Origin of the sequence: Streptomyces sp. NPDC055243, assembly GCF_044544025.1 — a bacterium.
In the GTDB taxonomy this organism is placed as follows: domain Bacteria; phylum Actinomycetota; class Actinomycetes; order Streptomycetales; family Streptomycetaceae; genus Streptomyces.
The window spans coordinates 1-54,163 of the sequence record NZ_JBITWR010000008.1; the positions used below are offsets into that span (position 1 = coordinate 1).

58 protein-coding genes and 1 pseudogene (1 of these 59 cut by a window edge) are annotated in these 54,163 nt (G+C 70.8%); 30 read left to right on the forward strand and 29 right to left on the reverse strand.

Annotation, left to right across the window (positions count from 1 at the left end; all coding sequences use genetic code 11):
* The 3 genes from ACIGXX_RS23060 to glgB all read left to right on the forward strand — a co-directional run.
* On the forward strand, positions 1–621 hold a 621-nt coding region (locus ACIGXX_RS23060; RefSeq protein WP_399978221.1), incomplete at its 5' end, for an alpha-glucosidase C-terminal domain-containing protein.
* Positions 622–635: 14 nt separating this feature from the next.
* Positions 636–1,982, forward strand: a complete 1,347-nt coding sequence (locus ACIGXX_RS23065) for a maltokinase (RefSeq protein WP_361471031.1) — start codon at positions 636–638, stop codon at positions 1,980–1,982.
* Positions 1,931–4,306, forward strand: a complete 2,376-nt coding sequence (glgB, locus tag ACIGXX_RS23070; RefSeq protein WP_399978949.1) for a 1,4-alpha-glucan branching enzyme — start codon at positions 1,931–1,933, stop codon at positions 4,304–4,306. Before ACIGXX_RS23065 ends, glgB begins: the two co-directional genes overlap by 52 nt.
* 28 nt (positions 4,307–4,334) lie before the next feature.
* Here glgB and ACIGXX_RS23075 read toward each other — a convergent pair whose 3' ends face one another.
* Positions 4,335–4,937 (reverse strand): hypothetical protein, encoded by a 603-nt coding sequence (locus tag ACIGXX_RS23075; RefSeq protein ID WP_399978225.1) that lies wholly within the window; start codon positions 4,935–4,937, stop codon positions 4,335–4,337.
* A 123-nt stretch (positions 4,938–5,060) separates the two neighbouring features.
* The gene (locus tag ACIGXX_RS23080; protein ID WP_399978227.1) at positions 5,061–5,468 is read right to left on the reverse strand and encodes a RidA family protein; all 408 of its coding nucleotides are present in this window, start codon (positions 5,466–5,468) and stop codon (positions 5,061–5,063) included.
* A gap of 231 nt (positions 5,469–5,699) precedes the next feature.
* Between ACIGXX_RS23080 and ACIGXX_RS23085 the strand changes: the two genes are divergently transcribed.
* The gene (locus tag ACIGXX_RS23085; RefSeq protein WP_399978230.1) at positions 5,700–6,164 is read left to right on the forward strand and encodes an NUDIX domain-containing protein; all 465 of its coding nucleotides are present in this window, start codon (positions 5,700–5,702) and stop codon (positions 6,162–6,164) included.
* Between the two features lie 10 nt (positions 6,165–6,174).
* Here ACIGXX_RS23085 and ACIGXX_RS23090 read toward each other — a convergent pair whose 3' ends face one another.
* The 5 genes from ACIGXX_RS23090 to ACIGXX_RS23110 form a co-directional block, all read right to left on the reverse strand.
* Positions 6,175–6,927: an NAD(P)-dependent oxidoreductase gene (locus ACIGXX_RS23090; protein ID WP_361471040.1), complete on the reverse strand. Its 753-nt coding sequence runs from the start codon at positions 6,925–6,927 to the stop codon at positions 6,175–6,177.
* 396 nt (positions 6,928–7,323) lie between these two features.
* Positions 7,324–7,809, reverse strand: coding sequence for a DUF3291 domain-containing protein (locus ACIGXX_RS23095; protein ID WP_366463273.1), 486 nt, complete (start codon positions 7,807–7,809; stop codon positions 7,324–7,326).
* A 32-nt stretch (positions 7,810–7,841) separates the two neighbouring features.
* Entirely contained in the window at positions 7,842–8,603 is a 762-nt protein-coding gene (locus tag ACIGXX_RS23100; RefSeq protein ID WP_399978235.1) for a helix-turn-helix transcriptional regulator, read from the reverse strand.
* A gap of 61 nt (positions 8,604–8,664) precedes the next feature.
* Positions 8,665–9,750, reverse strand: a complete 1,086-nt coding sequence (locus ACIGXX_RS23105; protein WP_399978238.1) for a winged helix DNA-binding domain-containing protein — start codon at positions 9,748–9,750, stop codon at positions 8,665–8,667.
* Between the two features lie 300 nt (positions 9,751–10,050).
* On the reverse strand, positions 10,051–10,650 hold the full coding sequence (locus tag ACIGXX_RS23110) for a DinB family protein (RefSeq protein WP_399978241.1): 600 nt from the start codon (positions 10,648–10,650) through the stop codon (positions 10,051–10,053).
* Positions 10,651–10,748: 98 nt separating this feature from the next.
* Here ACIGXX_RS23110 and ACIGXX_RS23115 point away from each other — a divergent pair, with 98 nt between their 5' ends.
* Positions 10,749–11,756 carry a WYL domain-containing protein gene (locus ACIGXX_RS23115; RefSeq protein ID WP_351167949.1) on the forward strand — a complete coding sequence of 336 codons (1,008 nt, stop codon included), beginning with the start codon at positions 10,749–10,751 and terminating at the stop codon, positions 11,754–11,756.
* Positions 11,757–11,813: 57 nt separating this feature from the next.
* Here ACIGXX_RS23115 and ACIGXX_RS23120 read toward each other — a convergent pair whose 3' ends face one another.
* A complete protein-coding gene (locus tag ACIGXX_RS23120) occupies positions 11,814–12,131 on the reverse strand; it encodes a helix-turn-helix domain-containing protein (RefSeq protein WP_399978245.1) in 318 nt (105 codons plus the stop codon).
* Between the two features lie 163 nt (positions 12,132–12,294).
* Positions 12,295–13,287: an aldo/keto reductase gene (locus ACIGXX_RS23125; protein ID WP_383826852.1), complete on the reverse strand. Its 993-nt coding sequence runs from the start codon at positions 13,285–13,287 to the stop codon at positions 12,295–12,297.
* A gap of 119 nt (positions 13,288–13,406) precedes the next feature.
* On the opposite strand from ACIGXX_RS23125, the gene ACIGXX_RS23130 reads away from it, so the two are divergent.
* Positions 13,407–14,036, forward strand: coding sequence for a TetR family transcriptional regulator (locus ACIGXX_RS23130; RefSeq protein WP_351167955.1), 630 nt, complete (start codon positions 13,407–13,409; stop codon positions 14,034–14,036).
* Between the two features lie 280 nt (positions 14,037–14,316).
* On the opposite strand, the gene ACIGXX_RS23135 is transcribed toward ACIGXX_RS23130, so the two are convergent.
* Both ACIGXX_RS23135 and ACIGXX_RS23140 read right to left on the reverse strand, forming a co-directional pair.
* The gene (locus tag ACIGXX_RS23135; RefSeq protein WP_399978249.1) at positions 14,317–14,745 is read right to left on the reverse strand and encodes a hypothetical protein; all 429 of its coding nucleotides are present in this window, start codon (positions 14,743–14,745) and stop codon (positions 14,317–14,319) included.
* Positions 14,746–14,889: 144 nt separating this feature from the next.
* Positions 14,890–16,041 carry a hypothetical protein gene (locus ACIGXX_RS23140; RefSeq protein WP_399978253.1) on the reverse strand — a complete coding sequence of 384 codons (1,152 nt, stop codon included), beginning with the start codon at positions 16,039–16,041 and terminating at the stop codon, positions 14,890–14,892.
* 442 nt (positions 16,042–16,483) lie between these two features.
* Here ACIGXX_RS23140 and ACIGXX_RS23145 point away from each other — a divergent pair, with 442 nt between their 5' ends.
* Positions 16,484–17,095 carry a dihydrofolate reductase family protein gene (locus tag ACIGXX_RS23145; protein ID WP_399978256.1) on the forward strand — a complete coding sequence of 204 codons (612 nt, stop codon included), beginning with the start codon at positions 16,484–16,486 and terminating at the stop codon, positions 17,093–17,095.
* A gap of 38 nt (positions 17,096–17,133) precedes the next feature.
* On the opposite strand, the gene ACIGXX_RS23150 is transcribed toward ACIGXX_RS23145, so the two are convergent.
* Positions 17,134–18,336: a hypothetical protein gene (locus ACIGXX_RS23150; RefSeq protein ID WP_399978259.1), complete on the reverse strand. Its 1,203-nt coding sequence runs from the start codon at positions 18,334–18,336 to the stop codon at positions 17,134–17,136.
* Between the two features lie 232 nt (positions 18,337–18,568).
* Between ACIGXX_RS23150 and ACIGXX_RS23155 the strand changes: the two genes are divergently transcribed.
* Positions 18,569–18,781, forward strand: coding sequence for a hypothetical protein (locus tag ACIGXX_RS23155; RefSeq protein ID WP_351167965.1), 213 nt, complete (start codon positions 18,569–18,571; stop codon positions 18,779–18,781).
* A 427-nt stretch (positions 18,782–19,208) separates the two neighbouring features.
* A complete protein-coding gene (locus tag ACIGXX_RS23160; protein WP_399978263.1) occupies positions 19,209–19,970 on the forward strand; it encodes an NAD(P)-binding domain-containing protein in 762 nt (253 codons plus the stop codon).
* 87 nt (positions 19,971–20,057) lie between these two features.
* On the opposite strand, the gene ACIGXX_RS23165 is transcribed toward ACIGXX_RS23160, so the two are convergent.
* On the reverse strand, positions 20,058–20,474 hold the full coding sequence (locus ACIGXX_RS23165; RefSeq protein ID WP_399978266.1) for a molybdopterin-binding protein: 417 nt from the start codon (positions 20,472–20,474) through the stop codon (positions 20,058–20,060).
* Positions 20,475–20,693: 219 nt separating this feature from the next.
* Between ACIGXX_RS23165 and ACIGXX_RS23170 the strand changes: the two genes are divergently transcribed.
* The 5 genes from ACIGXX_RS23170 (at position 20,694) to ACIGXX_RS23190 (ending at position 23,983) form a co-directional block, all read left to right on the forward strand.
* Entirely contained in the window at positions 20,694–21,281 is a 588-nt protein-coding gene (locus ACIGXX_RS23170) for a dihydrofolate reductase family protein (protein WP_361471060.1), read from the forward strand.
* Positions 21,282–21,380: 99 nt separating this feature from the next.
* A complete protein-coding gene (locus ACIGXX_RS23175) occupies positions 21,381–21,773 on the forward strand; it encodes a helix-turn-helix transcriptional regulator (protein WP_351167973.1) in 393 nt (130 codons plus the stop codon).
* Between the two features lie 203 nt (positions 21,774–21,976).
* Positions 21,977–22,819, forward strand: coding sequence for a DMT family transporter (locus ACIGXX_RS23180; RefSeq protein WP_399978271.1), 843 nt, complete (start codon positions 21,977–21,979; stop codon positions 22,817–22,819).
* Positions 22,710–22,979 (forward strand): hypothetical protein, encoded by a 270-nt coding sequence (locus tag ACIGXX_RS23185; protein ID WP_399978952.1) that lies wholly within the window; start codon positions 22,710–22,712, stop codon positions 22,977–22,979. The genes ACIGXX_RS23180 and ACIGXX_RS23185 overlap by 110 nt, the downstream gene beginning before the upstream one ends.
* A 218-nt stretch (positions 22,980–23,197) precedes the next feature.
* Positions 23,198–23,983, forward strand: coding sequence for a class I SAM-dependent methyltransferase (locus ACIGXX_RS23190; RefSeq protein WP_399978274.1), 786 nt, complete (start codon positions 23,198–23,200; stop codon positions 23,981–23,983).
* A 37-nt stretch (positions 23,984–24,020) separates the two neighbouring features.
* Here the strand turns inward: ACIGXX_RS23190 and ACIGXX_RS23195 are convergent, their stop codons facing one another.
* On the reverse strand, positions 24,021–24,554 hold the full coding sequence (locus tag ACIGXX_RS23195) for a hypothetical protein (protein WP_351167978.1): 534 nt from the start codon (positions 24,552–24,554) through the stop codon (positions 24,021–24,023).
* Positions 24,555–24,821: 267 nt separating this feature from the next.
* Between ACIGXX_RS23195 and ACIGXX_RS23200 the strand changes: the two genes are divergently transcribed.
* The 4 genes from ACIGXX_RS23200 to ACIGXX_RS23215 all read left to right on the forward strand — a co-directional run bounded on the left by ACIGXX_RS23200 (position 24,822) and on the right by ACIGXX_RS23215 (position 30,412).
* Positions 24,822–28,934, forward strand: coding sequence for a molybdopterin-dependent oxidoreductase (locus tag ACIGXX_RS23200; protein WP_399978955.1), 4,113 nt, complete (start codon positions 24,822–24,824; stop codon positions 28,932–28,934).
* A 111-nt stretch (positions 28,935–29,045) separates the two neighbouring features.
* Positions 29,046–29,498, forward strand: a complete 453-nt coding sequence (locus ACIGXX_RS23205; protein WP_399978279.1) for a hemerythrin domain-containing protein — start codon at positions 29,046–29,048, stop codon at positions 29,496–29,498.
* A gap of 111 nt (positions 29,499–29,609) precedes the next feature.
* A complete protein-coding gene (locus ACIGXX_RS23210) occupies positions 29,610–29,774 on the forward strand; it encodes a DUF5993 family protein (RefSeq protein WP_361471074.1) in 165 nt (54 codons plus the stop codon).
* Entirely contained in the window at positions 29,774–30,412 is a 639-nt protein-coding gene (locus tag ACIGXX_RS23215; protein WP_399978282.1) for a disulfide bond formation protein B, read from the forward strand. Before ACIGXX_RS23210 ends, ACIGXX_RS23215 begins: the two co-directional genes overlap by 1 nt.
* A gap of 110 nt (positions 30,413–30,522) precedes the next feature.
* On the opposite strand, the gene ACIGXX_RS23220 is transcribed toward ACIGXX_RS23215, so the two are convergent.
* Positions 30,523–31,527 carry a helix-turn-helix transcriptional regulator gene (locus ACIGXX_RS23220; RefSeq protein ID WP_399978286.1) on the reverse strand — a complete coding sequence of 335 codons (1,005 nt, stop codon included), beginning with the start codon at positions 31,525–31,527 and terminating at the stop codon, positions 30,523–30,525.
* Positions 31,528–31,690: 163 nt separating this feature from the next.
* Between ACIGXX_RS23220 and ACIGXX_RS23225 the strand changes: the two genes are divergently transcribed.
* The 3 genes from ACIGXX_RS23225 to ACIGXX_RS23235 all read left to right on the forward strand — a co-directional run bounded on the left by ACIGXX_RS23225 (position 31,691) and on the right by ACIGXX_RS23235 (position 33,666).
* A complete protein-coding gene (locus ACIGXX_RS23225; protein WP_399978289.1) occupies positions 31,691–32,101 on the forward strand; it encodes a VOC family protein in 411 nt (136 codons plus the stop codon).
* Positions 32,102–32,399: 298 nt separating this feature from the next.
* Positions 32,400–32,975, forward strand: coding sequence for a TerD family protein (locus ACIGXX_RS23230; protein ID WP_399978292.1), 576 nt, complete (start codon positions 32,400–32,402; stop codon positions 32,973–32,975).
* Between the two features lie 106 nt (positions 32,976–33,081).
* On the forward strand, positions 33,082–33,666 hold the full coding sequence (locus ACIGXX_RS23235) for a TerD family protein (protein WP_351167994.1): 585 nt from the start codon (positions 33,082–33,084) through the stop codon (positions 33,664–33,666).
* Between the two features lie 10 nt (positions 33,667–33,676).
* Here the strand turns inward: ACIGXX_RS23235 and ACIGXX_RS23240 are convergent, their stop codons facing one another.
* The 3 genes from ACIGXX_RS23240 to ACIGXX_RS23250 form a co-directional block, all read right to left on the reverse strand.
* Positions 33,677–35,032, reverse strand: coding sequence for a TolB family protein (locus ACIGXX_RS23240; RefSeq protein WP_399978296.1), 1,356 nt, complete (start codon positions 35,030–35,032; stop codon positions 33,677–33,679).
* Positions 35,033–35,384: 352 nt separating this feature from the next.
* Positions 35,385–35,804 (reverse strand): GNAT family N-acetyltransferase, encoded by a 420-nt coding sequence (locus tag ACIGXX_RS23245; protein ID WP_399978298.1) that lies wholly within the window; start codon positions 35,802–35,804, stop codon positions 35,385–35,387.
* 194 nt (positions 35,805–35,998) lie between these two features.
* Positions 35,999–36,163, reverse strand: a complete 165-nt coding sequence (locus tag ACIGXX_RS23250; protein ID WP_351168000.1) for a hypothetical protein — start codon at positions 36,161–36,163, stop codon at positions 35,999–36,001.
* A 236-nt stretch (positions 36,164–36,399) separates the two neighbouring features.
* Between ACIGXX_RS23250 and ACIGXX_RS23255 the strand changes: the two genes are divergently transcribed.
* Positions 36,400–36,534, forward strand: a complete 135-nt coding sequence (locus tag ACIGXX_RS23255) for a hypothetical protein (RefSeq protein WP_399978302.1) — start codon at positions 36,400–36,402, stop codon at positions 36,532–36,534.
* 271 nt (positions 36,535–36,805) lie between these two features.
* Here ACIGXX_RS23255 and ACIGXX_RS23260 read toward each other — a convergent pair whose 3' ends face one another.
* From ACIGXX_RS23260 to ACIGXX_RS23270, 3 genes are all read right to left on the reverse strand, one after another.
* Positions 36,806–37,810 (reverse strand): MerR family transcriptional regulator, encoded by a 1,005-nt coding sequence (locus ACIGXX_RS23260; protein ID WP_399978305.1) that lies wholly within the window; start codon positions 37,808–37,810, stop codon positions 36,806–36,808.
* Positions 37,811–37,813: 3 nt separating this feature from the next.
* A complete protein-coding gene (locus ACIGXX_RS23265; protein ID WP_366463256.1) occupies positions 37,814–38,485 on the reverse strand; it encodes a HEAT repeat domain-containing protein in 672 nt (223 codons plus the stop codon).
* A 92-nt stretch (positions 38,486–38,577) separates the two neighbouring features.
* Positions 38,578–39,555, reverse strand: a complete 978-nt coding sequence (locus ACIGXX_RS23270; RefSeq protein ID WP_351168274.1) for a helix-turn-helix domain-containing protein — start codon at positions 39,553–39,555, stop codon at positions 38,578–38,580.
* A 114-nt stretch (positions 39,556–39,669) separates the two neighbouring features.
* Here ACIGXX_RS23270 and ACIGXX_RS23275 point away from each other — a divergent pair, with 114 nt between their 5' ends.
* Positions 39,670–40,662 (forward strand): NADP-dependent oxidoreductase, encoded by a 993-nt coding sequence (locus ACIGXX_RS23275; RefSeq protein ID WP_399978309.1) that lies wholly within the window; start codon positions 39,670–39,672, stop codon positions 40,660–40,662.
* Between the two features lie 244 nt (positions 40,663–40,906).
* On the opposite strand, the gene ACIGXX_RS23280 is transcribed toward ACIGXX_RS23275, so the two are convergent.
* The 3 genes from ACIGXX_RS23280 to ACIGXX_RS23290 all read right to left on the reverse strand — a co-directional run bounded on the left by ACIGXX_RS23280 (position 40,907) and on the right by ACIGXX_RS23290 (position 44,003).
* Positions 40,907–41,926 (reverse strand): Gfo/Idh/MocA family protein, encoded by a 1,020-nt coding sequence (locus ACIGXX_RS23280; RefSeq protein WP_383826893.1) that lies wholly within the window; start codon positions 41,924–41,926, stop codon positions 40,907–40,909.
* A gap of 111 nt (positions 41,927–42,037) precedes the next feature.
* A complete protein-coding gene (locus ACIGXX_RS23285) occupies positions 42,038–42,766 on the reverse strand; it encodes a DUF998 domain-containing protein (RefSeq protein WP_399978313.1) in 729 nt (242 codons plus the stop codon).
* Between the two features lie 118 nt (positions 42,767–42,884).
* Complete coding sequence (locus tag ACIGXX_RS23290; protein ID WP_399978316.1) at positions 42,885–44,003, reverse strand: FAD-dependent oxidoreductase; 1,119 nt, start codon at positions 44,001–44,003, stop codon at positions 42,885–42,887.
* 133 nt (positions 44,004–44,136) lie between these two features.
* Here ACIGXX_RS23290 and ACIGXX_RS23295 point away from each other — a divergent pair, with 133 nt between their 5' ends.
* A complete protein-coding gene (locus ACIGXX_RS23295; RefSeq protein ID WP_399978319.1) occupies positions 44,137–44,805 on the forward strand; it encodes a TetR/AcrR family transcriptional regulator in 669 nt (222 codons plus the stop codon).
* Between the two features lie 47 nt (positions 44,806–44,852).
* Here the strand turns inward: ACIGXX_RS23295 and ACIGXX_RS23300 are convergent, their stop codons facing one another.
* Both ACIGXX_RS23300 and ACIGXX_RS23305 read right to left on the reverse strand, forming a co-directional pair.
* Entirely contained in the window at positions 44,853–45,887 is a 1,035-nt protein-coding gene (locus tag ACIGXX_RS23300) for an endonuclease/exonuclease/phosphatase family protein (protein ID WP_366463251.1), read from the reverse strand.
* A gap of 67 nt (positions 45,888–45,954) precedes the next feature.
* Positions 45,955–46,557, reverse strand: coding sequence for an XRE family transcriptional regulator (locus ACIGXX_RS23305; protein WP_361471103.1), 603 nt, complete (start codon positions 46,555–46,557; stop codon positions 45,955–45,957).
* A 134-nt stretch (positions 46,558–46,691) separates the two neighbouring features.
* Between ACIGXX_RS23305 and ACIGXX_RS23310 the strand changes: the two genes are divergently transcribed.
* From ACIGXX_RS23310 to arsM, 3 genes are all read left to right on the forward strand, one after another.
* The gene (locus tag ACIGXX_RS23310) at positions 46,692–47,387 is read left to right on the forward strand and encodes an SAM-dependent methyltransferase (protein WP_399978323.1); all 696 of its coding nucleotides are present in this window, start codon (positions 46,692–46,694) and stop codon (positions 47,385–47,387) included.
* A 65-nt stretch (positions 47,388–47,452) separates the two neighbouring features.
* Positions 47,453–48,016 carry a DinB family protein gene (locus ACIGXX_RS23315; protein ID WP_399978326.1) on the forward strand — a complete coding sequence of 188 codons (564 nt, stop codon included), beginning with the start codon at positions 47,453–47,455 and terminating at the stop codon, positions 48,014–48,016.
* A gap of 170 nt (positions 48,017–48,186) precedes the next feature.
* The gene (arsM, locus tag ACIGXX_RS23320) at positions 48,187–49,014 is read left to right on the forward strand and encodes an arsenite methyltransferase (protein WP_361471109.1); all 828 of its coding nucleotides are present in this window, start codon (positions 48,187–48,189) and stop codon (positions 49,012–49,014) included.
* Between the two features lie 101 nt (positions 49,015–49,115).
* On the opposite strand, the gene ACIGXX_RS23325 is transcribed toward arsM, so the two are convergent.
* A complete protein-coding gene (locus ACIGXX_RS23325) occupies positions 49,116–49,505 on the reverse strand; it encodes a VOC family protein (RefSeq protein ID WP_351168278.1) in 390 nt (129 codons plus the stop codon).
* A gap of 194 nt (positions 49,506–49,699) precedes the next feature.
* Between ACIGXX_RS23325 and ACIGXX_RS23330 the strand changes: the two genes are divergently transcribed.
* Positions 49,700–51,067: an AMP-binding protein gene (locus ACIGXX_RS23330; protein WP_399978330.1), complete on the forward strand. Its 1,368-nt coding sequence runs from the start codon at positions 49,700–49,702 to the stop codon at positions 51,065–51,067.
* A 184-nt stretch (positions 51,068–51,251) separates the two neighbouring features.
* Here the strand turns inward: ACIGXX_RS23330 and ACIGXX_RS23335 are convergent.
* Both ACIGXX_RS23335 and ACIGXX_RS23340 read right to left on the reverse strand, forming a co-directional pair.
* Positions 51,252–51,488, reverse strand: a pseudogene (locus ACIGXX_RS23335) (PLAT/LH2 domain-containing protein); the annotation flags it as partial.
* A gap of 51 nt (positions 51,489–51,539) precedes the next feature.
* Positions 51,540–52,637: a MerR family DNA-binding transcriptional regulator gene (locus ACIGXX_RS23340; RefSeq protein WP_399978960.1), complete on the reverse strand. Its 1,098-nt coding sequence runs from the start codon at positions 52,635–52,637 to the stop codon at positions 51,540–51,542.
* A gap of 239 nt (positions 52,638–52,876) precedes the next feature.
* Between ACIGXX_RS23340 and ACIGXX_RS23345 the strand changes: the two genes are divergently transcribed.
* Together ACIGXX_RS23345 and ACIGXX_RS23350 are read left to right on the forward strand one after the other, a co-directional pair.
* Positions 52,877–53,614, forward strand: coding sequence for an alpha/beta hydrolase (locus ACIGXX_RS23345; protein WP_399978963.1), 738 nt, complete (start codon positions 52,877–52,879; stop codon positions 53,612–53,614).
* Between the two features lie 62 nt (positions 53,615–53,676).
* Positions 53,677–54,163, forward strand: the 5' portion of a protein-coding gene (locus ACIGXX_RS23350) for an alpha/beta hydrolase family protein (RefSeq protein ID WP_399978333.1). It continues 311 nt past the right edge of the window; 487 of the gene's 798 nt are visible here — the first part of the coding sequence; the start codon lies at positions 53,677–53,679; its stop codon lies beyond the right edge, outside the window.

Genomic DNA, 54,163 nt, shown 5'->3' on the forward strand with positions numbered 1-54,163 from the left:
CTCCTGGACAACGACCGCAACCAGATCGAACTCTTCACCGCCCTGCTGCTGTCCCTGCCCGGCTCGCCGATCCTCTACTACGGCGACGAGATCGGCATGGGCGACAACATCTGGCTCGGCGACCGCGACGCGGTGCGCACCCCCATGCAGTGGACCCCCGACCGCAACGCCGGCTTCTCCTCCTGCGACCCCGGCCGCCTCTACCTCCCCACCATCATGGACCCGGTCTACGGCTACCAGGTCACCAACGTCGAGGCCTCCATGTCCTCGCCCTCCTCGCTGCTGCACTGGACCCGCCGCATGATCGAGATCCGCAAACAGAACCCCGCCTTCGGACTCGGCTCGTACACCGAGCTCGTCTCCTCCAATCCCGCCGTTCTCGCCTTTCTGCGGGAGTACAAGGACGACCTGGTGCTGTGCGTGCACAACTTCTCGCGGTTCGCGCAGCCCACCGAACTCGACCTCCAGGCCTTCAACGGCAGGCACCCCGTCGAACTCGTCGGCGGGGTGCGCTTCCCGGCCATCGGCGAGCTGCCCTATCTCCTCACTCTCGCCGGACACGGCTCCTACTGGTTCCGGCTCTGCGCAAGAGCGCCTCGGACCGTGCGTTCTTCAACGTGATCGGACGTGACGTCATGTCTTCGCCTCTGTTGCTGTCGTACGACATCAAGCCCCACCCCATCGCAAGCCCGACGCTGGCGGCCCTGCTCAGCCGCTGGCTGCCGCGGCAGCGCTGGTTCGCCCACCAGGAGCGGGCCGTCACCGGCGTCTCGGTGGCGGCCGCCACCGAGCTGGCCCCCGACTGCTTCCACCTGCTGGTACGGGTCGAACAGGCCGGGCTCCCCCAGGACACCGCCTGCTATCAACTGCTGCTGGGTGCCGTCACCGATCTGCCGCCGCGCCTGCAGGGCTGTCTCCTGGGCCGGATGGAGGGCTCGGACGGCCGGGACCTCTTTGTCTACGACGCGGTGCACGACTCGCGGGCGACGATCCTGCTCCTCGACCGGATACGCCGGGGCGGCGTCATGGGGACGCTGCGCTTCGAGTCCTTCCCCCGCTCGGCGGTTCCCGCCGGGCTCATGCCGCGCGTCCTGGAGGCCGAGCAGTCGAACACGTCCATCGTGTACGGCGACGAGATCATCCTGAAGCTGTTCCGGCGCGTGCAGCCCGGCATCAACCCCGACCTGGAGATTCCGGGGGTGCTGGCCCGGCACGGGTACAGCCGCGTGCCGACACCCGTGGCCTGGTTCCACACCTCCCAGCCGTTCTGGGGCACGTTGGGCGTCGTGCAGCGCTTCCTCTCCGGAGCGACGGACGGCTGGACCCTGGCCCTGGATTCGGCGCTCGTACAAGGCGACTTCTCCGATCAGGCGCGGGAACTGGGCCGGGCGACGGGCGAGTTGCATGTGGCGCTCGCCGAATCGTTTCCGGTGGGCGATCCGCCCGCGGACCACCACACACACCTGGCCGACGCGATGACACACCGGTTGCTGGACGCGGCGGCCACCGTGCCGGCCCTGCGCTCGCACGTGGCAGGCCTGCGGGAGGTCTTCATCAGGCTCGCCACGGCGGACGGCGCCCTGCGCCTCCAGCGCATCCACGGCGATCTCCATCTGGGGCAGGTGCTGCAAGCCGACGGCCAGTGGCATGTCGTCGACTTCGAGGGAGAGCCCGCCAAACCCCTGGCGGAACGGCGCGCCGATCGCTCCCCGGTCCATGACATCGCCGGCATGCTGCGCTCCTTCGACTACGCCGCCCATGTCGAGAAGGCGGCGCGGCCGGAGTGGGCCGAGCGTTGCCGCACCGCCTTCTGCGCCGGATACAGCACGACAGGCCCCTTCGATCCGCAGGACATTCCGCTGCTGCTGCACGCGCACGAGGCGGACCGGGCGATCTACGAAGTCCTCTACGAGGCGACGCACCGCCCCGACTGGATCACCGTCCCGCTGCGGGCCGTCGCACGCCTCTCCCGTCACCACTGACCGCCCATCCACCCGTCCGCCCCGCCCGTCCGGTTCGAGGAGCAGCGCACATGGCCGTCACCGACGTGTCCCCATCCGCCGCAGCCACCACGGCGGCCGCAGCCGTCCGCGGTGCGTGCGCGGTGCCCCCACTGCACGCCGCCGATCGGGACCGGCTGCTGCGCGGCGCGCTGCACGACCCGCACGCCGTCCTCGGTGCGCATCCCATGCCCCACGGAGTACGCCTGCGCTGCCTGCGCCCCGGCGCGCAGGCGGTGTCCGTCGTCCTGGACGGCCTCGCCTGGGAGCTGCACGACGAAGGCGACGGCCTGTTCGCGGGCGGCATTCCGGCCCCGGCCCCCATGCCCTACACCCTGCGGGTGCACTACCCCGAGGCCGTCGTGGAGGTCGACGACCCCTACCGGTTCCTGCCCACCCTGGGCGAACTGGATCTGCACCTCATCTCCGAAGGCCGCCACGAGGAACTCTGGACGGCGCTCGGCGCCCATGTAGGAGCGCACCAAGGGGTTCAGGGCACCCGATTCGCCGTGTGGGCGCCGAACGCGGTCGGCGTGCGCGTCTGCGGGGACTTCTGCCACTGGGACGGCACCGCCCTGCCCATGCGGTCGCTGGGGTCATCGGGCGTGTGGGAGCTCTTCGTGCCGGGCCTGGGCGAAGGGGCGATGTACAAGTTCGAGATCACGCGAGGCGACGGGTCCCGTACGCAACGCGCTGACCCGATGGCACGCCACACGCAGACCCCGCCCGCGACGGCCTCCGTCGTCACGCGCAGCCACTACGTGTGGGGCGATGCCTCATGGATGGAGCACCGGGCCGACCGCCCGGCCCACGCGGCTCCCCTGTCCGTGTACGAGGTTCACCTCGGCTCATGGAAACCGGGATCCACCTACCGCGACCTGGCAAACGATCTGACCGCCTACGTACGGGAGTTGGGGTTCACGCACGTCGAGCTGATGCCTGTCGCCGAGCACCCCTTCGGCGGTTCCTGGGGCTACCAGGTCACCGGCTTCTACGCACCCACGGCCCGCTTCGGCACGCCCGACGACCTCAAGTTCCTGATCGACACCCTGCACCAGGCCGGCATCGGCGTCCTCCTGGACTGGGTACCCGGCCATTTCCCTCGCGACGACTGGGCGCTGGCCGCGTTCGACGGCCGGCCCCTGTACGAACCGCAGGATCCGCGGCAGGCAGAACACCCCGACTGGGGCACCCTCGTCTTCGACTACGGCCGCAAGGAGGTCCGCAACTTCCTCGTCGCCAACGCCACGTACTGGTGCCAGGAGTTCCACATCGACGGGCTCCGTGTCGACGCCGTCGCCTCCATGCTCTACCTCGACTACTCCCGCGAGGAGGGGGCCTGGTCGCCCAACGCCGACGGGGGGCGGGAGAACCTGGACGCGGTGGCCTTCCTCCAGGAGATGAACGCGACGGTCTACCGCCGCTGTCCGGGCGTGATCACCATCGCGGAGGAGTCCACCGCGTGGGACGGTGTCACCCGCCCCACGGACGAACCCGCGGCGGCCGGGCTCGGCGGCCTCGGTTTCGGGTTCAAGTGGAACATGGGCTGGTCCCACGACTCCCTGGCCTACATCGCCCACGAGCCCGTGCACCGCAAGTACCACCACGACGAGATGACGTTCTCGATGGTGTACGCCTACAGCGAGAACTACGTCCTGCCGCTGTCCCACGACGAAGTGGTGCACGGGAAACGGGCGTTGGTCGACAAGATGCCGGGTGACTGGTGGCAGCAGCGGGCCGATCACCGCGCCTATCTGGCCTACATGTGGGCACACCCGGGCAAGCAACTCCTGTTCATGGGCCAGGAGTTCGCGCAGGGCGCCGAGTGGTCGGAGCAGGAGGGGCCGCAGTGGTGGGTGCTCGAAGAGAACCACCCGGCCCACCTGGAGCACCGGGCCATCCAGCATCTCGTGGCCGATCTGAACCAGCACTACGTCGCGACGCCCGCCCTGTGGGAGCAGGACACCTCCCCGTCCGGCTTCACCTGGATCGCCGCCGACGCCGCCGAGGACAATGTCTTCGCCTTCCTCCGCCACGCCTCCGACGGCACCCCTCTGCTGGCCGTCTTCAACTTCGCGCCGGTGGTCCGCCACGGCTACCGGCTCGGTGTACCCCCTGAGGCGGGCGAAGCATGGGAAGAAGTCCTCAACACCGACGCGCTGCGCTACGGCGGCAGCGGAGTCGAGAACGATGGCCCCCTGCGGCAGGAGCCCCAACCCGGCCACGGCTTCGCCTCATCCCTCACCGTGACCCTTCCCCCCTTGGCAGCCCTCTGGCTGAGGCCGATCGGCTCCCCGTCACCGTGACGCGACCGCGCACGGCGCCCCACGCTCGTCAGGCCTGCTGCTGCGCCTCCGGGTCCTCGCCCAGGAACTCGGTGACCAGTTCGGGCGGGTTGGCGGCCCGGGTCAGCGCGAACATCTTGTCGGGGTCGAACATGTTGTAGAGGATCACCGGCAGGGGCCGCCCGAGAACGCCGACGAGCTGACCGTCCGCGTGGAGTTGGCGCGCCAGCCCCACGCAGAGCTCGTCGAACTGTTCGGCGAGCTGTTCGTCGCGCTCGTCCTGCTCCTCCTCGGAGAGGTCGTCCTCGTCCTCGTACCAAAGGCCTTGGGCGATCGCCTCTCGCCGGTGCAGATCGGCGCCGACCGGATCGTGGTCGGGGTGGTGGCCGACGATGCGGATGCCTTCGAGGCCGGACGGCGGGAAGTAGGCGTAGTTCCAGCGGGCCTCCCACGGCTCGGCCTCCCCCGTCTCCGCGAGCAGCCGGGCCACCTCGGTCTCGGTGTTGTAGCCGATCGCCAGGTACGGGTATCTCGGGTCCTGGTCGACGCTGTCGACATGGAAGGTGACGACGTAGATCTCGGGGACCGACGCCTCAGGAAACTCCGCCAGGGTGCGCAGCGCCATCTGGCCCAGGTGGTGTCGGAATGTCATCAACAGCTCTTCTCCTTGGCCGCGTCAGGGCGACGGCTCGGCGGATTCGACGGCCTCGGCAACGCGGTACGAGACAGGGGGTACGAAGAGTAGACCGTTGGCCAAGCCCTGGCGCGTCCTTGCTCAGTCGATGACCGCGGTGGCTTCGACCTCCACCAGATGCTCGGGCACGTCCAGCGCCGCCACGCCCACCAGCGTGCCCGGCGGTACCGGAGCGACCCCCACCTTCGCGGCTGCCCGCGCGACGCCCTCTGCGAACAGAGGCATCTTGTCCGGGGTCCAGTCCACGACGTACACCGTCAGCTTCGCCACGTCGTCGAAGGAACCTCCGGCCCCCGCCAGGGCGGTGGCGACGTTGAGGTAGCACTGCTCGACCTGAGCGGCGAGGTCGCCTGCGCCGACGGTCGCTCCCTCGGCGTCCCAGGCGACCTGCCCGGCGATGAACACCAGCTTCGACCCGGTCGCGACGGACACCTGCCGGTAGGCATCGATCTTCGGCAATCCGTCGGGATTCACCAGGGTGATGGCCATGCTGTCCGTCTCCTTGTCCTGAGAGCCCAGGAGGCTCGCCTCCACCGGAGCAAGGCACTCGTGGTCTCCGGCGGTTACTGGGAAACCCTAGGAGAGCGGCCGTTGACGTGGAAGAACGCACTTTTCGGTGACTGGGTAACCGAATGGTGACCTAGGAGTTCAGAGGTTCCCGCCCACGGAAGCAGACGCTTTGCGGTGACGCCGCATGGGCCGATGGCTGACGATGTCGGGATGACCCGAGCCCAACCCCGTATCCGTGTGGCTGCCTATGTGCTCCGGTACCGCGCCGTCCCCGAGGTTCTGGTGTTCGACCACGTCGGGATGCCCGATGCCGGCACCCAGATTCCCGCGGGCGGGGTCAGACCGGGCGAAGGACTGGAAGAAGCCGTCCTGCGCGAGGTCGCCGAGGAGACAGGTCTGATCACCGGCACCGTGGTCCGGCAGATCGCGGTGGAGGACAAGCCGCACCCCGAGTCGGGAGCTCCGCGCCGCACCACGTTCTTGGTGCTGCGGGCGCCGGCAGACACCGCCGATGCCTGGCACCACCGCGTGCACGGCGACGGAGACGACGCCGGTCTTACGTTCGCGTGCCGGTTCCTGCCGCTGCCGCTGCGGCAACCGCTGGCCGACGCTCAGGACGCCTGGCTGGGTCACGTCGATCCGCGATTCACCACGGTGACGGGCGCCATCCCGTAGGCGGCACCCGTCAGGGTCGCAGGTGCTTCAGCGTGAACTCCGGCGTGGCGTAGACGCCTCCTTGTGGTGCCGAGGCGTCCACCGGAAGGTCGGCGCCCGGGATGTGTGCCGCATGTGATTCGGCGTCGTCGAGGGGTGTGTAGTCGAGCTCCGTCTTGGCCGGGAGCTCCCAGAAACGCCGGGTGTTGGCGGAGACGGCATAGACGGCGGCGAAGCGCGTGGCGGGCGGGGCGGTCAGCGCGGCCCGGATGTAGCCGACGGCGTCGCGGGGGCTCAGCCACGTCGCCAGGTGACGCGGCTCGGTGGGCGCCTGCTCGAAGCTGCCGATGCGCAGGCAGATCACCGACAGGCCGAACTTGTCCGCGTACAGCTGCCCCAGAGCCTCGAGCGCCACCTTGCTCACCCCGTACAGGCCATCGGGGCGCGGGGGATCCTGCGGGCCGGTGACGTGTCCGGTGGGGTAGCAGCCGGTCAGGCGGTTGCTGCTGGCCAGCACCACCCGCTCGATACCGGTGCGCCGCGCGGCCTCCAGGACGTGGTGGGTGCCGAGCACATTGGCTTCCAGCAGGTCGGGAAGGGGAGCCTCGTCCGGCACGCCGCCCAGGTGGAGCACACGATCGGCTCCCGCGAGCGCCGACTCCACGGCCGCCGCGTCCCGCAGGTCGACGGTGTGAGCTTGTTCGTTGTCGGCCACCGGATGGATCGGAACGCGGTCGAGCAGCACCAATCGGCTGGCTTCGCGCCGCAGCGCTTCACGCGCCACGGATCCGATGGTGCCTGCCGCGCCAGTGATGGCCACCGTACCGAGAGCCACGGCTCTCCCCCTCACACCTCGACGGTCCCTCGTTCAACCTGCAGTCGCGATGTGATCCTCCCACCGTCGGGCAGGTGGGGGCCCGGGCGAGCGGTTCCCCGGTGAACTGCCGTACGGGACACGGCTTATGGCGCGGGCCGAGGCTTCGCCTGTCGCCCGGCGGCGATGAACACGACGACGTAGTCCTCGAAGCCCTCGTGGATGCCCCATTCCTCGCGCCCCATGGTGGCTGCCTCGTAGCCGGACGCGGGAGTCCTGGCGGGGAGAGCGTCAACGTCACCCTGGCGTCATGGGACCGCACGCGGCTGACGGTGGTAGATGGTGACGGGACGGAGCCTTCCCGTCCTACACGCCTTGAAGGTGCGGGGCGGCCTCGGCTGCCGTGTAGGACGAGGCGAAGGTGAACGCGCGCGGGGACGGTCCATGGGCGTTCAGGTCCGCCAGCCGCTCCAGGGCCTCGCCGACCGTCGGGTGGTGGCCGGCGGGGACCCACCAGAGCACCATGTGCGCCTGGACGTGCCGCTCGAACCATTCGCGGCGCCGCCGCATCACTTCCAGGTGCCCGCTGCGGTAGGCGAAGTCCCACAGGGCCTCCTGGCTCTCCCACACCGACAGGTTGACGATGACGTCCTCGCCCGCCGGGCGCAGGGCGGTGGCGTCGGCCGCCCCCTCCTCCACGAGCCGCCAGACGAAGCCGGGCGCGCCGTCGGCGGCGGCGTTGACCGGGTCGAGCAGCTCGACGAACGGCGCTATGCGCGGGTCGTCGAGTGGGTGGCGGAGCGTGGCGATGTTGAGTTCGGCGAGGTGGGCGGCAGGCGCGGATGCGGTCATGGCCTCATCCCAGCACGGCCCGCTTTTCTATGTCAATCATTATTGTTTTTAGAATTCTCGAGCACCACGCAGCACTCCCCCGGCCGGGCGTCCATGCGAGCGCGGACCGGACCGTCCGCGCCCAGCAGCCCTTCCAGCAGCGCGAGATTCATGCCGCAGACAAGGGGCGGGAAGCGCTCTGCGACGGCGTGGAAGGGGCAGTTGCGCATACGGACGACGGGCGGGGCCGTCTCGGTCGCCTCCTGGGTTCCCTCGAAGTCCTGGCCCCCAGCGGCGACTTCAGCGCCTTCGACGGCTTCGGCGGCTTCGATGGCTTCGGCGGCTTCGGCGGCTTCCAGGTGCGGTTCGTAGCCGCGGGCGGCCAGCATCTCCATGGCGTCTTCGAGGCCGCCGCAAGGGGCCGCGGAGCCTCGCAGTTCCTCACCGCGGCGGCGCGCGGCCGCGAAGAGCCCCGTGTCGAGACCGGCCTGCTCGGCCGCCTCGGCGAGCAGCTCGGCGGCCGTGCGGTAGTCGCGGGCCGGCAGCGACACCGACCGCTCGGCCCGCGAGCGTGTGTACACCTTGGCGGGACGGCCTGCCCCCGGCCCCGAACGGCCCGTCAGGCGGCGGCTGCCGCTCTCCAGCAGTCCGGCCTCCGCCAGCCTGTCCAGGTGGTGCGCGGCCAGCGTGCGCGCCACCCCGGCCGCCTCGGCGGCCTCGTTGCGGCCGACCTCCCGGCCTTGCGCCGCCACGTACTCGTACAGGCGGCGCCGCACCGGATCCTGCAACACGGCGATCGCATCGATGTCTTCCACCTGGCCATTCTAGGAACAACACAGGTTGGAGATAGAAGGCCGGCGCCCATCAGTGCGATGCCTAGGAGATCTGTACGCGGTGGCTGTCCTTGTCGGAGAGGAACGCCGCCAGCGCTGCCCCCTCCTCGGTGACCGCGCTGCGGTCGGCGCGGGAGAGGCGACCCAACGGGGTGACCGCCACGGTGCCTGCCTCCACGGTCCAGGTCGCGGCGACCCGGCCGTCGACCAAAACGAAGCGCGCGCCGGTGACCGACAGGCCGCGATGGTCGTCGTCGATGATCCGGGTGCGGTCCTGGAAGCCGAGGACCACGTTGTCGAACGCGGGCAAGAACCGCACGGGGGCGGGGGTGTCGGGGTCCGGGCGCGGCGCGTCGGGCAGGTCGAGCAGCTCTCGGCCGCGCTCGTCCCGGAAGGTGACCAGCTCCCCGCGCAGCGCGGCGACGGCGGCCGGCAGTCCGGCAAGTCCGCACCAGGCACGCAGGTCGGCCGAGGCCGCCGGGCCGAACGCGGCCAGGTAGCGCCGCAGCAGCGCCTGCCCCACCGGATCGGTGCCGTCCGGGGACGCGGGGGCCGCCTCGCGCCCCAGCCAGGACGCCAGCGGAGCGTTGCGCACCCCCGCCTTCGTCCGCCACAGCCCGCGCGGCGGCAGCTGCACCACCGGGACGAGGGCCATCAGCATCTCCCCCAGCGCCCGCGGCCCCGGCGTCGGCCAGCGCTCGGCGAGCGCCCGCGCGAGTTCGGTCATCGACCGCGGTTGGCCGTCGGCCATCAACTCCCGCCCCGCTGCGGCGAGTTCGTCGAGGTCGACCCCGGCGAGCTCGCCGCGGTAGACCCCCAGGACCCGTTGGCGCAGCATGGCATCGTGCCGGGCACGCCAGGCCAGGGCGTCCTCGGCGGTGACGAGGTGGACGGTGCGGCGCATCAGGTGGGTGCGCACCACGCGCCGCTGGACGAGGGGGTCCGAGAGCTGCGCCGGGTCGAAGTCACGCAGCCGCGTCCAGAGGCCGACGAACGGCTCCTGCGGTTCCTGCGCCTGCAGGCCCCCGAGGTGTGCGACGGCATCGAGGACCGGTACGTCGGCACGCGCGAGCAGCAGCTGCCGCGCGAGCGTCGCGCGGTTGAGCGCCCGGGTGTCGAGAACGGTCATCGGGGCCCTCCAGCAGGATGCACGGCCGACAGTGTGTACGGCACGTCCGGTGCTCGGTGCGAGACCTGGCCGCGAACCTCGTGATCGGTGTCGTCGGCCTGTCCGAACCTCATGGCGCCAAGGCGGTCGGGGCCGCTGACCTGCTCCCCTGTCCGCCCTGGCTCGCATGTCTTCACGGTGATGCCGTTCCTTTCGATTTCACGATGATGCCGTTCCCTGCGGTTTCGTGCCGAGCCGGACGGGTGGCGGTCGCGGGTCGTGGTGGTTCTCAGGCGATGCGAGCAGCCGCCCGATGCGTCTTCAGCTCGCCTTCCGGCCGTCGAGCGTCTCGCGCAGGATGTCCGCGTGCCCTGCGTGCTGGGCGGTCTCGGCGATGACGTGCATCAGCACCCCACGCACACTGCGTACCGCTCCCGGCTCGTGCCAGGGGGCCTCGGGCAGCGGGTACGTCGCCGAGAGGTCGGGTACGGAGGCGATGATCTCCTCACTGCGGGCGGCGACCTCCTCGTAGCGTGCGACGATCCCGGCCAGCGTTTCGCCGGGCAGCATCCGGAAGCCGTTCTGGTGGTCGATCGCCCACTGGGGGAATTCGCGGGCGGTACCGGCCGCGAGGTCGTCCCAGGTGACGCCGTCGGGCAGGTCGTATCGCAGCGCCGAGGGGCCGTCGACGGCGAAGCGCAGCCAGCCTTCCTCGATGAACGCCACGTGCTTGATGAGGCCGCCCAGGCACAGGGCGCTGGCGGTCGGCTGCCCGCCCGCCTGCTCGTCGCTCAGTCCGCGCACGGTGCTGGTCAGGGCCGTTCGCGCGGCCGCGAGCCCGGTGAGCAGGTCGGCGCGCTCGGCGTCGAGAGGCGAGGCGTGCGTGGTCGCGGTGTTCTTGGACGTGGGCGTGGTGGTCACGGTGATGGAGCCTTTCGGTCGTTCTCGTTGTCGGGCACCACCGACTCTCGCAAGAGAAGCGGTCAGGTTGTGGCCGCTTCTTGCGGCACCATGAAGTCATGCCGAAGACCTCAGGGCGCCTGCTCGCGCTGCTCTCCCTGCTCCAGGCGCGCCGTGACTGGCCGGGGGCGCTGCTGGCGGAGCGGCTTGACATCAGCCCGCGCACCGTGCGCCGTGACGTCGACCGCCTGCGCGAGCTCGGATATCCCGTCGTCGCGATCAAGGGGCCCGACGGGGGCTACCGGCTGGATGCGGGCCCGGAACTGCCCCCGTTGCTCTTCGACGACGAGCAGGCCGTCGCGCTGGCGGTCGCGCTCCAGATCGCCACCGGCAGCGGCGCGGGCATCGAGGAGGCCGCGGCGCGTGCGCTGACCACCGTGCGGCAGGTGATGCCCGCCCGGCTGCGCCACCGCATCGACACCCTTCAGGTGACCGCCGTCGAGCGGCCTTCGGCCCGGCCCCACCCGCAGGTCGACGGTCACGTGCTCGTGGCGCTCAGCGCCGCCGTGCACGCCCGCGAAGTGCTGCGCTTCGACTACGCCCGGGTGTCCCCGCCGGAGACCGGCGACAACGACCACGCCGACCCCCCTCCGCGCCGGGTGCAGCCCCACCACCTCGTCACCTGGGGCGGGCGCTGGTATCTCGTCGCGTGGGACCTCGACCGCGAGGACTGGCGCACCTTCCGCGCGGACCGGATCACCCCGCGTGTCCCCACGGGGCCGCGCTTCACCCCGCGCGAGGTGCCCGGGGGCGAGGTGGCCGCCTTCGTCGCCGGCCGGTTCCAGGGCTTCGACGGCACGGGCGACTGGCCCTGCCGCGGCGAGGTGATCCTCGATCTGCCCGCGGCCGACGTGTCCCGCTACTCCCGCGAGGGGCTCGTCGAGGCACTCGGCCCCCACCGCTGCCGCCTCGTCCTGGGCTCGTGGTCCTGGCCCGGTCTGGCCGCCGCCATCGGCAGGTTCGACGCCGACATCGAGGTCGTCGGCCCCCGTGAACTCAAGGACGCCTTCGCGCACTTGGCCCGCCGCTACGCCGACGCCGCCAGGAGCGGTGCCGCCAGGGCTTGAGGGTGTCCTGGGCGAGCCAGCGACGCACGGTGGAGGTCGACACGAACCTGGTGATGTCTAGCGCCATGGCCTCGCGGGCCAGCTCCGGGCACGACCAATGTGACAGTGGCGCGTCGGCCTCGAAGGGAAGCCGACGGGCCAGGGCCTGGCCTGGGCGACCTGCAAGGCGGTGAAGCGGGGCGGACGGCCGGAGCGCTTGCGGTCGGCTAGCCCAGTGAGTGCCAGCGCAGCGAATCGGTTTCGCCAGGTCCGCACGGTGTCCAGGTGTAATCCGGTCTCACGGACGATGCGCGCGTCGGAGCGCCCACGCGCCGCGTGCAGGACCACTTGAGCCCGCATACGCAGCCGGTGCTCGGTCTTTTGACCGTAGGCCATCCTCTTCAGCCGCTCTCGCTCGACGGGGGGTCGGGGCTATCGCACGGGCCCGGGCAACAGACAAGACAGGCAGGCCAATCTGTGTCATACCTCCACCCGGGAGGACACGCTGCCGCTGCTCGCCGCCTCTTGCCCGGGACCGCCGAACTTGGAGTACGGGCTGTCAGTCGGTGCGGAAGCCGGACATCACCGAGGCCGGGTAGCGGCTGCCTGCGGAGCCCTGGGGGAGGACCTCCCGGATACGGGCCAGGTCGGCCTCGGTGAGTTCTACGTCGGTGGCGCCGACGTTCTCCTCCAGACGTGTGGTGCTGCGGGTGCCCGGGATCGGGACGACATCCTCGCCCTGGGCGAGCAGCCAGGCCAGGGCGAGCTGGGCGGGGGTGGTGCCCTTGGTGGCGGCGAGCTTTCGGAGCTGCTCGGCGGCGTTCAGGTTGTAGGCGTAGTTCTCGCCCTGCCAGCGCTCGTCCCAGCGGCGCATGTCGTCCTCGGGATACTCGGCGGCGGTCTTGACCACACCGGAGAGGAAGCCGCGGCCGAGCGGCGAGTACGGCACCAGGCCGATCCCCAACTCCCGCAGGATCGGCAGGATCTCGTCCTCTACCTCGCGTTCGAAGATCGAGTACTCGTACTGAAGGGCTGTGACCTGGGTGACGGCGTGGGCGCGGCGGATGTACTGGGGGCCTACGTTACTCAGGCCGAAGTACTGCACCTTGCCTTCGGTGATCAAGTCACCGACAGTGCCGGCGACCTCCTCGGCCGGTACGTCGGGGTCGGAGATGTGCTGGTAGAAGAGGTCGATGCGGTCGGTCTGGAGGTAGCGGAGGCTGTTCTCGGCGACCTTGCGGATGTTCTCGGGGCGGCTGTTGACGCCGCTCCCCGGCGTCTCGCTGGCCATGTCGAAGCCGAACTTGGTGGCCAGGACGACCTCGTCGCGAAAGTTCTTGACTGCGTTGCCGAGCAGGGTCTCGTTGCTGCCGGTGCCTTGGCCGTACAACTCGGCAGTGTCGAAGAAGTCGACTCCGAGTTCGTGGGCGCGGTGAATGGTGGAGGTGCCGTCCTCGTCGTTCGAGGGGCCGTAGGCCATGGACATCCCCATCACGCCCAGTCCGAGCGCGGAGACGCGCAGTCCCCGCTGTCCCAGGGTGCGGTGCTGCATGAGATCGCTCCTCGTGTCGTGTCGGCAGTCGGCCTACCAAACCGAACTGTTCGGTTTGAACCTACGCCTGTCCGGAGCGCTGCGCAAAACCGAACGGTTCGGCCGCCTATCCTGGACTCATGTCACGCTCCACCAGCCCCGGCCAGACCTCGGACGCCACCACCGCGGGCGAGTCCGCCGACTCCACGCGCCAGCGGATCGTCGCCGCAGCCAAGGAGGAGTTCGCCCGGCACGGGATCGCCGGCGCCCGCGTGGACCGCATCGCCAAGCAGGCCAGGACGAGCAAGGAACGTGTCTACGCCTACTTCCGCAGCAAGGAAGCCCTTTACGCGCACGTCGCCGAACGCGAGACGACCGCACTCGTCGAGGCGACGCAGCTGGATCCGGCCGACCTGCCCGGTTACGCCGGCATCCTTTTCGACCACTTCGCGGCGCGCCCTGACCACTACCGCCTGATCACGTGGGGCCGCCTGGAACTAGCCGAGTCCGCAGGCAACACCACCAGCCGCCTCCAGGCCACGATCGCCGGCAAGCTGGACAAACTTCGCGACGCTCAGCGCACCGGGCTGCTCGACCCGGTCTGGGACCCGGTCGACATCCTTGCCCTGATCAACCAGATCGCCATGACCTGGGCAGGGCAGCCCGAGATCGCCGCCGCTGCCGCAGAGCAGGCCGTGGACCCCTCCATCACCGCCCGCCGCGCCGCACTGGTGACCGCCGTCGAGCGCATGTTCCCTCGCCCGGACTGAGGCCAACGCCCAAACCGTCGGGTTTGACGCACACCTCCGGGTGTGTCCGTCGAAGATGACCTGGTGGACGAACGCGCGGTCCGCCGCCGCGGGAGTGATGACGTCGAGCCCGCGGCCAGCCAGACGGTCGGTGATGGCGGTGGCCATACGGATGGCGGTAGCAGCCCTCGTCAACGGCTGTGCCAGCCAGGAGCTCGGCGATACTCGACAGACACGCCCGTCCCGAGGTCAACCCCCGAAGGACTTCCAGAGCCGACCACTTAGCGGCCGCCACCGGCCCTCAGCGGGCTTCCGTCAGGCGCTTGGGGTACGGCAGCCGCGAGATCGCGGCGGCGACCGCGAGCCCGAGGGTGACGCCGACGGCGGCGGCCAGGGTCTGCGCCCACGCCGCGTCGAGGGAGCCGGGCAGGACGGCGCCGGTGAGCCGGCTCGCGCCGAACAGGACGACCACGGAGGCCAGGGCGGCGGGCCAGCGGTGTCGCACCTCTTCGGCGATGTCGTCGACGGCGTTCACGACGACCACCAGGGCCATGAGATGGGAGCCGCCGGACTCATCGTCCCACCCGGTCGCGGTGACCCCGGCGCCGACGGCGAGCACCGCCAGCCAGATCCCCACCAGCCGTCCGTAGGGCGTGGGTTGGGTGCGTCCGGCATCACGCGGGAGCCAGAAGAACCGCCTGACGCGCGGGTTGACCCTGTACTTGCCCATGGACCGCGCCCCGTTCCCCCGTGGCCGGCTCCGCCGGCGCTCGACAACAAGACACGCGAGAGCACGCCATGGTTGTGGAGCGCCCCTGCCCAGCACCACGGGGGACGCTGGGCAGGGGCGGCGGGGTCCGTCGTCCGCGCCGCTTTACTTGTTGGGGTCCCGGAAGCGGCCGAACGCCTTCGTGAGGGCGCTCAGCGGCGAACCGTCCGCCTTGACGTGCCCCGGCGCGGCCGACCGGGGCACACCGTCACCGCCGGTCACTTCGGCCAGCGCGACCTGCGCCGCCTCGGCCGCCTGCTGGTACAGGTCCCGGGAGTTGGTCATGGCCTCGAGCGCCTCGGCGTACTTGGTGACCATGCCCTGGGCGTGGGCCAGCTCCTCGTCCGGCGTGAGCAGATGCCAGCCCTGGCGCAGCTGGGTCAGGGCCCGCTCGGCCTCGGCCGGCATCGGTTGCGGCAGCGTGGCGAACTCCTTGATCCTGTCGAGGAGTTCGGTCGGCTCCGAGCCGTCCAGGAAGACGCTGCGCACCGTGAAACGGTCCGCGTCGTAATCGGCGCTCTGCGGCACCATGGGCAGGACGACGGCGCCGCCACGCGGCATCCGCACGCTCAGCTCCCGCTTCATCGCGAAGTCGGCGATCTGTGCCTGCTCCGGCGTACCCCGGTGTTCGATCACCCGGTGGCGCAGACTGGGCGGCAGGAACGCGGAGAGCGGCCGCTGCCCGATCGCCTCCGGCGTCATCGCCTCGTGCACCACGATGTGGATGTACCAGCTCTGGCGGGTGCAGTCCCGCAGCAGGTGGCGCAGTTCGTCATCGTCCTTGGGCAGGTAGTTCGTCGTCCGCAGACGCACGCCCGGCACCGTGTCGTGGTCCCAGGCGACGCGGTCGCTGTCGGGCCAGAACATGAGGGCGGGCGAGGGCCAGCGGGCGTCCCACGCCTGCTCCGCCTCGGCGGCGAGCACCCAGGTGACGCCCTCGCCTTCCTTCCGGCGGGCCTCGGTGTCGTACAGGGTCAGCTGTGCGCGCACCGTGACGTCGTCGGCCACGCGCCAGCGGGCCTCGAAGAGGCGGCGGGCCGACGGGCCGGGGTCGGCGGACTCGTCCCGCGGGTGCAGGACGGTGGAGCGGGCCGCCTCGACGGGGTCGAGGTCCAGGAAGTCGTCGAGCACCCCGGCCGCCTTGAGGGCGATCAGGTTGCGCCGGACGTCCTGCTCGGGCTCGGGCCCGAGGTGGCGCCCGCGCCCCAGCCACGCGGTGTCGGGGACGGTGGTCGAGGAGCTGCTTTTCTTCGCCATGAATTCGTTCTGTGAGTGGTCGGGGCCCGACCAGTATGGCCCGTGGACCTGGCGAGGGAAGCGGTACCCCGCCTTCGGCTTCACCACGCCGGACGGACCCTACCTAGAGGCATCAAGCCGCTCCGATCCAGCCATCACCGGTCAAACAGGGACGGCCGCATCGCTGCCTGGTCCGGCCGGTGGGACCGGCCCCACGCTGGTCGACGGTGCCGGGCAGCACCAAGCGATCACAGGGCCCAACGAGCTCGGTGGGGATGGGCAACGGTGTGGGCGGTGCGGGGGCTGGGAGCGCATCGTCGGCCCTGCCATGGCGCCGGCCGGGCACGCCTGGGACGCGGGAAACACGAAATCGGCAGCGCGCGGACCGATGAGTCCTCGTGCGACACGCTGTCTGAAGAGAGGGTGGGACGAACACGTCCCCTGGCCAGGAGAGTGGTGCGCGATGAGGTTGGTACTACAGGAGTTCCTGTCGCTGGACGGCGTCTACCAAGGCCCGGGGGCGCCGGACGAGGACACCAGCGACGGATTCACCCGGGGCGGCTGGTTCGTGCCGCACCTGGACGAGGAGTTCGAACGCCTGGCCGGCACCTGGCTCGGCCGGGCGGACGCGTTCCTGTTCGGCCGCCGTACGTACCTGAACTTCGCGCGCGACTGGCCGAAGATGACCGAGCACCCGGCCGCCGCCGTCTTGAACGGCCTGCCGAAGTACGTGGCCTCCCACAGTCTGACCACGGCCGAGTGGGACCCGACCACGATCCTGTCCGGTGACATCCCCGACCAGGTCGCCGAGCTGAAGCGCCGGACCGGCCGCGAGCTGCAGATCCACGGCAGCGGCCGGCTCGGCCAGTCCCTGCTGGCCGCCGGGCTGGTCGACGAACTGCGCCTCGCGATCGCCCCCGTGATCGTGGGCAGCGGCCGCCGCCTGTTCCCCGACGGCGGTGCGCCAGCCGGGCTGCGGCTCCTGAGCAACGAGACGACACCGGGCGGGCTGGCGATTCACGTCTACGAGTCGACGGGGCGTCCGGAGTACGGGACGTACGGGGCCGACGCGTAGGCACGGCTGCTGCCCCCGGCCGAAGACCGGCCGGGGAATCAGCCGCCGCGCTTGAGGCGTACGACGACGGGGGCGCCGAAGGGGTCGCCGGACTGGTTGACCTGGACGTGTCCGGCGCCCAGCCACTGGTCGGTGCCCGGCACCCGGTGGATCTCCTTCAGCCACAGCGACTGGTCGGAGCCCTTGCGGGCACCGGTCGACAGGGGCAGTCGGTGCCGCTTGATCTTCACGCACCGGCCGTCGTCGGTCACGTACCAGTTCCCGTCGAGGAACAGGCCCCTCTCGTCCTGGCCCATCGGGGTCCGCAGGGCGCATCCGCCGGGCACGTCCTCCTGCTCCACCCATTTCGAGCCGTCCCAGCGGAGCCGGATGAACTCGTCCGCGGGTTCGTTCTCGACCTCGCCGTGGTTGAAGGAGTTGCTGCCGTACGCGCGCACTTCACCGCTGTCCAGCGCGAAGACCTGGCCGAGGCCTGCGCTGGGCTCCGGCGGGACGGGCTCCTCGAAGCGGGCCTGCGGAGTGTCCACCGCCTTCCAGGACGTGCCGTCCCAGTGCATCGAGGCGGGCTGGCTGTATCCCTCGCCGCTGTCCCCCAGTTCGGTGCCGGGGCCGGTCGAGCGGCTGCCGACCGCCCAGACGTCGTCCGGTCCCACCACGGCGAGGTCGGAGGCCGTGTGGGGCAGCCGGGTGGTGGTCCAGCGGGTGCCGTCCCAGTGCTGGGCGCTCTGCTCGCCGTCCAGGGCCCAGACGTCGTCGGGGCCCGAGGCGTGCAACTCCCCGGCATTGCCCGGCGGAGGACTCGACAGCGCGGACCAGCGGGTGCCGTCCCACCGCGCCCAGCGGCTCGCGGCGGTGGCGTCCTCGGAGCTCTGCGGCCGCAGCCACAGGGCTTTGTCACCGACCTCTTCGAGCAAGGGCGGGTAGACGCCGGCGCCGAGAGCTTCGGGAAGGGGCTCGCGCTTCCACCGCGTACCGTCGTAGTGCAGCAGGCGGGCGTCGGACGCGCCGTTGTTCTCGGTCCCGACCGCCCAGATGTCGTCCTCGGCCAGGACGGCGACATCGGTGAGCTCTCCGCTGAAGTCCGCGATGTGCTCGAACTCCCAAGTGAGAGAGCCCTTGGCCCGGCCGTCCTTGCCGTCCGCGCCGGTAGAGCCCGTGGCCCCGGAGCCGGTCGGCTCGGAGTCCGTGCCGCACCCCGCAGCCGTGAACACCGTGACCAGTACGGCGACGGCGGCCGTCACTGCCCCGTGCCTGATTTCCGCAGCCCTGCGAATGATCGCTCCCCCTCGTGGCACCTCGGCGAGCGGGCAGCCTATCCGGTCGCTTGCAGCGCGTGCCCCGATGGTGAGGGGCACCACCGCACCGCGGCCGCCCACGGGGGTCTGGTCTCTCACCGCGGCGCATCTCGGCGCCAGAAGGGCTGGCCACCGCGCCCGAAGTGCTGGAGTACGCGGCAGGGAGCACCCTGGATACATGCAGACCGCGCCCATAATCGTGCACCCGCTCTCGCCCACGGGCGGGCGCAGGGTGACGGCGCGCGGGCAGATCCTCGGACTCGCGCACTCGGACGCGGACGTGGTCGAGTTCCTGCGCCGGGCCGGCCTGCCGGACGCGGAGACGCTGCTCGACGACCCGGCGTGGGTGAAGTGGCGGGGCGGGCGGGCACACCACTACGAAGCGGCTTGACCGCGCCGCCGTTCACCTACGCTCCCCCGCTGGGCGTCAGCCTGTCAGCGAGTCGAAAAGGTTCCACGCCCAGGACAACACACTGCCCTTACGGCGATGGCTCCGGGAGCAGTAGCGGCGCCTGCGCCACCGCCTCGCCTGCTCGACCGGCTCCCCGCACCAGCCGCACGGCCGCGGCCTGTTGACTCTCCTGCCCCGCCTTGCCCACCCCATGACGGGACTGTAGCGGCGTAGTCACCTGCGGCCGGACTGATCGACCGTACGAGCCGGCGTCAGACGTTCCGGCCCACCGGCCCGACCGTGGCGGCCGTACCCCAGACACCGAAGTGCCCTCCGCATGGACTCGGCTGAGACAGACTCGACATCGACACCACGGGTCCCGGACCAAACCGGGTCGCGGCCCCGACGCACTCTGGAGGACGACTCAGTGAAACGCATCGGCATCATCGGAGTGGGCGAGATCGGCCGGGCCATGGTGATGGGGCTGTGCGACGGGGTCGACCCATCGCCGGAGGTATTCCTCTCCCCCCGGGGAGCCCGTACGGCCGCGGAGTTGTCCTCGCGCTACGAGGGCGTAGAGGTCTGCGCCGACAACCAGGACGTGATCGACCGCTCCGAAGTGGTGGTCATCGCCGTCCGCGGACAGGACCGGCATGAAGCACTGGCCGGCCTGCGGGTGGACGACGGCAAGACCGTGGTCAACGTGATATCCGGCGTCGCCAACGACGACCTGCGCCGCATACTGGTCACCGACGCCGCGTTGGTGCGGGCCATCCCGCTGCCCTCCGTACGCGAGCGCCGGTCCGTCACGGTGACGTTTCCCTCCCACCCGGTGACGGACGCGCTCTTCGAACCGCTGGGTGGTGTGCAGCCGGTGGCGGACGAGGCGGCCTTCAATGTCTTTTCCGCGCTGACAGGAACGCTGACCACCCACTACGCGTATCTCGCCGCGCTCACCTCGTGGGCTGTCGGCCAAGGCATCGACTCCGACGACGCCGACCGCTACGTCCGCGGTCTGTTCCAGGGCGTGGGCCGCGCCCTGAGCGACGAGACCCGCTCCTTGCACCAACTCGCCGCCGACCACGAGACCCCGCGCGGCAACAACGAACGTATGCGCACCACGTGGTTCGACCCGGCCAACTCTCAAGCCCTGGGCAAGGCCCTCGACGGCCTTCTCGCCGATCTGTAGCAGCCCTGGGTGGGGGCGGCTCGCGGCTCGCACGCGAAGCCGCCCTCTGACGCATGGTGCATAGGGATCACGCGTGGTGCGTGGGGATCAGACGGCGAGGGAGATCTCGGTCGACTTGATCAGGGCTACGACGGAGGAGCCGGAGGCCAGCTTCAGGTCGGTGACGGCGTCCTTGGTGATGGCGGCGGTCAGGACACCGCCCTGTACGGATACCTTCACGGACGCCATGGCGGCGCCGGTGGCGACGTCGGTGACGGTGCCGGGGATCTGGTTGCGAATGGACAGGCCCGCGACCGGGCCCGTCGCCAGGGAGACCTCGGTGGACTTCACGAGGGCCCTGACCGCGGAGCCCTCGGCGAGACCGAGCTCCTTGACGGCCTCCAGGGTGATCGCGGCGGTGACGTCCTGACCGCCGTCGAGACGGACCTTGACGGTCGCCATGACCTCGCCCGGGGTGACGGAGGTGACGGTTCCGGCGATCTGGTTGCGGATGCTCAGGCTCATGAAGGAATGCCTCACGGGAGATGTGCTGATGGTTTGTCAGGGTGCGTGTCTGTGGCGGTTCACACGTTAATGCCCCGAATCGAGTTCCGGCATCGCTCCACCGGATCGGCCTATCCGAAGGTGAAGGCATGGCCCTGGACGCCCGGGGCAAAGTGGTGCCGTCGCGGGCGGTCTGCAGCAGAGTGGTAGCAGCCAGGACGGAGACCACAGGAGGTCCACATGGCTGCCGCAGTGCTCTACATGTCGATGTCCCTCGACGGGTACATCTCGGGGCCGAACGACGAACCGGGCAACCCCGGCGGCGACGGCTTCGGTCGGCTGCACGCATGGGCCCTTGCCCCGGGCGGTGAGGGCTTCCGGACCGCCGGGGTGGCCGGGAAACTGCTGGCCGAGGTGAGCTCGACCGGTGCGGTCCTTGTCGGACGGCGGACGGCGGAGCAGGTCGACCACTGGGGAGGCGATCATCATGATCGGGGTGTGCCGATCTTCGTGGTCAGTCACCGGCCGCCCGGCCCCTTGGTCGCCGCCTATCCCTTGGTGACGTACGTGAACGACGGGATCGAGAGCGCGATGGCCCAGGCGAAGGCCGCGGCGGGCGGCCGGGACGTACTGGTGCATGGCGCCTACACGGCGCAGCGGGCGCTGGAGGCCGGGGTCCTGGACGAGGTGCAGATCCATCAGGTGCCGGTGCTGTTCGGCGGCGGCAGGCGCCTGTTCGATGTCCTGCCCTCGCACATCGAGTTGGACGTCCTCCAGGTGATCGACACACCGGAGGCCACCCATATCCGCTACCGGGTCCGCCGCTGAGCCCGTCGGGCAGGGGCCTCCTGGTCGGGCACGGGCTTCCCGGTCAGGTGGGAGCGAGGCGCCGGGGGCAGGTTCGTGTGCTGCACCTATCCTTGCGCCATGCAGCGTTACACGATTGGGCAGGCGGCTCGTCTGCTGGGCGTCAGCCCGGACACCGCACGTCGGTGGGCCGATGCCGGGCGCGTGGCCACCCAGCGCGACGAGGGCGGACGGCGCCTCGTCGACGGGAAGGACCTGGCGGCCTTCTCGGTCGAGCTCGCCCAGCACGGTGGTGAGGAGGACGCCTCCTACACCTCGGTCCGGAACGCCTTCCCGGGCATCGTGACCGCTGTGAAGCTGGGCGACGTCGCGGCTCAGGTGGAGATCCAGGCCGGGCCGCATCGCCTGGTCTCGCTGCTGACCCGGGAGGCCGTGGAGGAGCTGGGCCTCGAGGTCGGCATGGAGGCCACCGCCCGGGTGAAGTCGACGAACGTACATATCGACCGGGCCTGACACGGCGGACGGGACGTCCCCCTGTCCGTCCGTCGACCATGGCCCGTGCCCGCCGCAAGCGGGCCTCGGCCGTCTCGTCATCCGGCCCGACCTGCCCGGCAGCGGGCCGATCGGTTAGAAAGGTGGGCCCGGCCGTCTTTCCCCGGATGCCCCCGGGGCCTCTTCATCCCCACCGTCAATACCCGCCTCGAGGTCGTACGCACATGCCCGCCGCCGCAGCTCCCTGGCTGCTTCTCGCCGTCTTCTCCGGCACCCTGATATCCCTGCAAGCGCGTATCACCGGCGAGCTCGCCGCCGGGCTCGGCGGCGACGGATTCGCCGCCGCGGTGATCTCCTTCGGCTCGGGGTTCGTGGTGTTGACGCTCGGCCTGCTGGTGCTGCGCAAGCCGCGCCGCGGGGTCGGCCTGGTGCTCGCGGACGTACGCGCGAGGCGGCTCAGGTGGTGGCAGGTGCTGGGCGGCTTCGGCGGAGCGGCCTTCCTGCTCGCGCAGGGGCTGACCGTCGGGGCACTGGGGGTCGCGCTGTTCACGGTCGCGATCGTCGCGGGCCAGGTCACCGGCGGGCTGCTCTTCGACCGGATGGGCCTCGGGCCTGCCGGACCGCAGCGGCCCACGCGGCGCAGGGTCGTCGGGGCGGTGCTCGTGCTCGCGGCCGTGGGCCTGTCGATGGCGGACAAGCTGGGCGGCGGGTTCCCGTACTTGATGCTGTTGCTGCCGCTGGTGGCGGGCGTGTGCGTGAGTTGGCAGCAGGCGGTCAACGGGCATGTGAAGAACGCCGCCGGGTCCGCGTACGCGGGGACGTTCTTCAACTTCGTCGCCGGTACCGGCGCGTTGAGTGTGATCTTCCTGGTGCATGCCGGCCGTGGGGCTTCCCTCCCGCCTGCCGACCGAGCCGTACGTCTATCTCGGTGGCCTGGTCGGCATCTCCTTCATCACCATCGCGGTCGCCGCGGTCCAGAAGCTCGGCGTCCTGCTGCTCGGACTGTGCACGATCACCGGTCAGTTGGTCGGGTCGCTCGCCCTCGACCTCCTGCTGCCGCACGGTGATACACAGGTCACGGCGGCCACTGTCGCAGGCGTCGCGCTCGCCCTCGCGGCGGTCGCGGTCGCGGCGCTCTCGGGCGGGCGGACGGGGCGCGTCGTCGCTTCGAGCGGCGTGACACGTGCCGCCGCTTCGGAGCGAGTGGACGGCCCGGGCGCGGTCTAGCGACGGCGCAGCCGCCTCGCCTGATGCCACGTCGGCCGTGCTGCGCCGACACAACCTCCAAAAGCAAGGACGCACGCGCCACACCCTTTGGCTGATCAGCCAAGCATTTGCCATGCCGCTATGCGATTTCATGCGGCAGATGCAAGATGGGAGGCGTTGTTCGGGGTGCGGGTGCGGATACCGCAGCTCCGGCCAGGTCCGAAACGCGAGGTCCCCCCATGGTCATGCGCACCCACCACGACAGCGCCGGCGACATCGATGACCGCACCGTCGGCCCTTCGTACGCCTCCCTTCGCCGTCCCGACGAGCGCATCGCCCACTTCGTCGCCCGAGCCCTCGGTGATGCGTGCACCGTCCTCAACGTCGGCGCTGGCACCGGCTCGTACGAGACCACAGCGCGCACGATCACCGCGGTCGAAGCCTCCCTGGCCATGCGCGCCCGGCGTCCGGCCCAGCTCGCCACCGCCATCGACGCCGTTGCCGAAGATCTCCCCTTCGCCGACGGGCAGTTCGACGCGGCGACGGCCCTCTTCAGCGTCCACCAGTGGTCGGACCTCGAAGCCGGGCTGCGCGAGATGCGGCGCGTGACACGCGGCCCCGTCGCCGTCCTGACCTGTGACCCCGCCCGTGTGCGCGACTTCTGGCTCTACGAGTACGCACCTGACGTCCTGGAGACCGAGGCCCGCCGCTACCCCTCCCTGGACCGGCTCACGACCGCGCTCGGCACCACCACCGTCCAGCCCGTCCCCGTACCGCTGGACTGCACCGACGGCTTCAACGAGGCGTACTACGGCCGGCCCGAGCTTCTCCTGAACCCCGCCGCCCGCCAAGCCGGATCGGCCTGGAGCTTCATCGACGACCGCGCACGCCAGGACTTCGACATCTCCCTGCGCCGGGCCCTGGGCTCCGGCGCCTGGGACGAGGCCTTCGGCCACCTGCGCGGTCGGCCGACCTACGACGGATCTCTCGTCCTTCTGCGCTCCGCCCCCGCTTCGGGCGCGTGAGCTTGCGTGTCGTGGGGGTGCGGGTGACCGGCGGTGGTCAGCAGCTTCCGGCGTCGTCCAGCGCCAGCCGGGCGAGTTCCAGGAACCGGCCAAGCTCCGCGTTGAGGTCTCCCGCCGCGTCGCGGCTTCGCCACAGGTCCTCTTCGTGCTCGTCGATCTCGTCCACCGGCACGGTGAGCAGGTCAGATGCGGCGCTGAAGGCCATTCGCGTCAGTACCAGGATCCGCTGGGCCTGGTCGGCGATCGGCGCCGGGCCCTCCACCGCCACGCGTGCGCAGAGATCAGCCAGTTTGTCGATCTCTTGTGGAAAGCCGTCGAGGTCCAGATCACGGGCTCTGTCCCGCTCGTTGACCTGGTCCAGTCGCCTGCCCATTCTCTGGATCTGCGCGACGACTTCGGCGTAGGCCCGGCTGCGAGGCTCGCGCCGGTCGCGTAAGTGCTCGAAGCGGATCTGGCGGTGGGCCTGCCTCTCCTGCGCGGTGGCACTCCACCACGCGGCGAGCACTGCCGCTCCCCCTGTCCCGAGGGCTCCCACCGCCGCGCCCAGTACCGCCGCCAGGCCTGCGTCCATGGTTGTCATTTTGACCTAACGCGTAAGCCCACGTGGGGTGTTGACCGAAGGTGCTCCTGGCCTCGATCCGTGCCTCACATGCCGGGGAGCACGGGTGTGTGGAGGGCGTAACCCAAGGTGAGCGGGGTGTGTGACAACCGCGCAATGATCACTTCGTAACGTCGGTGGAGGAAGATCCGATCACGCCGACAGAAGGGGTCGCGGCCCGTGACGACACCCCCCACGCAGGTGCGGACGGTCTGCTCGTACTGCGGTGTGGGCTGCGGGATGCTGCTCGACATCGGCAGGGGCCCCGACGGGCGGCGCACGGTCCTCAAGGCGTCCGGCGACAAGGCCCACCCCGCCAACTTCGGCCGCCTGTGCACCAAGGGCGCCACCACGGCCGACATGCTGGCTGCCCCGGGGCGGCTGGCCACCGCTCTCGTGCGCCCCGAACGCGGGGCGCAGGCCGCACCCGCCCCGATGGACACCGCGATCGCCGAGACGGCGCGCCGGCTGCGATCGGTGATCGACGAGCACGGACCCGACGCCTTCGCCTTCTACGTGTCCGGGCAGATGAGCCTGGAGGCCCAGTACCTGGCGAACAAACTCGCCAAGGGCTTCATCCGCACGAACCAGATCGAGTCGAACTCGCGGCTGTGCATGGCCAGCGCCGGCACCGGTTACAAACTCTCGCTCGGCGCGGACGGGCCGCCCGGCTCGTACCAGGACTTCGAGCGGGCGGACGTCTTCTTCGTCATCGGCTCCAACATGGCCGACTGCCACCCCATCCTCTTCCTGCGGATGATGGACCGGGTCAAGACGGGCGGCGCCAAGCTGATCGTCGTCGACCCGCGCCGCAGCGCGACCGCCGACAAGGCGGACCTGTTCCTGCCGGTCCGGCCCGGGACGGACCTGGCGCTGCTCAACGGCCTGCTGCACCTGCTGTACGCGAACGGTCACACCGACCCCGCGTTCATCGCCGCGCACACCGAGGGCTGGGAGGCGATGCCGGAGTTCCTGGCCGACTACCCGCCCGCCACGGTCGCCGAGATCACCGGAATCCCGGAGGACGACATCCGAGCGGCGGCCCGCCTCATCGGCGAGGCCGGGCAGTGGATGAGCTGCTGGACCATGGGCCTCAACCAGTCCACGCACGGCACGTGGAACACCAACGCGCTGATCAATCTGCATCTGGCGACGGGCGCGATCTGCCGCCCCGGCTCGGGCCCGTTCTCGCTGACCGGCCAGCCCAACGCCATGGGCGGCCGGGAGATGGGCTACATGGGTCCCGGCCTGCCCGGCCAGCGGTCGGTCCTCGTCGACGAGGAGCGCGCCTTCGTCGAGGAGCTGTGGGAGCTGCCTGCGGGCACGCTCCGCAAGGACGGGGTGGGCCAGGGCACGGTCGAGATGTTCCGGAAGATGGCCGACGGGGACATCAAGGCGTGCTGGATCATCTGCACCAACCCCGTGGCCTCGGTGGCCAACCGCAAGACCGTCATCGAGGGCCTGGAGCGGGCCGAGTTCGTCGTCGCCCAGGACGTGTTCACCGAGACCGAGACGACTGCGTACGCGGATGTCGTGCTGCCTGGCGCGCTGTGGACCGAGAGCGAGGGCGTCCTGGTCAACAGCGAGCGCAACCTCACGCTCGCGCGGCCCGCGGCGGACCCGCCCGGGGAGGCGATGGCGGACTGGCGGATCATCGCCGCCGTCGCGCGGGCGATGGGCTACGAGCAGGGGTTCTCGTACGGCAGCGCGGAAGAGGTCTTCGAGGAGATCAAGCGGGCAAGGAACCCGAAGACCGGCTGGGACCTGCGGGGCGTGACCTATGAGCGGCTGCGGTCCACGCCGGTGCAGTGGCCGGCCGGGAGCGAGGACGGCCCCGACCGCAACCCGATCCGCTACGTGGACGAGGACGGCGGCGGTCCGGTCTTCCCCACGGCGAGCGGCCGGGCGGTGTTCTACGCCCGCCCGCACATCCCGGCCGCCGAGATGCCCGACGACGACTACCCGTATGTGCTGAACACCGGGCGGCTGCAGCATCAGTGGCACACCCTCACCAAGACGGGCAAGGTCGCCAAGCTCAACAAGCTCAACCCCGGGCCGTTCGTGGAGCTGCACCCGCACGATGCCACCGCGCTGGGCATCGCCGCTGGCGACTCGGTGGAGGTCGCGTCGCGGCGCGGCCGGGCGGTGCTGCCCGCCGTGCTGACCGACCGGGTGCGGCCGGGCTGCTGTTTCGCTCCCTTCCACTGGAACGACCTGTTCGGCGAGTACCTGAGTGTCAACGCCGTCACCAGTGATGCCGTCGATCCGCTCTCCTTCCAGCCGGAGTTCAAGGTCTGCGCGGTGTCGCTGACGAAGGTGGCGACTCCCGTGTCCGTGGCGAGCGCTCCGCCGGGCGCGGCGGAGACCCGCCCCGGGACCGTGGTGGACGCGATCGCCGCAGGGACGGCTGCACCGGCTGTCCTCGGTGACGGGCCCGCGGGGGCCTTCGGGCTTGATCCGGCACCGCCGCCCGTCCTGGCCGAGCACGAGCGCCAGTATCTGGTCGGGTTCCTGGCCGGGATCGAGTCGGGTACTCCTGGTGTGCCGGTGCTGCCGCTGAACGCCCCGTTCAGCCCCGAGCACGCGCTGTGGGTCAACGGTGTGCTGGCCGGCATGTACTCGCGCTCCGCCCCGGGCACGCCCACGGCCCCTACGGTGACGGCCTCCGCGCCGACCGCCTCCGCCGCCGCGGCCGGGCCCGTGCGGGAGGTCGTGGTCCTGTGGGCCTCGCAGACCGGCAACGCCGAGGAGTTCGCGGTGGCCACCGCCGACCGGCTCACCAGCACCGGTCACAAGGCCACCCTCGTCGGCATGGACGACGTGCACCCCGGACAACTGCCCACCGGCGCCGACGTCCTGTTGATCACCAGTACCTTCGGCGACGGCGACGCCCCCGACAACGGCTCCGGCTTCTGGGACGCCCTGGCCGCACCTGACACGCCCCGCCTGGACGGCGTACGGTATGCGGTCCTCGCCTTCGGCGACTCCTCCTACGCCGACTTCTGCGGTCACGGCCGCCGTCTCGACCAGCGCCTGGACACCCTGGGCGCGGTGCGGCTCGCCCCACGGACGGACTGCGAACCCGACTACGAGCCCTCGGCCACGGCCTGGCTCGACCAGGTGCTGACCTCGCTGGCCGACGATGCGCGGACGGCCGATGCGCGGACGGCCCCGGCGCTCGCACCCGCCGCCTCTCCTCCTGCTCCTGCTTCCGCTCCCGCATACCGGCCGCGACGGCCGACCCCCGTCACCGCCCGCCTCACCGGCAATGAGCTGCTGAGCCTGCCCGGCGCCGGCAAGGAGGTCCGCCGCTTCACCTTCGACGCCCGCGACAGCGAGACCCCGCTGGTCTACGCGGCCGGCGACGCCCTGGGCGTACGCCCCGTCAACGCCCCTGCCCTGGTCGGCGAATGGCTGGCCACCACCGGCCTGGACCCGGCGGCCGCCGTGGAGCTGGGCGCCCCCGGCGCTGTGCCCTTCCACGAGGCCCTGCACCGGCATCTGGACATCACCCGCGTCACCGGTGACCTGCTGCGTTTCGTCACCGACCGCACTCACGACCGCGTCCTGAAGAAGCTGCTGCGCCCTGACAACAAGGACGAACTGGCCAAGTGGTCCTGGGGCCGTCAGGCCGTCGACGTGATCGCCGAGCATCCCGTCCGCGCGGCAGCCCAGGAGTGGGCCCAGGTGCTCAAGCCCTTGCAGCCCCGCCTGTACTCCATATCGTCCAGCCCGCTCACCGATCCCCACCTCGTCTCGCTGACGGTCTCCGTCGTCCGCTACGAGAACCCGGCGGGACGGCCGCGCCAGGGGGTCTGCTCGCCCTTCCTCGCCGACGCGGACCCCGACATGCCGGTGCCGGTCTTCGTCCGGCCCTCCCCGAAGTTCCGGCCGCCGGCCGACCCCGCCACCCCCATGGTCATGGTGGGTCCCGGCACCGGCATCGCCCCCTTCATCGGCTTCCTCCACGAGCGTCGGGCACTGGGTCACCGCGCGCCCAACTGGCTGCTGTTCGGCGAGCAGCACCGGGCCACCGACTTCTACTACGAGGACGAGCTGACCGCCTTGCTCGCCGACGGCACCCTCAACCGCCTGGACACCGCCTTCTCCCGCGACCAGCGCGCCAAGGTCTACGTCCAGGACCGGATGCGGGAGCACGGCCCCCAACTGTGGTCCTGGCTCCAGGACGGGGCGCACTTCTATGTGTGCGGCGACGCCTCGCGCATGGCCAAGGACGTCGACCGGGCCCTGCGCGACATCGCCACGGCCCACGGCGGCCTCGACGAGGAGGGGGCCACCGCGTACGTCAAGCAGCTCGCCGCCGACAAGCGCTACGTCCGCGACGTGTACTGATCCGCCGCGGGTGCGCGGCCTGTGCGTGCCCCGCAGGTGCAGGGTGACACCGGCCGCCCCGCGCGCGTGGCGTCCCGGCCAAGACCCTGGCCCTGGCCTAGAAACACCTGCATGTGCCACTACTGCGGTTGCCGAGAGATCCCTCTGATCAAGGAGTTCATCGCCGAGCACGAGCGGGTCACAAACGCCGCGGGAGATGCGGTCCGCGCCCTGGAGCGGGGCGACCCGGTCCGCGCACGCGCCCTCGTGGACGTCATGGCCCGCGAGCTGGACTCCCACTGGCGGGGCGAGGAGAACGGCCTGTTCGCGGTGATGCGCAAGGATTCCGAGTACGCGGACTACATCGCGCACCTGGAGCGCGAACACCGCGAGCTGGCCGCCCTGTTGCCCGCGCTCGACCTGGCGGACCCCGGCGACGTGCGCACGCTGATCGAAGCCGTCGACGAACTGCACCGGCACATCGCCAAGGAGGAGGACGGCCTGTTCCCGGCCTCGCTCACCGCACTCGACGGCGACGAGTGGAACCTGTCGATGGTGGCCTGGCGCGAGGCGCATCCTGCCTGAGCGTCTCGGGGCGCAGGTGGGGCGCGGGCGTTGGTCCCTTCCCGTGGACCGGTGGCGCGTCCCGGCCGCCCTGCCGCCGTGCGGTCCTCGCCCCCGATAGCTTCCGCGGCCATGGACACCCTCATCTTCGGCGGCCTCCTGGCCACGCTGTACGCGCTCCACCGCCAGCGCTCCCGGGCCGTACTGCTCGGCGCCTGGTGGATCGTGCTCGTGCTCACGATCCTCCTCCTCGCGCACCACATCACCAGCAGCCTCAAGCTGGGGCTGAGCTACTGATGAGCACCCTGACCGCCCCGCGGCCGGACACCGACCGCTCCCCCGCCCTCGGCAAGGTCCAGTACTGGTTCGCCTGCTTCTTCGCCGTCGGCTGGACCGGAGTGGTCTGCGGCGGGCTCGGCGTGCAGTTCCTCGACTGGGACTATCCCTGCCCGCTGTGCATGGTGCAGCGCATGTTCATGCTGCTCGCCGCGCTGGCGGCGGCGTACATCGTGCGCCGGGGCATGACCGGCACGATCACGGGCCGCGACTACATGACGGGCTGGGGTCTTGCTCTGGTCGCGGTGATGTGCGGCGGCTTCGCGTCCTGGCGCCAGACGATGCTGCACATCCTGCCGGGCGACAAGGGCTACGGGGCGCCGGTGCTCGGTCTGCACATGTACGTGTGGGCCTGGATCCTGTTCATGGCCTCGGTGGTGGCGATCGGCATCGTGATGTCCTTCGCCCACTCGACGGCCGCCGCCTCGGTGCCTACGTCGGGGGTGTACGGGACGGCGGACCGGATCGTGCTCGGCTTCCTCACCCTGGTGATCGCGGTGAACCTGGTCGCGGTCTTCCTCCTGGAGGGCTTCCACTGGTTCCTGCCGGACGACCCGGACCGCTACCGCTTCTTCTACGACGTCGGAATCCTGGACTGAGCGAGCGGGAGGGCGCCCCCGACCACGTTGACCAGCGTGCCGGGCCGACTGACCGCCACGGCAGGACACCTACCGCTGAGAGAACGTCGCTTCAAGAACGTCTTCGGCGCTCAGGACGCCGCATAGCGGGTGGCGACCTCGGCGGCTCGGTCGCGCAGGGCGGTGCGCAGCCACTGCGGGGCCAGGACCTCCGCTTGGGTGGCGAGTTGCCACAGCGCCCATTCGGCGTGCCGCGCATCCTGGAAGGTCACCTCCAGCCGCAACCAGCCATCTGTGTCCGCTCCTTCGGCTTCTTCGGCTCCGGCGTCTTCGGCTTCTTCCGCGAGAACGGCCAGTGCGGTGCCCACCAGGTCCTCCCGCAGCGAAGGGGCCACCCGTACCAGCGCGGTGACTTGGTCGCCACCGGTGCGAAACCGCGTGCTGCGTTCCTGCCAGGCCCGGTCCAGGTCGACCCGGTCCGGTCGCTGTGCGGGTTCGGCGAGTTCCTTGGCGGCCACGATCCGCGACAGCCGGTAGGTGCGGTCCTCGCCGGATCTCGTGGCCAGCAAGTAGCCCTGGTCGCGCACGGTCACCAGGCCGATCGGGTCCACCGTGCGCCAGGTCGCCGTCCGGTCCACCGCCGCGTAGTGGATGCGCAGCTTGTGTCCGGCGAACACCGCGCGCCGGACCTCGGCCGCGATGGGGTCGGGCACCTCCTCGGCGACCAGCCGACGCGAGAGGAGGTCGGCCTCAGGGTCGATGAGCAATCGCTCGGCCACGCCTGCCACGGTGTCCCGATGGCTTTCGGGCAGCGCGTCCACCACCTTGAGCATGGCCGAAGCGAGCGCCGAGCCGAGACCGAACGCCTGGGCGCCGCGCCGTGATCCGGCGACCAGCAGGGCGAGTGCCTCCTCGTGGTTCAGGCCGATGAGCTCGGTCCGGAAACCGGGCTGCAACGCGAACCCGCCGTGCCGGCCGCGTTCGGCGTAGACCGGCACGCCGGCGGCGGACAGCGCCTCGATGTCACGCAGCACGGTGCGGGTGGACACCTCCAGCTCGCGGGCGAGCGCGGTCGCCGACAGCCGACCGCGCTGGCGCAGCAGCAGAACCAGAGAGACCAACCGATCGGCGCGCATGCGAGAACGGTAGAGGAATACGTGACACAGGGTGTCGCGATTTGCTGGGAGGCTCCACGGAGTGCCCCTCGGAGAGCCTGAGCGGCCACTTCCACGGTCCGGGCCACGCACGCAGCTACCGCTGGGCCGAACCCGGCAATTCACTCACACGAAGGAGAATCCGGTGGGGTCTCAACTCAACCCGTACATCAGTTACGACGGGAACGCGCGGCAGGCGATGGAGTTCTACCAGGAGGTCTTCGGCGGCAAGCTGGAGATCGGCTCGGTCGCGGATTTCGGCGCACCGGACTCTCCCGACGCCGACAAGATCATGCATGCCCGGCTCGACACCCCGGACGGATACACACTGATGGCTTGGGACGTGCCGGAAAGGGTGCCCTACCAGCCGGGCAACAACATTTCGGTCTACCTCGGCGGCGACGGCGGCGAACTCCGGTCCCATTTCGAGCAGTTGGCCACCGACGGGACTGTGATCATGCCTCTGGAGAAGCAGGCGTGGGGTGACGAGGCCGGCACGCTCGTGGACCGGTTCGGGATCACCTGGATGGTCAACATCACTCAGCAGCAAGCCTGATCGACCACGAAGTCACCTCGGTGACGGACGAGTTGGACGCCAGGCCGCATGGGATCGGACAGCACCGCCCGCGCGCGAATCTCCAGCCGCGCGACCGCTCTCCTCTCCTGCTCGGCCGGCGTTCACTCGCCCCCGACGCGAACCGACCGGCGGCATCCTCAACTCGCCGCCAGGCCTGGCTGATTCACCCTCGTTGTCCGCCGCGCCGTACCCCCTCCACCTCTACAGTGCTGTAGATTCTTGGCGGGTCCCGTGCTGCGGGCCCGAACCGGTGACACGGAGACGGAGGAGGAGAGCAGTGGGCGTTTCTCTGGCCAAGGGTGGCAATGTCTCGCTCAGCAAGGAGGCCCCGGGGCTGACGGCCGTGCTGGTCGGTCTGGGCTGGGATGTGCGGACCACCACCGGCACCGACTACGACCTCGACGCGTCCGCCCTGCTGGTGGACGAGTCCGGCAAGGTCCCCTCCAGCCAGCACTTCATCTTCTACAACAACCTCAAGAGCCCGGACGGTTCGGTCGAACACACCGGTGACAACCTCACCGGCGAGGGGGAAGGCGACGACGAGATCGTCAAGGTGAACCTCGCGACCGTGCCCGCCGAGGTCTCGAAAATCGTCTTCCCGGTGTCCATCCATGACGCCGAGAGCCGCGGGCACAGCTTCGGCCAGGTGCGCAATGCGTTCATCCGGGTCGTCAACCAGGACGGTGGCGCCGAACTCGCCCGCTACGACCTGTCCGAGGACGCCGCCATCGAGACCGCGATGGTCTTCGGCGAGCTCTACCGAAACGGCGAGGAGTGGAAGTTCCGTGCCGTGGGCCAGGGTTACGCCTCCGGCCTGTCCGGCATCGCCTCCGACTTCGGCGTCGACGTCTGAGTCCGTCGCAGGTCTCCGCGTTGCTCCTTCTCCCTCTCCCTCCTCCCCCTCCCCCTCCCCCTCCCCCTCCCTCTCCCTCTCCCTCTCCGAGCCAAGGCGGCCGCACATGTCATCGGTGAACCTGTCCAAGGGCCAGCAGATCAGCCTCAGCAAGTCCGACGGCGGCGCCTTGAGCGTCGTACGCATGGGGCTCGGCTGGCAGGCCGCCCCGCGCAAGGGCTTCCTCGCCAAACTGACCGGGAACCGTGAGATCGACCTCGACGCCTCCGCCGTGCTCGTCGCCGGCAAGGAGGTCGCCGACGTCGTCTTCTTCCAGCAGCTCACCAGCAAGGACGGCTCGGTCCAGCACAGCGGCGACAACCTCGTCGGGGGCACCGGGCAGGGCGACGACGAATCCATCGTCGTCGACCTGCAGCGCGTCCCGGTGCACATCGACCAGATCGTCTTCACCGTCAACTCCTTCACCGGGCAGACCTTCGAAGAGGTCCAGAATGCCTACTGCCGTCTCATCGACGAGCAGACCGGCCAGGAGCTCGCCCGCTACACGCTCACCGGCGGCAGCAAAAACACCGCCCAGATCATGGCCAAGGTCCACCGCTCCGGCAGCGGTTGGCAGATGGCCGCCATCGGCGAACCGGCGTCCGGCCGCACCTTCCAGGACCTGCTCCCCGCGATCATCCCCCACCTGTAGGCGCCTTGCGTCAGCTCAGCTGATCCAGCCGGCGCAGGAAGACATCGGCCACGCCGTTGGTGTCGTCGGGTACGAGGTTGCCCGCCGGGGAGTCGAACACCACCGCGCCGCCCTCGTCGCTGACGCCGGTCCGCGACCCGGGCTCGGTGTCCTCGGACACCGGCTCGCTCTCACCGCTGATCAGGCGCACCTCCCCCGTCTGCATGTCCCGCAGGAAGACGTCCGCGCTGCTGTCCCCGTCCTCTTCAGGGGCGAGGTTGGAGGCAGCGGAGGTGAACGCCGCGTAGCGCCCGTCCCGGCTCAGCGAGACGCCGCCGCTGTCCCCATTGGCCGGTGTGCCGTCCGGGGCGGCACTGACCAGCCGCATGCGCTTCGTCTCGCGGTCGTAGAGGAAGACGTTGTGCGAGCTGGTGGGGGCCGGCCCCTCGGGACCGAGCGACCGGGAGGCCGAGGTGAACGCCACGTAGCGGGCGTCCCCGCTGAGGGCGGCGTCCCAGGACGGGGTCTTGCGGTTGTAGCTGTGCGGGATGCTGATGAGTTCCGTGGTGCCCTTGTCGCGGTCGCGCAGGAAGATGTCCGTGGCGGAGGCGTGGTCTTCCTCCTCGGTCAGGTTGGAGGCGTTGGAGGTGAAGGCGAGGTACCGGCCGCCGGAGTCGCCCGCGAACGCCGGGGCGAACGCGTCGCCTTCGCCCTGCTGTCCCGCGCTGGAGAGCTGTGCCAGCTCCGTGGTCTTCTTCTTGCGGTCGTAGAGGAAGACGTCGTCCCGCTTGTTGGCGTCCCCCGCGACGAGATCCTCGGCGCCCGACGCGTAGGCGACGTAGCGGCCGTCGCTGCTGACCGCGGGGTCGTACGTCAGGTTGGTGCGCAGCCCTTCGTAGGAGGCGCCGGTGGGGCTGATCCGTTGGGTCTTGCCGGTGTCGCGGTCGTGCAGGAAGACGTCGTCGAGGTCGTTGGGGTCGCCGTTCACGAGATCGTCGGCGGTGGAGGTGAAGACCACGTACCGCCCGTCGGGACTGAGCGCGACCTCCCGTACGACACCGTGGCTCGCCTTGCCGTTGCTCTTGACGCTGACGCGTTCCGTCGTCCCGGTGCGCAGATCGCGGACGAAGGCGTCGGGCGTGCCGTTGGTGTCGTTGGCGACCAGGTTCCGGGATGCGGAGACGAACGCCACGTAGCGGCCGTCCGCGCTGATGGCGGGGTTCGTGGAAGCGGCGTTGCCCTGGGCGCCTGCCGGGCCGACGCTCACCCGCTCGGTGCGCGGCGCGGCGGCAGGGGCGGCGGACGCGCCCGCGGGTGAAAGTACGGTCACGGCGCAGAGGGCGGCGAGCGCGGCGCCGGCGGCCGTCACGCGCTGATGAACGGTCATCGTTCCTCCTGTGTCGACAGCGGTCGGTCTCCATGTGCCGTCCGGGCCCGCGCGGAAGGAGGAGGGCATGGCAGAGCGTGTCGATCCCCGCGTGCTGTCCCCCTGCGGCGTCCCCCGGGGGCTCTGCCCCCGGCCGGTGCGAGCAAGTCGGCCGGCTCGGCCGCGCAAGAACGCATGCTCGCGCCGGACACCCCGGCCATCAGCCACTACGGCGATCGGTCATGACCAGGTGCACCGCAGGCGAGCGAACACCGGGAAACGCCGGGGGTCAATGTGTCGCGTGCCCTCCGCGGTGCGGATGCGTCGGTTGCATCAGCGGGTCAGGACGCTTCGGCGGACTTTTGTGCCGTACTCACGCGGAAAGGGCAACCATCGTCGCTGCGCTGCGGCCCCGGTCCGCAGGGCCGTACGGAAGCGAGGACCACACGCCGAACCGCTGCTCGGCGCCGTACTCCTCGAAGCTCCTCGAACCGCTCCCCTCGGTGAATCCCGGCTTCGCCGCGAGGCGCATCGCGCGGTCGTCGGCGCTCCGGGTGCAGAGCACCACCGGCTCGCCGGGGAATGTGTCGGCGAACCAGTCGCGTACCGCCGCGCATGGCTCGGCGGCGTACCCGCATCCCCACGCCTCCGGCAGGAACAGGTAGCCGAGTTCGGCCTCCGCGGCATCGGGTCGCACGTGCCCAGGACGCTCTGCGTCGCGCCGATCGAACCCGACCAGCCTCTCGGTCCTCATCGGGGCAGGCGGCCAGGCGACGGGGCCGAGTCCCGTCATGGCGGCAACCTCGCCCCTGTCAGTGCCATGCCACACGGACGAACGCGCGCCGCCCGCCGGATGCGGCGAGGGCGGAAGCAGCATGCGCCCATGGGATCACCCATGGACCACCCGTGGATCACCCCCGGACAGCCGCAGCGCCCCACCGCCTCGTCAGAGGTCAGGTGAGGCGCTGCGGTCAGGGCCCGCCAGCCCTAGAAGTCCATGTCGCCGCCCGGCTTGGCACCGGGCTCAGGGCGCTGGTTCCTCTCGGTCCTCTCGACGTCGGTCTGCTCGTCCTGCCGCCGGGGCTTCTGAGCGTTGCGCTCCTGGTTGCGACGGGCGCGGTTCTTGTCCTGGGGGGACTGGCGGTTACCCATGTTCGTTCCTTACTTTCGGTGCACGCACCATTGCGTGCAGTAACAGATCCAGTGCAACCCCACCTTCGAAAGCTGGCCCATACAAGTACCTCCGGGGCCTTATTCGGCGGCGCCCGACCGGCCCGATCAGGCCTCCGGCCCTACCCAGCCTCCGGCCCTACGGTCGTGGTCGCGCGAACCGCGTCCGCGGCGGCGACAACTCCGCAACTCCCCTTGGCGTCGCATACGTTGGGCCCATGCTGATCACATTGGGCGAGCCGCGCAGCCTCGGTGTCCGGGCCGCCGAAGCGAGGGTGCGCTTTGAGGCGGAGCAGCGGGAGACCGGAGGCGGGCCGGGGCGCAGGGTGCTCGTGGTCTGCACTGGGGCCTGACGCACTTCCTCCTCGACGGTCACCACAGCTCGAGGCCGCGGCCGCAGCCGTGCGCCCGGTGCGGCTCCTGTCGCTCCTCACCCTGGGCGCCGGCCTTGCCACGCCTGAAGACCGCGCCCGCCTGGCTGCCCTGCGCGCTCAACTCCGCTCGGCACGAGCGAGCAGCACCTGAACAGGCACACGGACCCGGACATGGACATGGACATGGACATGGACATGGACAATCGTGGGCCCCGTCGTCCCCGGGGGAATCCCAGTCGAAGACCGTCCGTCACTGTGCGTCGCGCAGCCGCAGCAGGTACGCCGCAGTCAGCGCCACGGCACGGTCGGCGTCCTGCGACAGCTCCACGAGGGCACGTGAGGCCGTCGTCCCCGGCACGCCCGCCAGGGCCTGGGTCAGCCGTCCGCGTGCGGGCTCCTCAGTGGCGCCGTGGGCGAGGCGGTCGACGAGCTCGGTCGCGATCTCCTCCGACGTCGCCGTGTCGCTCGCCAGCACGCTCAGCGCATCGGCGGCATCGGTGTCGTTCCTGCCCTCCACGATCATCTCGATGAGCGTCGGGACCGCTTCGGCCACTCCACGGAACCCCGATGCCAGGGCCGCGTACCCACGGACCACGGCATCGGGGTTCCCCAGCGCGTCCCGCAGGTGCGCGGCGGCCTCAGCTCCGGGCAGCTCGGCGAGGGACTGGACCGCACGCTTCCGTACCGCGCTCACCGGTGAGCCGAGCCCCTCCGCGAGCAGTGCCGTGCCGCCGTCGCCCGATCGCGCCAGCGCCCATCGAAGGGCGCCGGCGACGTTCGGCTCCTTCTCGCTCAGTGCCGCCTCGACCAGGGCCTCCACCGGTACCGGAACGTCGTCGACCGAGGAGAGGGCCGCGCGCTGACGCGCGTCGGCGCTCTTCGACCCCAGCGCCTGGAGGAGCGCGACGACCTGGAGGACGTCCTCCCAGCCGCTCGGTTCCGCGGCGTCGATCCGGCGCAGCCGCGTGAGCAGTTCGGTCTCCGCCGCGATGCGTGCGCGTGACTGCTGGATGAGGTCGCCGACGAGTGCCGAGGGCGCGAAGCCGGGGTCGTCGAGCGCGCGCCCGATCTCTCGCAGCGACAGGCCCAGCGTCCGCAGGCTCTCGATGTGGAAGATCCGGCGGATGTCCTCCCCGGAGTACTCCCGGTAGCCGGAGCCGGTACGGCCCGATGGACGCACCAGACCGAGCGACTCGTAGTGCCGGAGCATGCGGGCGCTGACCCCGGACCGTCGCGCCACCTCACCGATCAACACGCCCTATCGTCCCTCCTGTCCGGACCCGCCCAGGGCCACGACGCGCTTCGCCTCCTCGACGGCGAACTCGAACCCGGTGTCCGGCTCGCGCAGCAGCCGTTCGGTGGCGAGTGCGTGCGTCCGCATGCGTGGGTCAGACGCCATCGTCGCAGCATGCAGTGCCGCCACACTCTCTTCGCCCAGGGCGACCAGCGCCCGGCTGAGGCTCAGCTGTGTCTGCCGCCCGCCGCGACCGAGCTGTGTCGCCAACACCGCTGCCAGCGCGGACTCCTCGCCTTGTGGCACGAGCACTACCGCGGCCCGCCAGGCGCTGCGTGCCACCTCGTCGTCGGCGTCGGACAACAGCGCCCGGGTGATGGCCGGCCACGCCTGCCGGTCGCCGATCTTGGACAGCGTGTGCAGCGCCTGGCTGCGCGCTTGCGAGTGCCGCGAGCGGACTTCGCGGAGCAGTACGGGAAGCGTCACGGGCGCCGGGTGGCGGGTGAGGGCCCAGGTCAGCATGTCGCGTACGTAGAACTCGGGCTCGAGTGCGCACCGCTCGATGAGTTTGTCGACGAAGCCCGGGTCGGGCGTCGTGCCGACCGCGAGAGCGGCCCGCAGCCGTACGGAGGAACGGTCGTCCTCCAGCCCTTGGAGTGCGCGTATCGCATTCGGGTCCTGTCTTGTGGTCGTCATCGAGACCACCTCCTTGGCAAGGAGTGAAGGCCTTGTCACCGTGTCAAGGTCAAACAGGTCCCTGGGCGGGCACCGGTCACTTCGGTGGAGATTCACTCCCCGACGGCCACCGCCCCCGCCTGGAACGTCTTGCGGTACGCCTGCGGCGACACTCCGATGGCGGCATGCAAGTGCTGGCGCAGGGACGTACCGGTGGCGAAGCCGACCTCCGCCGCGATCCGGTCGACCGGCAGGTCGCTGGACTCCAGCAGGTGCCGGGCCCGGTGCACCCGTTGCTGGATCAGCCACCGGCCGGGGCTCGTGCCCGTCTCCTCCTGGAAGCGGCGCGCGAAGGTGCGGGGGCTCATGCGGGCGTGGGCGGCCAGTTCGCGCAGGGCGAGCGGTCGGTCGAGGTGTTCCAGGGCCCAGGCGCGGGTGGCGGCGGTGCCGGTGGCGCCCTCGTCGGGTATCGGCTGTTCGATGTACTGGGCCTGGCCGCCCTCCCGCCACGGTGGCACGACGCAGTGCCGGGCGACGCGGTTGGCGATCGCGCTGCCGTGGTCGGCGCGCACCACGTGCAGGCATACGTCGACTCCGGACGCGGCCCCCGCCGAGGTGAGTACGTCGCCGTCGTCGACGAACAACACGTCCGGGTCCAGGGCGACATGGGGGAACATCTTGCGGAAGTGGTCCGCGAGCGCCCAGTGCGTGGTGGCGGGCCGCCCGTCGAGCAGGCCGGCCGCGGCGAGCGTGAAGGCTCCCGTGCAGATGGACACGAAGCGGGTGCCGGGCCTGATCCGGGCGAGCGCGTCGCGCACCGGCTGCGACAGCTCGGCGGTGATGAGCCGCAGGTCGTAGGGCGGCAGGACCACCGTGTCCGCGCTCTCCAGCGCTTCGGGGCCGTGCCCGACGGTGATGGTGAAGTCGGCGTCGGTCCGCACCGTGCGATCGTCCGTCGCCGCGCAGGTCACCACCTCGTAGGCCCCGGGGACCAGCGTGAAGACGCGGTTCGGGATGCCCAGCTCGAAGGGGTAGACGCCGTCGAGTGCGAGGACGACCACGCGGTGCGGGCGGGCGGCGAGGAATTGCATCGAGGATCGCGTCGGGAATTCCGTCGAGGATTGCGTCGAGGCCATGGCACGATTCTATCGCTGAATGGCTATCTTGCCATTGCCCAGGTCAGGCCCGTGCCGCAGTCTTGAGCCATGACCAAGAACACCGCTTCTCAGTCCGCAGAGCCGACCCCCTCGACCGAGCCGACCATGAAGGCCATTCGCCAGGTCGCCCTGGGCGACCCCGACGTCCTGCAGGAGGTCGACGTCGCGCGCCCCGAGCCCGGTGTCGGCCAGATCCTCGTAGCCGTGCACGCGGCGGGGGTGAACCCGACCGACTGGAAGCACCGCCGGTTCGGCGCCTTCCTGGGCGAGCCGCCGTTCACGCTCGGCTGGGACGTGTCGGGCGTCGTCGAGGCGGTCGGCATCGGCGTCTCGCTGTTCAAGCCGGGCGACGAGGTGTTCGGCATGCTGCCCTACCCGTACGGGGCCGGTTCGCACGCCGAGTACGTCACCGGGCCCACCCGCGCGTTCGTGCCCAGGCCCGCCGGGCTGAGCCACATCGAGGCGGGCGCGCTGCCGCTGGTGGCGCTGACCGCCTGGCAGGCCCTCGTCGACAACGCCCATGTGGAGGCGGGGCAGCGGGTGTTGGTGCATGCGGCGGCCGGTGGCGTGGGCCATGTCGCGGTGCAGATCGCCAAGGCGCGCGGCGCGTACGTCATCGGCACGGCCTCCGCCGCCAAGCACGACTTCGTGCGCGGCCTGGGCGCGGACGAGGTCATCGACTACCGCGGCGCCGACTTCGTGAAGGAGGCCCGCGACATCGACGTGGTCCTCGACCCGCTGGGCGGCGAGGACCGGTTGCGCTCCCTGGAGGTACTGCGGCCGGGCGGCATCCTGGTGTCGATCCTGCCGGGCAACTTCGGTGAAGTGAGCGCGCGCGCCGCCGAGTTGGGCGTGCGGGCCACGGACATGCTGGTGGAGCACGACCAGGCGGGCATGGCGGCGGTCGCGGCGCTCGCCGAGTCCGGACAGCTGCGGGTCCACGTCTCGGACACGTACCCGCTCGCTGATGCGGCCAAGGCGCACGCGCAGGGCGAGACGGGCCGCGTCACGGGGAAGCTGGTGCTCACGGTCCGCCCGTAGGCTCCGCGACGGTGCCCCCGGCCGACCCATCGGCCGGGGGCGTGCTCGTCTGGCCTCGCCGTCGGCGCTCCGTCCGTCGTTCGAAGCCCGGTCGACCTCCGGCTCGGCGATACCCACGGCCCCCGGCACCCCTACGGCAGCGGGGAGGTCGGCCCCTGCTCCACGAACCCGCAGCCACCTACCAGGAGCGGCTCATCGCGGGCCTGCACCGCCTGAAGGCGGCCCAGGGCTACCTGCTCCTGGACTACCGGTAGAGGGCGGGCCGCTCGACCAGCGCGACCTCGACCCGTCCGCCCTCCCGCTGGGACACCAGGCCCGCCCCGCAGACGACCGCGGCGGCATAGCCGTCCCAGGCATCCGCTCCGGTGGTCTCGCCCCGGCGGGTGGCGTCCACCCAGGCCTGCACCTCGCGGTCGTAGGCGTCCTCGAAACGCTCGATGTAGTCCGGAGGGACGCGGCCTCCCCAGCGGCCGTCGGCGCTCACCCGGGGCCCTGGTTCGTCCCCGATGCGCACGGTGCCCCGCTCGCAGACCGCCTCGGCCTGCACTTGGTAGCCGTAACCGCAGTGGCCGAAGATCTCGACGTCGACGAGCGCGCCCGCCGAGGTCTCGAAGAGAACGAGCTGAGGGTCGCTCATTCCGGCAGGGGCCAGCGACGACGCGGCGGGTTTGTGCACGGTGACCGCCGTGATCTCCTGGCCGAGCAGCCAGCGGGTGGCGTCCACCTCGTGCGCGACGGAGCTGGTGATGAGCATCGCGTCGGTGAACCCCGGTGGCATGTCCAGGTTGCGGTGCCGTTGGTGCAGCATCAGCGCCGCACCCAACTCGCCGCTGTCCAGAAGCCTTTTGAGCTTGGCGTACTCGGTGTCGAAGCGCCGCATGAAGCCCACCTGGATGCGGCGGCGCCCGTGACTCTGCTCCGCTTCCACGACCCGCAGGGCCGACTCCGCATCCGGGGTCATCGGCTTCTCGCACAGCACCGGCAGATCGCGGCCGAGGGCCTCGATCAGGACCGCCTCGTGGGCAGGTCCGGGAGAGGCGATGAGTACGGCATCCACGTCGTCGGCCGCCAGGGCGGCCGCCGGTTCGGTGTAGGCCGTGCACCCGTCGATCGCGTCGGCGAGGGCCTTCGCCCGGTCCGCCTCGATGTCGACGACGGCCGCCACCCGCGCTCCGCTGATGACGTCATGGAGCCGGCGCACATGGTCGGCGCCCATCTTCCCGGTGCCGACGACGGCCACACCGAGTCCTCGCTGAGATGGCATGACTGGGATGTCTCCCCTTCCGGTACGGGACGTTCCCGCACCTCGTCTCCAGCGAGAGAACCCTCATTCCGCTTCAGCGTCAACGTCGGCAGGGCCGTCATTCTCACTCGCTCACTCGGCTGAGGAGAGTGCGGGAGACCTCGCAGCGAGGGCGTGCCGGGTCGGTGTGCTCGGTGTGCTCGATGTCGGGCGGATCAGGCCGAGGGTGCCGACCGCCAGCGCCCACGCCAGGATGGGAAATGCGGCCACCCTCTCCATGCCGCCCATGCCGAGTCCGAGGTACTGGTGGGAGAGGAAGAGCCCCAGGGCCACGAGTGCGACAAGGCCCAGCACACTGGTCGCGCGGCGCAGCACACGAGGAACGGCGGCCGAGGAGCCAAGTCCCGCCAGGAAGAGGCCGATGTTGCCCAGCGCCATGATGAGCAGGGCGCCCAGGACGTGCTGGTTCTCGTTCACGTCGGCGGGGGCGAGGCCCGCCATGACGAACCCCACTCCGGCACCGGCCAGCAGCACCCGGGCCGTGACCGCGACGAATCCTCTGCGCCACAGAGAAGCGCCGGTCAGGATGACGCCCATGACGAGCAGAGCGCCCAGGACGATGAACGCCGCGTTCATCAGGTCGTGTTCGGGCGAGCAGACGTAACGCGGTTCGGGCTCCGCCTGCCGGGCGCAGTGGGCGTTGCCCAGGTCGCTGATGTTGAAGCGTGCCCAGCTGTACGGTTTCGCCCACGCCGACTGCGCGATCCCATGGATGACAAAGAACTGCACAACACCCACGATCCACGCCACGCACCCGATGCGTGCCATCAACTTCTCGCGCTTGGTCCGCTCAATTTCCATGCGTACAGCGGATCATGAAGCGCCGGCCTGGGGCACTCCGACGATCCCCCGGGGCGGGGTGGGGGCAACCCCCGCGTTGAACCCGAGGCCCGCACGGCGGCGAATGCCTGGTTCGGGGCTACGCGTGTCCGGTGAACATGTTGACCAGGCTGTGGGGTGCCTCGTCGCCGAAGAGCAGTTCGTGGAGGTCGGCTCCGTCGGTGGCGGCCGCGGCGCTGCGGGGAAACAGGTCCTGTTCGTATGCGGTGAGCGCGGTCTCGATGGCGTCGGGGTGCTCGGCCAGGGCCTTGCCGAGTTCCGCGCCGTCGTACATGGCCAGGTTGGCGCCCTCGCCGTTGGGGGCCGCGAGGTGGGCGGCGTCGCCGAGCAGGGTCACTCCCGGCACCCGGTCCCACCGGTGGTCGACGGGAAGGGCGTTGAGGGTGCGCAGGACCGGAGGGGTCTCGCCGTCGGTGATCAGCGCGGTGAGTTCCGGGGCCCAGCCCGCGAACTCCTGGGCGATCCGCGCGGCGGCCGCAGCGGGGTCGGTGAAGTCGATGGCGGCGAACCAGTCCTGCGGCTTGGTGAGCGCCACGTAGGTGTGCAGGGTTCCGCCGTTCTCCCGGTGAGCCTGGATGCCCTTCCCCGGTGCGAGCGTGAACAGTGATCCGCCGCCGACCGCCTTCGCGGTGGCCGGGTGCCGGGTGTCGGCGTCGAAGAGGTAGGTCTCGACGAACGATCTGCCGATGTACTCGGGTGTGGCGGTGGAGAGCAGCGGCCTGACCCGTGACCACGCGCCGTCCGCGCCCACCAGCAGGCTCGTGGTCGCGGTGCTGCCGTCGGCGAAGGTCACCTCGTGGCGGCCCTCGCCGAGGGCGCGGACGCCGCTGACCTTGTGGCCCCACCGGACGGTGCCGGCCGGGAGTGAGTCGAGCAGCATCCGGCGCAGTTCGCCGCGCAGTACCTCGGGGCGTCCGCGCGTGCTGTCGTCGTCGTACAGAACGGTCCCGTCCGCGGCAAGGATCCGTGTTGCCTCGCGGCCCTCCAGGACGAGGCCGCGGAACGCGTCCATCAGGTCCGCCGCCTGGAGCGCCGGCTGGCCGTTGTCCTCGTGGATGTCGAGCATCCCGCCCTGCGAACGCGCCGTCGGCGAGGCCTCCGCCTCGTAGACCGTCGCCGGTATGCCGTGGACGTGCAGGACGCGGGCGAGGGTCAGCCCTCCGAGCCCTGCGCCGATGATCGTGACGTGCGTGGTCATGGTGACTCCTTGAATGTCGTACGCCTGGCGGGTGGGCGCCCGGCAGGTCGGGGCAGGCCAGGCGCGGTTCCCTCTGGAACGTTGTTCCATTCCAGACTGGAACGGCGTTCCAGGCGTGTGCCAGGATGGGCGCATGGCAACCAGGACACGTCGTCCAGAGCGACGGGACGAACCGCTCTCCCGGGAGCGCATCGTCGAGGCCGCGATCGAGCTGCTCGACACGGCGGGCGAGCGCGGGCTCACTTTCCGCGCGCTGGCCGAGCGCCTCGCCACCGGGCCCGGCGCCATCTACTGGCACGTCACCGGCAAGGACGAACTCCTGCATGCCGCCGCCGACGCCGTCGTCACCGGCACCATGAGCGCCCACAACGCGGCGACGACGCCGCAGGACGCGATCCGCGCCCTCGCGCTCGGCGTCTTCGACGCGATCGACGACCACCCGTGGATCGGCACCCAACTCGCCCGCGCGCCGGGGCAGTCACCGATGCTGCGGGTCTTCGAACACCTCGGGCGTCAGGTCCGAGCGCTCGGAGTCCCCCACCCCGCCCAGTTCACCGCCGCCTCCGCGCTCCTGAACTACATCCTCGGCGTGGGCGGACAGAACGCGGCCAACGCCCGCGGAGTCCAACCGGGCACGAACCGGGCCGAGTTCCTCGACACCGCCGCGACCGCGTGGGCGGATCTCGATCCCGACGAGTACGCGTTCACCCGTGACGTCGCCGACCAGCTACGCGATCACGACGACCGCGCGGAGTTCCTCGCCGGCGTCGACCTCATCCTCGCCGGAATCGCCGCCCGCTGACGCAGCGGAGTACGGGCGGCAGTACGGGCGGCGGCCCTGTCGCGCGCCTAGCGCGCACGTTCGCCGGTGGGCAGCAGGGCCAGCGTGGCGACGACTGCCCGGTGGTCGGTGCCCGGTACGGTCCGTTCGCCGACCGAGAGGCCCGCCAGACCCGATCCGTGCACGACGTGGTCGAGATGGACCAGAGGCGGCAACAGGCTCTTGTTCGCGGGCCAGGTGCGGGCCCAGCCCTCGCCGAGTTCGGCGTGCGTGTCCGTGAGCCCACCGGAGGTGAGCAGGTCCCGCATCGGTGCGTGATCGACCGTGGCGTTGAAATCGCCCAGGAACACGGTGTCGGGACCACTGTCGCGGGCGACGGCGGTCAGGGCGGTCATGTCCCGGGTCCAGCGCTGAGCGTCGCCGAGCGGGTAGTACGTGTGCACGGCCACCAGCCGTACGGTGCGCCCGCCGACCGTCACCTCCGCGGTGGTCTGGGGCCAGGCGGTGTCCGCCTCCAGCGGCCCTCCGCGTGTCAGCGGAAGGCGTGAGTAGAGCGAGGAGTCGTGCTGGGGCTGGAGTTCCTGGTGGGGCAGAACCTTGTCCAGACCGGCTTCCGCGAGCGCGGCGATCCCGGCCGAGGTCAGCTCCTGCACGGCCAGGACGTCTATGCGTTCGGACTCGACCAGCCGCACCAGCGCACGCGCGTCCTCGCCGCCGACGTGGCTGTTGAGGGTGGCCACACGCAACTGGGGTGCCTGCGCCGGGATGTGCGGCTGGTCGTGCGCCACGAACCGCGGGACCAGCAGCACCACGTACGCGGCCGCGAGCAGTGCCGCGCCGATGACCGGCCAGCGAGAGCGCAGAGCGGGGACGGCGATGACGGTGACCAGAGCGAGCACGCTGATGACAGCGGCGTAGGGGAACAGGACCACCGGCACGGCGAGCGGGGTTCCCGCATCGAGGCCGGTCAGCCGCACCATCAGCAGGACCGACAGCATGGCGAGGAGCACGCCACAGCTGATGGGCCCCCACCTGCGTCCGCGGCGGCCGGCCTCCCGGTTTCCGCCGGTGGCCGCGCGGCGCGTGCGTACAGCAGTGTCCATCGCCCCTCCCCTCTCCTCGCGCCAGAGTACGGGCGGCGATCACCGCGGCTCTTGCCAGGGGACGGCGTCAGTGGCTGGACGGTGCCAGATGTGCGCGCTCTCCCTGCGCTCCGAACAGGGCGAGCAGCTCCGCCGGTTGGCTGTCGGCGCTGCCGATCCAGTGCGGGATGCGGGTGTCGAACTCCGCGGCCTCGCCGACGCCCATCTGGAACTCCCGCTCGCCGAGGACGAACCTGACGCGTCCGTCGAGGACGTAGAACCACTCGTATCCCTCGTGGGTCTGCAGGTTCAAGGTGGGCGATCGGCCCGCGGGCGGATAGATCACCTTGTAGGCCTGGATGCCGCCGGCCCGCGGGGTCAGGGGCACCAGCACCAGGCCGGATCGCCGCACCGGCCGCAGGTGGACGCGCGGGTCGCCGGTGGGTGGCGCCGCGACGAGATCATCGAGCGGTACGCCGTGCGCCCGGGCCAGAGGCAGCAACTGCTCTAGCGTGGGACGCAGCTTGCCGTTCTCGAGGCGGGACAGGGTGCTCGCGGTCAGGCCGGTTTCGCTTGCCAGCGCCGCCAGTGTGGCGCCGCGCGCCTGACGCAGGGCTCGCAGGCGTGGCCCGACTCCGGCCAGCACGTCTTCCGCGGGGTTGTCCGTGCCGTTGTTCATGCCGTTGTTCATGGCCCCGATAATGCGGATCCGCAACATTTCTTGCAAGGGCGGAATGGTGGTGTCGATGCTGTCGGCACACCACCGGCGGCGCGGGCGCGTATCGGATCGCGCTCGGCACGCCGGCCGACGAAGGGGCATCTCCCATGGATTCCACCCGGCGCCAGCGACCCACCACCCCTGATGCCGCCGCCGATGCCGCGGGCGACCAGAGCGCGGCGGGCGATGACGCCGCACGGTTCTGGGAGCGGCACTACCGCACCCGGCCCACCGGGGGCGCACGCGTCAACCCACTGCTCGCCGAGACCGCCGCGCCGCTGCACCCCGGCACCGCCCTGGATCTGGGCTGCGGCGCCGGCGGTGACGCTCTCTGGCTGGCCCGGCGTGGCTGGCACGTCACCGCCGTGGACATCTCCACCACCGCCGTCGAACGAGTACGGGAACACGCCCGCGGTCTCGGCATCGCGGACCGGGTCACCGCCGAACAGCACGATCTGGCCGACAGCTTCCCGGCCGGACAGTTCGATCTCGTATCCGCCCAGTACTTCCACACGCCGTTCGCGCTGTCCCGCAGCCGGGTGCTGCGCACCGCCGCACGGGCGCTGCGGCCAGGCGGTCTCCTGCTGGTCGTCGACCACGGCTCCGCCGCGCCCTGGTCGTGGAACCAGGACCCCGACATCCACTACCCCACGCCCGTCGAGATCGCCGCCGAGCTTGATCTCGACCCCGCGCGCTGGTCCGTCCTGCGCGCCGACATGCCCCGCCGCCCGGCCACCGGACCCGCCGGTGAGAGCGCCACCGTCATCGACAACGTCCTGCTCGTCCAGTGCGCCGCCGGATGACCGCCCCACGACCGTCCGAACCCCACGCCGAACCACACGACTTCGCGTCGGAACGGAGTGACTCGATGCCAGACAACCGTGCGCGGCAATCCCCAACTCGGGCGAAGGCGAAGCCGAAGTCGACGGCCAAGGCGACGGCCAAGTCGACGGCCAAGGCGAGGGACACCGGCCCCCCGTCGGCCGGCGCCGACGAGAAGGCCACCCTGCGGGGCTTTCTCGACTATCTGCGGACCTCGGTCGCGGACAAGGTGGCGGGTACGCCGGAGCCGCAGGTCCGTACGGGCGGAGTGCCCTCGGGCACCAGCCTTCTCGGGCTGGCCAAGCATCTGGCGTGCGTCGAACGGTTCTACTTCCTGGGTGAGGACGCCGGCGACTGGGTCGCGACCCTGCGGCCGTCCGCACAGGACACCGTCGACGGCGTCCTCGCCGACTACCGGGAGGCCGTCGAGCGGGCGAACCAGGTCATCGACGCCTGCCCGGATCTGACGCTGCCCGCCCCGCGAGCCCCGCGCCGAGGGCCGGCGCCCTCGATGCGGTGGGTTCTGGTGCACATGATCGAAGAGACCGGTCGGCACGCCGGTCACGCCGACATCCTGCGCGAGCAGATCGACGGATCCACCGGCCGCTGACCCGCCGATCTGACGGGACTGGAGGACCTGGGCATCCGGGTGTCCCATCGGCGCCGCCCTGTGGCCGAGCACCACAAGTTCTTGTTTCGACAGGCTTCTATGTTGACAGGCTTCGATTCAAGTTCCAAGCTTGTATCGAGAAACGTCAATGCAGCCGGAGGAGCCCTGCCATGAGTGAGCAGAACACCGACCTGCGCGAGACCGTCCGCGAGCGCTACGCCGCGGCCGCCGTCCAGGTCACCGCGGGCGGCACCGCGTGTTGCGGCCCGCAGGCGATCGAGGTCGACGACAACTTCGGTTCCACTCTCTACGGCGCCGACGAGCGCGGTGCCCTGCCCGCCGAGGCGGTCGCCGCCTCGCTCGGCTGCGGCAACCCCACCGCCGTCGCCGACCTCCACGAAGGCGAGCGCGTCCTCGACCTCGGCTCCGGAGGCGGCATCGACGTCCTGCTCTCCGCCCGCCGCGTAGGCCTCACCGGCAAGGCCTACGGCCTGGACATGACCGAGGAGATGCTGGCCCTGGCCCTGGCCAACCAGAAGAAGGCCGGCGCCACCAACGTCGAGTTCCTCAAGGGCACCATCGAGGCCATCCCCCTGCCCGCGAACACCATCGACGTCGTGATCTCCAACTGCGTGATCAACCTGTCCACCGACAAGCCCGCCGTCTTCGCCGAGATGATGCGAGTCCTCGCCCCCGGCGGCCGCATCGGCATCTCCGACGTCGTCGCCGACGACACCCTCGCCCCCGAACAGCGGGCCGAACGCGGCGACTACGTCGGCTGCATCGCCGGCGCGCTCTCCTTCGCCGAGTACCGCCAGGGCCTCGAAGCCGCCGGATTCACCGGCATCGAGATCACCCCGACCCACGCGGTCGCCGACGGCATGCACTCCGCCGTCGTCCGCGCCGCCAAGCCCATCCCCGGCGAAGCCTCCGCCCCCGAGAGCCTCGCCGCCGAATCGTGCTGCGGTGTCACCGCCTGCTGCACTCCTGCGGACTAATCCGCCGATCCGCCCGGCACGTCACCGGAGCCAGGCAGACGACCGGAGGCGAACCTGGTGCGGCGTGTGGGGCTCCGCCACGGACGGCGTGTGGGGCTCCGTCAGGGACGGCGGCCCGCAAGGACGCAGAACTCGTTCCCCTCCGGGTCGGCGAGCGTCACCCAGCTCTCGTCGCCGGTCTGGCCGACATCGGCGGGGCGAGCACCCAGGTCGAGCAGACGGCGGACTTCTTCGTCCTGCTCCCTGTCGGTGGGGTTCACGTCGATGTGGAGCCGGTTCTTGATGGTCTTGCCCTCGGGCACCTGCGCGAAGGTCAGCGTCGGCGGCACAGGGCCCAGGCGTTTGTTGCCTTCGGGCACCAGAGGGGAGCCGATGGTGACCACGCCCTCCTCTTCGTCCTGCACCTCGTAGTCCAGGACCGAGCACCAGAATCGGGCAAGAACGCTGGGGTCGGCACAGTCGATCGCGAGCTCGGTGAACTTGCTGGCCACGTCGGGACCTTCCGTCACGCCACGGGTCTGATGGGGTCGCCGACAAGTGTAGGTGCGGCAGAGGAAGTTGACTCCGGCCCGCGGCCGCCCCTACCTGGGGGACCACCAAGGTGCTTGTCGCCTCCGCACCCCGCGTGGAACTCTGAGCCGCCGTGATCGACATCCTCACACGGCACCCGGAAGGAGTCTGAACCATGCTGGACGGCTGCACCCCGCGCCTGCCCGAGACCATCGGCCGCTACTACGACCGCGGTTACTACCAGGGCGCCGCCCTTCCCCAGCTCCTGGCCGAGCACGCCCGCACGTTCACCACCCGCACCGCCCTCGTCCACGGTGAACATCGCCTCACCTACCGGGCGCTCAACCGTCGCGTCGATCGCGTGGCCGCCGGGCTCACGCTCCGGGGCGTCCGCGCCGGCGACCGGGTCATCGTCCAGCTGCCGAATGTGCCCGAGTTCGTCATCACGGTCTACGCCCTCATGCGGGGCGGCGCCCTTCCGGTGATCGCCCCCACCTCGTACCGTGCCGACGAGGTCGGTCACCTCGCCCATGTGACGGAGGCCGCCGCCTACATAGGCCCCGGCGTCCACCGCGGCTTCGACCACGCCAAGATGGTCGAGGCGATCAGTGACGACCATCCGCGGCTGCGCCGCGTCTTCACCCTCGACGGGCCCGACGGCACCTCAGGAGGCTTCGCCACCGCCCTCAGCGGATGTCTGTTCTTTCCCTTCAGCTCCCTGGACGCCCCGATGGACCCGGAGCGCACGTACGACCCCAACGACGTCGCGTTCCTCGTGCCGTCGGACGGAATCACGTCGACGTCGGACGCGATCACGTCGCCGTCGGAGTGGGCCACGGCCGCGCCTCCTCTGGTCCCGCGCACCCACAACGACTACGCGTACCAGACCCGGGCGGCAGCCGAACTGATCGACCTGGGCCCCGAAGACGTCTACCTCGCCGCCCTGCCGGCCGGATCTGACGTCGCCTCCGGCTGCCCCGGCATCGTCGGCACCCTCGCCACCGGCGGCACGGTCGTGCTGCTCGACGACCCCGCCCCCGCCGACGCCTTCCGCGCGATCGCGGCCGAGAAGGTCACCGTCACCTCTCTGGACCCCGGTACCGCACAACAGTGGCTTGACGCCCAGGACGATGGCCCGTACGACCTCTCCAGCCTGCGCCTCATCCAGATCGCCGGCGCACGTCCGCACCCCGAACTCGCGGCCCGCATCCAACCCGCCTTCGGCTGCCGCCTCCAGCAGGTCTTCGGGAGGGCCGAGGGGCTGCTCTCCCTCACCCGCCCGACCGACACCGACGACGTCATCCAGCACACGCACGGTCGCCCCCTCTCGCCCGACGACGAGATCCGCATCACCGCCGCGGACGGCACCGACGTACCGGCGGGAACCCCGGGACAGCTCTGGACGCGCGGCCCCTGCACCCTGCGCGGCTACTACAAGGCGCCCGACCAGAACGCCCGCGCCTTCACCTCCGACGGTTTCCACAAGACCGGCGAGGTCGCCCGCCTCACCGAAGACGGCAACCTCGTGGTCGAAGGCCGTTGATCGCGGACTTCCTCCAGGTAGGGCGCCCAGAGGAAGTCGATCTCCTTGCCCGGTGGGGCGGTGAATGAACGCTTCCTCTGTCCCGGCCGTAGAACGGCCGGGGGTGGAACACGCTGTGGGACGCGCCCTTCCTCCGTGAGGGCGCGTCCCACAGCTGTCGTGGCCCTGCTGTCGCGGCGGGCGCTTAGGCGCGGTCGAGGACGCGTTCGATCTCGCCGGCGTCTTCGTCCTGGGCCAGCCACCGGTTGCAGGGGAAGGTCCATTCCTGGCTGGAGTCCTCGTTGCGGATGAAGATCCGGTCGAGGTACCAGCCCGGGAAGGGGACCTTGTTGTCGTGCCGGACCCGGACGCGCTGCACATCACCGAGTTCGGCCAAGTGGAGCGCGAACGTGTCAACCGCTCCCTGCTCGAAGTTGTTGCCGGCGTTGTCGAGGTTGACCGCCGTGGAACATGGACCGCGGTGCGAAGCAGTTCAGGCTATGAGCAGGCGCAGGCCGAGGTCGGCCGCGTCGAGGGCGGCGAGGTCGCGGTTGCGCTCGGCCCACCGTCCGGAGTCGAGGTCGTCGCCGAGGCTCCGCACCGCCCGCCGCTCGGCCTCCGCTCCGACCCTCGTCCACACGGACATCGCGCGGCGCACGTGCTCCTCCAAGTACGCCTGCGGTCGGCGCCAATACGCTTCGAAGAGGCCGTCGGTGCAGTCCCACGGGATGGGGACCGGCTCCGCGCGGGCGCCGATCGTGTCGGCCATCCCCGCAAGCGAGGGAAATGCCGCCAGGACGGCGGCGAACTCGGGCAGGTAGTCGCGGGTCAGCCAGAACCGGTCCTGCCATCCGGGTTCGTCGGTGTCGAAGGTGAACACCACCACGCGGCGGGCCACGCGCCGCATCTCGCGCAGCCCCGCCATCGGTTCCTCCCAGTGGTGAACGGTGGAGACGGCCATCGCGGCATCGAAGGACTGGTCCTCGAACGGCAGGCTCTCCGCGGCGGCGGCCACGCACGGCGCCGAGCCGGCAGGCCGCTGCGCCCGCATGACCGCCGACGGCTCCACCGCGGTCACGTCCCGGTCGGAGGGCTCGTAGGAGCCGGTTCCGGCCCCGACGTTCAGTACCGTCTGCGCGTCTCCGAGCGCGTTCCAGATCCGCGCGGCGATCCGCGGATCGGTGCACCGTGTCGCGGTGTAGGCACCGCCGATCTCGTCGTACAGCCGCGCACCGAACATCTCCAGTTGTTCCTCCGGCGTCACCTTCAGTCCCTTCGCCCGTGCCTCGAGTTCCCGGTCGATGGCCGCCATCATGGCGTCGGCGCGATCACGCCGCTCCAGCAGCAGGCCACGCAGCCGGCGCAGGTGCGCGACCGCGTCGGTGGACGGGTCGCCGACCAGTTCGGCAATCTCCCGCAGCCCGAAGCCCAGCCGCCGGTAGGCCAGCACCTCCCGCAGCCGCTCCACGTCTCCCGCCGCGTAGGCCCGGTAACCGGCCGCGGTCCGCGCAGACGGACGCACGAGCCCGATCTCGTCGTAGTGATGCAGCGTGCGAACGCTGACGCCGCCCAGTTCCGCCACGCGCCCCACGGTCCAGTGATCTTCCACGGCACCGAGTGTGCGGCCTGACGCCACGTGAGGGTCAAGCGCCCGACTCCCAGCAGCAAGGGCGGCTCCCTGTGCGCCGTCTCCCCATCGGACACGCCGTGCCGAGTTTCGGAGAGACTGTGGGCTGTTGCATGAAGCACCGTGCAGGGGCGTTGGCACGGCGGGAGTTGGCCCGGCCGTCCTGTAGCCCCGCCCGACCTGGAGGAACGGACTTGAGGATCGTGACCCGGACCGTGGGCTACGCCACCGGCGGCCACACCAAACTCCTCGACATCTATGCCTCCGGGCAGCAGGAGACTCGGTGCGTGCTGCTGTGGCACGGCATGGGGCCCGACGAGCGTGACGTGATGGCCCCGCTGGCCCGGGAGATCGCCGGGTTGGGGCCCACCGTCCTTGTCCCCGACTGGCGTTCGGACCAGCCCGACGGCGGCCGGGCGCATCTGACCGACGCCCTGCGGTTCGGCCGCGACTACGTACGTGAGGCGCGCGAGGCACCGGAGGACATGCACGGCCCTCGGCAGCTCGTCGTCGCGGGGTGGTCGGCAGGGGCGCGCGCCGCGCTCGGCGTCGCCCTGCAGCCCGAACTCTTCGACGGCTGGCGTCCCGCCGCGGTGATCGGCATCGCGGGCGGCTACCGGCTCCCGGCCCCCACCACCGGCACCGTGCCCCTCCAAGCAGTTGGCCCGGCAAAGACATCGGTGCCCATACGGCTCGTGCACGGGACCACCGACACCGTCGTGCCCGGCGAAGCCTCTCGCGAACTGCACGAAGCCCTCCGCGCACACGGCTGGAACTCCGAACTGACCGAGCCGGTCACCGACCACGCCGGGGTGCTGGGCTGCGTGTACGAACCCGCAGCGGGGCGGTGTCTGCCGGCGACCGCGCCTTCCGTACGCGACCTCGGGCGAGCGACGGCCCGCGTGATCGCGGGCGCGCTACCGCCGTTCACTTCGGCGTGAAGCGATTTCGCTGACGGCAATACCCCGCTCCCGGCCGGTCGCCGCGGGCCTAACGTGGCCGCATGCACTCACCGATCACGGGTACGGCCGCCGGCGTGCCGTTCACCGCGCTGCCGCCGGCCCACGACGACGCCACCCGGCTGATCGTCACCTGGCACATGCTGGACGCGCCACGGTCCGACGCCGCATTCGCTGCCGCGTTGCCGATGGACGACGTGCCTGCCTGGCGGGTGCACCTCGGCATGCCGATGTGCGGGGCGCGCATGGTCGACGGCAGCATGGACGCCGGCCTGGAGCTGATACGGAAGGACGTACTGATGTCCTTTCTGGAGCCGCTCGTCCGGCAGGCGGTCGCGGAGTTCCCGGACGCGCTGGCATCGATCCGTGGTCAACTGCCGGTCGATGACGGCCCGATCGGCGTGCTGGGCGGATCGCTGGGCGGGGCCGTCGCGCTGCGCATCCTCGCCGAGACCGAGATTCCGGTCTTCGCCGGGGCCGTCGTCAATGCCGCGATCCGCATGCGGTCCGTCGTCGGCCTGTTCCCGGGGG

Bases quoted from the DNA above. Each gene is read 5' to 3' on its own strand.
- ACIGXX_RS23250 (WP_351168000.1), bottom strand. From the start codon at position 36,163: ATGGGTAACCGCCAGTCCCCCCAGGACAAGAACCGCGCCCGTCGCAAC.
- ACIGXX_RS23315 (WP_399978326.1), top strand. From the start codon at position 47,453: ATGCCAGACAACCGTGCGCGGCAATCCCCAACTCGGGCGAAGGCGAAG.
- ACIGXX_RS23305 (WP_361471103.1), bottom strand. From the start codon at position 46,557: ATGAACAACGGCATGAACAACGGCACGGACAACCCCGCGGAAGACGTG.
- ACIGXX_RS23280 (WP_383826893.1), bottom strand. From the start codon at position 41,926: ATGCCATCTCAGCGAGGACTCGGTGTGGCCGTCGTCGGCACCGGGAAG.
- ACIGXX_RS23200 (WP_399978955.1), top strand. From the start codon at position 24,822: ATGCTGCTCGACATCGGCAGGGGCCCCGACGGGCGGCGCACGGTCCTC.
- ACIGXX_RS23205 (WP_399978279.1), top strand. From the start codon at position 29,046: ATGTGCCACTACTGCGGTTGCCGAGAGATCCCTCTGATCAAGGAGTTC.
- ACIGXX_RS23085 (WP_399978230.1), top strand. From the start codon at position 5,700: ATGACCCGAGCCCAACCCCGTATCCGTGTGGCTGCCTATGTGCTCCGG.
- ACIGXX_RS23220 (WP_399978286.1), bottom strand. From the start codon at position 31,527: ATGCGCGCCGATCGGTTGGTCTCTCTGGTTCTGCTGCTGCGCCAGCGC.
- ACIGXX_RS23130 (WP_351167955.1), top strand. From the start codon at position 13,407: ATGTCACGCTCCACCAGCCCCGGCCAGACCTCGGACGCCACCACCGCG.
- ACIGXX_RS23170 (WP_361471060.1), top strand. From the start codon at position 20,694: ATGGCTGCCGCAGTGCTCTACATGTCGATGTCCCTCGACGGGTACATC.
- ACIGXX_RS23255 (WP_399978302.1), top strand. From the start codon at position 36,400: ATGCTGATCACATTGGGCGAGCCGCGCAGCCTCGGTGTCCGGGCCGCC.
- ACIGXX_RS23270 (WP_351168274.1), bottom strand. From the start codon at position 39,555: ATGCAATTCCTCGCCGCCCGCCCGCACCGCGTGGTCGTCCTCGCACTC.
- ACIGXX_RS23285 (WP_399978313.1), bottom strand. From the start codon at position 42,766: ATGGAAATTGAGCGGACCAAGCGCGAGAAGTTGATGGCACGCATCGGG.
- ACIGXX_RS23330 (WP_399978330.1), top strand. From the start codon at position 49,700: ATGCTGGACGGCTGCACCCCGCGCCTGCCCGAGACCATCGGCCGCTAC.
- ACIGXX_RS23155 (WP_351167965.1), top strand. From the start codon at position 18,569: ATGCAGACCGCGCCCATAATCGTGCACCCGCTCTCGCCCACGGGCGGG.
- ACIGXX_RS23210 (WP_361471074.1), top strand. From the start codon at position 29,610: ATGGACACCCTCATCTTCGGCGGCCTCCTGGCCACGCTGTACGCGCTC.
- ACIGXX_RS23300 (WP_366463251.1), bottom strand. From the start codon at position 45,887: ATGGACACTGCTGTACGCACGCGCCGCGCGGCCACCGGCGGAAACCGG.
- ACIGXX_RS23310 (WP_399978323.1), top strand. From the start codon at position 46,692: ATGGATTCCACCCGGCGCCAGCGACCCACCACCCCTGATGCCGCCGCC.
- ACIGXX_RS23140 (WP_399978253.1), bottom strand. From the start codon at position 16,041: ATGGCGAAGAAAAGCAGCTCCTCGACCACCGTCCCCGACACCGCGTGG.
- ACIGXX_RS23135 (WP_399978249.1), bottom strand. From the start codon at position 14,745: ATGGGCAAGTACAGGGTCAACCCGCGCGTCAGGCGGTTCTTCTGGCTC.
- ACIGXX_RS23195 (WP_351167978.1), bottom strand. From the start codon at position 24,554: ATGGACGCAGGCCTGGCGGCGGTACTGGGCGCGGCGGTGGGAGCCCTC.
- ACIGXX_RS23295 (WP_399978319.1), top strand. From the start codon at position 44,137: ATGGCAACCAGGACACGTCGTCCAGAGCGACGGGACGAACCGCTCTCC.
- ACIGXX_RS23095 (WP_366463273.1), bottom strand. From the start codon at position 7,809: ATGACCGCATCCGCGCCTGCCGCCCACCTCGCCGAACTCAACATCGCC.
- ACIGXX_RS23235 (WP_351167994.1), top strand. From the start codon at position 33,082: ATGTCATCGGTGAACCTGTCCAAGGGCCAGCAGATCAGCCTCAGCAAG.
- ACIGXX_RS23175 (WP_351167973.1), top strand. From the start codon at position 21,381: ATGCAGCGTTACACGATTGGGCAGGCGGCTCGTCTGCTGGGCGTCAGC.
- ACIGXX_RS23065 (WP_361471031.1), top strand. From the start codon at position 636: ATGTCTTCGCCTCTGTTGCTGTCGTACGACATCAAGCCCCACCCCATC.
- ACIGXX_RS23165 (WP_399978266.1), bottom strand. From the start codon at position 20,474: ATGAGCCTGAGCATCCGCAACCAGATCGCCGGAACCGTCACCTCCGTC.
- ACIGXX_RS23105 (WP_399978238.1), bottom strand. From the start codon at position 9,750: ATGACCGTTCTCGACACCCGGGCGCTCAACCGCGCGACGCTCGCGCGG.
- ACIGXX_RS23120 (WP_399978245.1), bottom strand. From the start codon at position 12,131: ATGGCCTACGGTCAAAAGACCGAGCACCGGCTGCGTATGCGGGCTCAA.
- ACIGXX_RS23240 (WP_399978296.1), bottom strand. From the start codon at position 35,032: ATGACCGTTCATCAGCGCGTGACGGCCGCCGGCGCCGCGCTCGCCGCC.
- ACIGXX_RS23290 (WP_399978316.1), bottom strand. From the start codon at position 44,003: ATGACCACGCACGTCACGATCATCGGCGCAGGGCTCGGAGGGCTGACC.
- ACIGXX_RS23215 (WP_399978282.1), top strand. From the start codon at position 29,774: ATGAGCACCCTGACCGCCCCGCGGCCGGACACCGACCGCTCCCCCGCC.
- ACIGXX_RS23180 (WP_399978271.1), top strand. From the start codon at position 21,977: ATGCCCGCCGCCGCAGCTCCCTGGCTGCTTCTCGCCGTCTTCTCCGGC.
- ACIGXX_RS23125 (WP_383826852.1), bottom strand. From the start codon at position 13,287: ATGCAGCACCGCACCCTGGGACAGCGGGGACTGCGCGTCTCCGCGCTC.
- ACIGXX_RS23145 (WP_399978256.1), top strand. From the start codon at position 16,484: ATGAGGTTGGTACTACAGGAGTTCCTGTCGCTGGACGGCGTCTACCAA.
- ACIGXX_RS23275 (WP_399978309.1), top strand. From the start codon at position 39,670: ATGACCAAGAACACCGCTTCTCAGTCCGCAGAGCCGACCCCCTCGACC.
- arsM (WP_361471109.1), top strand. From the start codon at position 48,187: ATGAGTGAGCAGAACACCGACCTGCGCGAGACCGTCCGCGAGCGCTAC.
- ACIGXX_RS23075 (WP_399978225.1), bottom strand. From the start codon at position 4,937: ATGACATTCCGACACCACCTGGGCCAGATGGCGCTGCGCACCCTGGCG.
- ACIGXX_RS23265 (WP_366463256.1), bottom strand. From the start codon at position 38,485: ATGACGACCACAAGACAGGACCCGAATGCGATACGCGCACTCCAAGGG.
- ACIGXX_RS23080 (WP_399978227.1), bottom strand. From the start codon at position 5,468: ATGGCCATCACCCTGGTGAATCCCGACGGATTGCCGAAGATCGATGCC.
- ACIGXX_RS23115 (WP_351167949.1), top strand. From the start codon at position 10,749: ATGCCGAAGACCTCAGGGCGCCTGCTCGCGCTGCTCTCCCTGCTCCAG.
- ACIGXX_RS23245 (WP_399978298.1), bottom strand. From the start codon at position 35,804: ATGACGGGACTCGGCCCCGTCGCCTGGCCGCCTGCCCCGATGAGGACC.
- ACIGXX_RS23190 (WP_399978274.1), top strand. From the start codon at position 23,198: ATGGTCATGCGCACCCACCACGACAGCGCCGGCGACATCGATGACCGC.